The following is a 57,671-nucleotide window of genomic DNA, read 5'->3' on the forward strand; positions in this document are numbered from 1 at the left end:
ATCCGTAAGTATGGCGATATGATTAACCATCGCCTGCTGAAAGCGATGATCAAAGGCGAAGCGGCCACGCGTCCGCAGGACGAGATTACCGTGAAGATGAGCGAGCGTCGCCGTCTGAACCGTATGGCAGAGCGTGACGTGGGCGACTGGCTCTACTCCCGTTTTCTGGAGAAAGCGGCCGGCACCGACCAGCGTTTTGCGGCAGAAGTCATTGACGTCTCTCGCGGCGGTATGCGTGTTCGCCTGACCGATAACGGCGCCGTCGCCTTTATCCCTGCGCCATTCATTCATGCGGTGCGTGATGAGCTGGTGTGTAGTCAGGAAAACGGCACCGTGCAGATCAAAGGTGAAGTGGTGTACCGCGTCACCGACCAGATCGAAGTCACTATTGCGGAAGTTCGTATGGAAACCCGCAGCATCGTGGCGCGTCCGGTAGCCTGATAGCTTAAACAGGCGGGAGCCCTTTCCCGCCTGTCCTCTTCCCTCGTCACGTTCTTAATCCCCCTTCGCTTTCCCCTTTTACCTTCGTCCCGACAGTAAATTGTCACCAGGGCGCACGCTCGCCGTCAAAATAAAACCCGGCAGTGCCCGCAGCATGTTCAGGCTCCAGCAGCCAGACGATACCCGCCGCGGCCTGGGCAACGGTTCTGTAGCCTGTGTGCCCGTTAAAATCGGTTGCGGTATAGCCGGGATCGACAGCGTTAACGCTGATGCCAAACGGTGCCAGCTCTTTAGCAAAGGCGACGGTAACCGCGTTCAGGGCCGTTTTCGAACTGGTGTAGCCCATTGCCTCAACTTTGGCATAAGGATGCGTCAGATCGGTAACCCAGCTTAGCGAACCTAAGCCGCTGCTGACCATGACGACATGGGCATCGCCAGCCGCTTTAAGCAGCGGCAGAAAGGTTTGGGTCATGCGTATTGCGCCGAAGACGTTCGTTTCGTAAACGCTTTGAATATCCGCAATGCTTTGCCTGCTGGGCAATACGGGCTGTGCGCCCGAAATACCGGCGTTGTTAATCAAAACGTCCAGCCGGCCATCTTCGTTCAGGATACGCTCAGCCGCTGCCCTCACGCTGTTATCCTGCGTAACATCCACCACCACCAGCCGGGCATCGATGTTTTCCGCCGTCAGGCTGGCTACCGCAGCGCGGCCACGGCCTTCATCGCGGCTTCCCAGCCAGATACGGTAGCCCAGCTGCCCCAGCTGCCGGGCCGTTTCAAAGCCGATGCTTTTGTTTGCGCCGGTGATGACAACATTTTTTTTGCTCATTTCAGTCTCCACGATGATGTTATGAGGCGGTTTGCACCCTCTGTTCGCTGTGCTGTTCCCTGGTCTTAACGTTATAGCCTGCGCGGCACTGTTTGATAACGGGGGCAAAAGCGAATAGCCTGATCGCTGTGGCGAACAATAAGGATTGAGCTGGCATGCAGGATTTGACGGTATTTCTCGCGGTTTTCGAACAGAAGAGTTTTCGGGCGGCGGCCAGACAGCTGAACCTTTCTCCGTCGACCGTTAGCGAAAGGATTACCGCACTGGAAAAGAGTCTTGGCGTGCCGTTGCTGATCCGTACTACCCGTAGCGTAATGCCAACGGACGCAGGACGTGCGCTGGCAGATCGCGTTTCTCCCCTGCTGTCCGAAATGCGCGTGGCGCTACAGGATGTAGCCAGTTCACAGCAGAGCGTGCGTGGCGTGCTGAAGCTAAACGTGACGGGCGCGGTGATGGTTGACATTCTGCCACCGCTGCTGGAACGCTTTCTTGCACGCCATCCGCAGCTACAGGTAGAAATTATGGTCGATGACCGGCTGGTTGACGTGACTTCCGCAGGCTGTGACGCGGGCATTCGCTATGGCGAACATCTGGCGAAGGATACTATCGCCGTTCCCGTCGGCCCCAGAACGCAGCGCCTGGCGCTGGCCGCTTCCCCCGCTTATCTGACCGTACGCGGCTTGCCTTTGCATCCTACGGATCTGCTTGAGCACGACTGTATACGCCTGAGGTTTTCCAGCGGCGCGCTGGTCGCCTGGGATTTTAAGCGAAACGGTGAAACGGTCAGCATCAATCCTTCCGCCCGCTTAACGATTGGGGTCAACGGGGCCGCTGCCGCTATTGACCTGGCGCGCAGCGGCAATGGCGTAATCGCCACCTTTGAAAACTGGTTGCAGCCGCACTTGCAAAGCGGCGATCTGATAGCGGTGCTGCCCGAATGGTGGACCGAATTTGAAGGCCCGTGGCTCTATTTTTCCAGTCGCTTTATGTCTGCACCGCTGCGCGCTTTCGTGGATTTTCTTGCTGAAACACGTCGATGATTTTTCGGCACAACCTCTCTGGCTGAGGCCGCGCAACCGCGAAAAAAGCGTCTGCCTCACACTTCTCTCTCGCCCCGCTTTCACTAACAAACTATCAACATTACTTTCTACGTTACCTCTCTGGGAGATAACAAGGAATTTTGTCATGAGCAAAGTTAAATCGGCCATCGTCTGGACCGGCGTGGTCATTATCGGCGCGGGGGCATTTGCCATGCTGGCGCTGAGCCGCGGCGAACACGTTAACGCGCTATGGCTGGTGGTGGCAGCCGTTGCCTGCTACAGCATCGCCTGGCGCTTCTACAGCCGTTTTATTGCCGATAAGGTGTTTGAGCTGGATGACCGTCGCCTGACGCCTGCCGAGCGGTTAAACGACGGTCTGGATTACGTGCCTACCAATAAATGGGTGCTGTTCGGCCATCATTTTGCCGCCATTGCCGGGGCGGGGCCGCTGGTCGGGCCAATTCTGGCCGCGCAGATGGGGTTTCTGCCCGGAACCTTGTGGATCCTGATCGGCGTCATGCTGGCAGGCGCGGTGCAGGATTTCCTGATTTTGTTTATTTCTACCCGGCGCGACGGACGTTCGCTGGGCGAGATGGCAAAACAGGAGCTGGGCGCTTTTGCGGGCGTTGTCACCATGCTCGGCGCGCTGGGCGTGATGATTATTATTCTCTCCGCGCTGGCGTTAGTGGTCGTTAAGGCCCTGGCCAACAGTCCATGGGGATTATTTACTATTGCCGCGACTATTCCCATTGCGCTGTTTATGGGCGTCTATATGCGCTTTTTACGGCCCGGAAAAATCGCTGAGGTTTCGCTGATTGGCTTTGTGTTGATGATGGCCGCTATTCTGTACGGCGGCAATATCGCGCTGCATCCGTTCTGGGGGCCTTTTTTTACGCTGAAAGGTACCACGCTAACGTGGGTGCTGGTGGTTTATGGCTTCGTCGCTTCCGTTCTGCCGGTCTGGCTGCTGCTGGCACCGCGCGACTATTTGTCTACCTTTCTGAAAATTGGCGTTATCGTCGGGCTGGCAATAGGCATCCTGTTTGCCATGCCTGAAATGAAAATGCCCGCCGTCACGCGTTTTATCGACGGTAGCGGCCCGGTCTTTTCCGGCAGCCTGTTCCCTTTTCTGTTTATTACTATCGCCTGCGGCGCTATCTCCGGCTTTCATGCGCTGGTGTCCAGCGGTACCACGCCTAAACTGATTGAACGAGAAAGCCATATTCGCATGATTGGCTACGGCGCGATGCTGATGGAGTCCTTTGTCGCCATTATGGCGCTGATCTGCGCCTCGGTGATTGAGCCCGGCGTCTATTTTGCCATGAACTCGCCTGCGGCGCTGATTGGCTCGACCGTTGAATCCGCGTCGCAGGCCATCAACGGCTGGGGCTTTGTGGTTACGCCAGAGATGCTGAGCGGCATTGCCAGAGACGTGGGCGAAGCGACTATTCTTTCTCGTGCTGGCGGCGCGCCAACCTTCGCCGTGGGTATGGCGCATATCATTACCGATGTGTTTAACAGCCGCGCAATGATGGCGTTCTGGTATCACTTTGCCATTCTCTTTGAAGCGCTGTTTATTTTGACCGCCGTCGATGCCGGAACGCGCGCCTGCCGTTTTATGGTGCAGGATCTGGCAGGCACCGTCGTGCCATCGCTGGCGAATAATCGTTCCTGGCTCGGCAATCTGGCGGGCACTGCCGTCGCCGTCGCCGGCTGGGGGTTTTTTGTTTATCAGGGCGTGGTCGATCCGCTTGGCGGAATCAATACGCTGTGGCCGCTGTTTGGCATTGGTAACCAGATGCTGGCTTCAATGGCGCTGATCCTCGGCACCGTGGTGCTGTTTAAGATGAAAAAGCAGCGCTACGCGTGGGTAACGATTCTGCCTACGGCCTGGCTCTTTATTACTTCAATGTATGCGGGCTGGCAGAAAATTTTTCATGAAAAACCCGCCATCGGTTTTCTGGCTCAGGCGCGGAAATTTTCCCTGGGCATTGAAAATGGGCAGGTTATCGCGCCAGCTAAATCCATTGCGGATATGCAGACCATTGTGCTCAGCAATCAAATTAACGCCGCGCTTTGCGCCTTTTTTATGCTGGTTGCGGTAACCATGCTCGTCGCGGCTTTCTTTGTGATTCGGCGCGCGCTGAAAAATCCTTTGCCTGGCGTGCATGAAGCGAAAATCTCTTTGAGAAATGAGGTGCATCGTGTCTGAATACGTTTTTGCCTGTCGAATAAAACGTCCGCTGCGTATCCAGCGCTGTCGTCCTCTGTCAGCGGCTGTAACAAAAGAAACATTAACATTACGTTTGCTGTTAACACGCGTGGCGCAATGTTTTCGTCTGATGGTTGGCGTTCAGGACTATCAAAATTATTTACGCCATATGCAGCAGCGCCAGAGCCATCTTAAGCCTATGACGGAGAAAGAGTTTCACCGTTACTGCCTGGAGGCGCGCTTTCCTTGCAAAGCAGGAAAGTTAGGCAAATGTCCCTGTTAACTATTGCCCCCAATGCCGCTATCGGGGGCGTTTTTGTCCCGGTTAATTCACGGCATAAAAAATATCTTCAACATTGCGCTTGAGATTCTGCTGTTTGCCGAATACTGTTGCTAAAATAAGAAGATACAGCCTGTATTGCATTCTCCAGGGAGAAATCTGATGACCGATGAGCAAGGGCAATCATTACTTTATACCTGGTTTGGTACTAACAGCCCTCATTGGCGTTTAAAGTCCGACAGTGACGCTCTTTTATTTGCTGAGGATGAATCGGCTGACACACACGTAGTTATCCCCTTAACGTCGTCACAGGCTAATCAGCTGCGTGCGATGACGGTTATTACCTCCAGCGTGAATCTTACGGTTTACCTGTATGGTGAGCCTCAGTCCATGCATCTGGTCGGGCGACGCGTCAACCAGACGGAATGGGCCGGTAGCGCTTCTGCCTGGGGCGATACCGAGAGCGTGGCGCGCGATCTGGCGCTGGGCCTCTCTTTTGCTGAACAGGTAGTATCAGAAGCCAATTCGGTGATTGTGATCCTCGATCAGCGCGGCAATATCCAGCGCTTTAACCGTAAGAGTGAAGAGTATACCGGCCTGAAAGAGCAGGAAGTAATTGGTCGTAACGTGTTTCAGCTGTTTATGACTCGTCAGGAAGCGGCGTCGTCGCGCCGCAACATCAGTGGTTTTTACCGCGACGGCAACTCCTATGAGGTCGAACGCTGGGTAAAAACTCGTCAGGGTCAGCGTTTATTTTTGTTCAGAAACAAGTTTGTGCACAGCGGCAGCGGCAAAAATGAAATTTATCTCATCTGCTCCGGCACGGATATTACGGAAGAGCGCCGCGCGCAGGAGCGTTTGCGCGTGCTGGCGAACACCGACAGCATTACCGGCCTGCCTAACCGTAACGCCATCAATAACGCCATCGCCGAGGCGCTGGAGAAGGAAACGCCGCAGCAGATCGGCATTGTTTATCTCGACCTGGATAATTTTAAAAAGGTCAACGACGCCTACGGCCACATGTTCGGCGACCAGCTGCTTAAAGCCGTTTCGCTGGCTATCCTCAGCTGTCTTGGCGAAGACCAAACGCTGGCGCGGCTGGGCGGCGATGAGTTTCTGGTGCTGGCTATTGGCACCACGCAGGCCGAGCTGGAGGCGATGTCTACCCGCATCCTGGACCGGCTGAAGCAGCCTTTCCGCATCGGTTTGATTGAGGTCTATTCCGGCTGTTCAATCGGTATCGCGCTGAGCCCGCAGCATGGCGAAGATCGCGAAAGCCTGATCCGCAACGCGGATACCGCCATGTATACCGCGAAGGAGAGCGGCCGCGGCAAGTTCTGTATTTTTGCGGCGGAAATGAATAAGCGCGTGTTCGAGTATCTGTGGCTGGATACCAATTTACGTAAGGCGCTGGAGCAGGATCAGCTGATTATCCATTATCAGCCCAAGCTGAATAAGGCGGGTGAAGTGCACAGCGTCGAGGCGCTGGTTCGCTGGATTTCGCCGGAACGGGGTCTGGTCTCGCCAGCCGACTTTATCTCGTACGCCGAAGAGTCCGGCCTGATTGTGCCGCTTGGTCGCTGGGTAATGCTGACGGCGCTGGCGCAGATTCTGGCGTGGCGCACAAAAGGCATCAATCTGCGCGTGGCCGTTAACGTCTCGCCGCGTCAGCTTATCGATGAATCTATTTATACCGATCTGCAACAGGCGCTCAATAAAGCCAGACTGACAGACTGCCCTGTCGATATTGAGCTAACCGAAAGCTGTCTGATTGAAAACGAAAAGCAGGCGCTGACGTTAATGAAGCAGTTTCAACAGCTGGGCGCGCAGGTTCACCTTGATGATTTTGGCACAGGCTATTCGTCACTTTCCCAGCTGGCGCGCGTGCCGATTAACGCCATTAAGCTCGATCAAAGCTTTATTCGCGATGTGAATGAGCAACCCGTTTCCCAGTCGCTGGTGCGGGCTATCGTGGCGGTGGCCAAGGCGCTGAATTTAGAGGTTATTGCTGAAGGAATTGAAACGCCGGAGGAAGAAGCCTTTATCCTGGCGAGCGGTGTTGATGCTCGCCAGGGGTTTTTATACGCCAGGCCTATGCCCGCAGCCGAGCTGGAGCAGTGGCTGGCAAAACGTGACGGTTAGCCTGCTTTACGCATGACCTGCGCGCTGTGGCGATCCTGCAGCTGAACCAGCCGCTCCATATAGGCGATATCCTTGGGTTCGATAGAAAAGGCAAAATCTACCCAGTCTTCTGTAATATCCATCAGTTCCGCCCGCGTCAGCTGAAGTACGCGCTGACGCGCTTTTAACATCGCCCTGACGCCGTTGAGTTTAGGCTTCATGGTATCGATAAAAGTACGGGTGGTTTGATAGCCCTCGCCCGGCTGGAACAGCCGATCGACCAGACCGCGCGTTTCAAACCATTCCGCCGAATGCGACTCGCCTTCACAAATCAGCTCTTCCGCCAGCTTCATACCCGCACGACGGGCGACCAGTGAATAGCCGCCCATGCCCGGAAACAGGTTAAAGGCGATTTCAGGAAAGCCCATCCGCGCCGTGTCCTGTGCCAGAATGAAATGGTGCGCCAGGGCAGCCTCAAAACCGCCGCCAAGCGCGCTACCTTCAATCATAGCGATGGTCACGGCCCCGGTATCAAAACCTTTAGCCGCTGCGTGTATGCAGTCAACGCACGCGCGTGCGTAGGCACGCAGCGCTTCACGCCGTCCATTTTTAATCGATTCCACGAAGAAACGCAGATCGCCGCCCGCGTTAAACATGGTCGGCACCAGCGAGCCGGTTACCCAAAAGTCTATCGGTAAACCGGAACGCTGGGCCGCATAGCTCAGATTCATGATCTCTTCGATTAGCTCGTGATTGAAGCTGGGCCGCGGCTGTGCGCGCAGCATCATCCATAATGTGCGTCTTCCTTCCTCGTAGTAGGCTGAAAGTTGAGTTGTTTGTCCAGCTTCGCTAAACAGCCTGCAGGTAGTTTGATTAATTACGGTCATATTCTCATCCTCTGTTTATGGGTGCGCTTAAGCGCGCCACAAGCGTAATGCAGAGTCTGAGAAGGCTAAACTTTCTATTGATTTTTAAGGTTAATTATTTCCCTTACCGGCGGTACAACGGCTAATTCGCCAGGAAAATTAAGAATATCGCCACCGTTAAACCCGGATAAAGATTATATTATTTTTCTTCATTTATTTACTTTGCCTGACCATACCATGCCTGACTGCCGTGCTTGCGCAAATAGTGACAGTCCAGCAGCGGCTGCTGGATGGCGGGTAGCGCAGGCGTTAAGAGCTGGCTATAAATCCCCATATAGGCAACTTCTTCCAGTACCACGGCGGAGTGCACAGCCTGCTCCGGCGTTTTTCCCCAGCAGAATGGCCCGTGAGAGTTGACCAGCACGGCGGGAATTGCCAGCGGATCCAGCTCTTTCTGCCGAAAAGTTTCGATAATTACCTGGCCAGTTTCCCATTCATATTTCCCGCCAATTTCTGCGGGCGTCATCTGGCGTGTACAGGGAACCGCGCCATAAAAGTCATCGGCATGCGTGGTGCCCCATGCAGGGATCTCTTTGCCTGCCTGTGCCCAGATAGTGGCGTGGCGCGAATGCGTATGGACGATGCTGCCTACTTCAGGCCAGGCGAGATAGAGTGCGCGGTGCGTAGCGGTATCGGAAGAAGGACGCAGCTGCCCTTCTTTGACCTCGCCGCTTTCCAGGTCAACGACCACCATATCTTCAGCTTTCATTGCCTCGTAGCTGACGCCGGAAGGTTTGATCACCATCAGGCCGCTTTCGCGATCGATAGCGCTGACGTTGCCCCACGTAAAGACCACCAGCCCATGGCGAGGCAGCGCCAGGTTGGCTTCCAGCACCTGTTTTTTCAGATCTTCCAGCATATTGTTTCCTCCACTTTTTTCACCATTGTCCCCGCAGGCGCTTATTCGCGGTATGGAGGCGATCGCTGGATGTGTGGCAGAAACTGGCTGGGTACTTTATTTACCGCTGGAAATTAAGATTTTTTACCTGTGAAGACAATCGGCTATGCTTAGAATACGTGCCAGCAATATCTTTACAGAAATAAGTCTTAAACTTAACAAATGTGACGGTATTGCCGTACGTATAAGATGAAAAGCGGCGCTCCCTGCCCGCGATATTTTACGGCGTTGTTACGTTTTCGTGAGATAAAGCACTAATGATACGTCCGTTCGCGGGTCGAAAGAGCGGGTTCGCCACTATACTTATAATGCTATTCCTGCAGCAGCAATGAATGGAGAAGTGACTATGACAGTAACAATGAAACGTATTACCGCTGGCCTGTTGGCCGCCACGCTGGCGCTTTCTTTGAGCGGATGTTCGCACTGGTCAAAGCGCGATCGCAACACGGCTATCGGCGCAGGCGCCGGTGCAATTGGCGGTTCAATTCTGTCTAACGGCAGCGGACTGGGCACGGTTGGTGGCGCGGCGGTAGGTGGGATTATCGGCCATCAGATCAGCCGCTAACGCGTAGAGTGGGCCGCAGTACTTCACTGCGGCCCTGTAAGCTAGCCCCCGGCCAGTTTTACCTTCATGCCTTTTGCTTCCAGCAGCGTCTTTAACAAATCTCGTTTGTCGCCCTGAATTTCAATGACGCCTTCTTTCACTGCCCCACCGCAGCCGCATTTTTTCTTCAGCTCCGCCGCCAGTTTTTCCAGCTCTGCATCTGCTAAATCCAGTCCGGTAACCAGGCAGACACCTTTGCCTTTACGTCCGCTGGTCTGGCGCTGAATACGCACGATACCGTCACCTTTCGGGCGCGGTGCGGCTTCTTTTGGTTCATCTATACGTCCGGTTTCGGTGGAATAAACCAGACGGCTATTGTTATCGGCCATTATGCCTCCTGAAGTGATGCCAGAATGGCATTCAGCGCGGCGGCAGGGTTGGCAGCCTGGGTCACCGGACGACCAATCACCATATAATCCACGCCAGCCTGCAGAGCCTGCTGCGGCGTCATAATGCGCCGCTGATCGCCCGCTTCGCTGCCGGCCGGACGAATTCCGGGCGTAATCAGCCTGAAATCACTGCCCAGCGCCTGCTTAAAGCGAGCGGCTTCCTGCGCTGAACAGACTACGCCATCCAGGCCGCATTGTTGGGTCAGACGCGCCAGACGTTCTGCATGATCGGCTGGCGAAAGTTCGATACCAATGCCGCGTAAATCCTCTGCTTCCATACTGGTCAGTACGGTGACGGCAATCAGCAAGGGGGCATCTTTGCCAAACGGCAGCAGCGCCTCACGCGCGGCCGTCATCATACGCGCGCCGCCGCTGGCGTGTACGTTAACCATCCACACGCCAAGATCGGCTGCGGCCGCCACGGCATGCGCGGTGGTATTGGGAATATCATGGAATTTCAGATCGAGAAACACCTCAAAGCCGCGCTGCTGGAGATCCCGTACCAGCTGCGGACCAAACAGCGTAAACATCTCTTTGCCTACCTTCAGGCGACAGCTGCCTGGGTCGATGCGGTCAACAAATGCCATGGCGCTGGCGTGATTAGCATAGTCCAGTGCCACCAAGATCCGGGAGCCGTGAGGTGATTGCATAGTAAAACCCTCTGAAATAGAGCACCGCCAGGTGCGAAAGACAAACGGCAAGCATTCTACCTGCGGCGTCATTAAATTCACAGTTTAGCCCGCGTTTTTTCCTTGCTGACCCTAACTGGCTTTAGACGACACAGATGTGTCAGGCGAAGAGATTGTGGCAAAGATTAGTTAGTATGTTGTAACTATTTGGCGGCGATTAAAAAGACCAGCGCTGGCGCTGGCCTTAGGTTACTACTGGCCGTCAAGCCCGCGGATAGGCTTGACCGATGACCATGCGCGACAGGATGGACAGTGCCAGTAAAGCGCATGGGCCGTAAAACCGCACTTATGGCAGCGGTAGCGCGGCTTGGTGCGGATCTGTTCGCCAACCATGTCGCGCAGCACCATCAGGCTCTCTTTTGCCCTGCCGTCTTCCGCTTCGTGAAGGTGATAATCCATCAGGCGGTGGAACACGCGCATGGTCGGATGACGCTGTAGCTGGCGGTTAATATAAAGCTGGGCGACTTCTCCACCCTCGTCGTGTTCGATAATATCGGAGAGGTAAAGCTCAGCTACGGCACCGGTGTTTTCTTCCACGCAGCGCTGCAGGTATTCCGCCCACGCCTGCGGCTGTTGCAGCTGCTGATAGCAGGTTTCCAGCATCTCCAGCGTTTCGCTGACCAGCTCTTTATCCTGCTCAATCACGCGCTGCAAGAATTCCACGGCTTTGGCATACTCGCCCTTCGCCATATGGATGCGCCCCATCATAATGGAGACGCGCGCGCTCTGCCTGTCGGCAGCCTCCCCTTTTTTCAGCAGCCCCATCGCCCGATCGAGATCGTCGCTGCCCATGGCCTGTAGCGCCAGCTCGCAATAAAAGTGGGCAATCTCCATTCGCTGCTTCTCTTTGCCCAGCTTCACCAGCCTTTCAGCGACTTCAATTGCCTTTGGCCAGTCGCTGGTCGCCTGGTGGATCAGCAGCAGCTGTTGCAACGCGCTAATGCGGAAGTCCGTTTCGTCAGTAAGCTGACTAAACATCTCTTCAGCACGATCGTAGAAGCCGGCAGCCATGTAATCGCGCCCCAGCTGTTGAATAGCGAGCAGGCGCTGGTCATAGGTCAGCGAGGCACTTTCCATTAACGCCTGATGAATACGGATGGCGCGGTCAACTTCCCCGCGCGAGCGAAACAGGTTGCCCAGCGTCAGATGCGCCTCAACCGTGCCGCTGTCTTCTTTCAGCATATCCAGGAAGAGATCGACCGCTTTATCCTGCTGATTGGAGAGCAGAAAGTTGACCCCGGCCACGTAATCGCGTGACAGACGGCTCGCCTCCTGCTGTTTCTCCTGCTGTGCGCTTCTGCGTCCCATATACCAACCATAGGCTGCGGCAACGGGCAGTAACAGAAACAGCAGTTCCAACATAGGGTGTTATTCCTTAACGGCAGGCACGGAAGGCGGCGTCGCCGACTCTTCTGCCTGACCCAGCTTTTGCTGAAGACGTTTCAGTTTACGTTGCGAATTGGCCAGCGCGACGCGAAGCCGCAGCCAGAACAGACCGCAAATTGCCCAGCCGATCAGGAAACCCGCAGCAAACAGCGTTGCCAGAAGCGTCGACACCCGATATTGCCCCTGCGCCAGCAGATAGTTGAAGGTGACAACCTGATCGTTATGCGCTCCCAGCGTGATGGAGATAATAAAGATCACTAAAACCAGTAAAAAAATCAGCAAGTATTTCACAGTCCGTCCCATAGTCTGGTGATAACCAGATGAATTATGCCAAAAAATTAGCCCTGTTGCTTGCCTGTTACGTCAGGGGCGCATGAAATAACCGCGCAGGCTAAGGTTATGGGGGCAAATGTTCGCAACACAATCATGCTTCGTCGCGTTCGCTTATTTCCTGCTCTTCCTGCGGCGGCACGGTCAGAGGCCCGCAATAGCGCTGCACCAGCCATGTTGCCAGCGTGACCAGAACCCAGCTAATTAAGGTTGAGGTGATAAGATCGCGTGGCCAGTGCATTCCCAGCGCCAGCCGGCTCCCCATGACGCCAATGGCCCAGGCCACCAGCACAAACATGGTTACGATACGGCGGCGTGGCCAGAGCAATCCGACGGCCAGCAGCGCCCAGCTGGCGGCAAACATGGTATGCCCGGAAGGAAAAGCGTAGCCGGTCTCAAATTCCCAGTGTTTTTTAAGCCAGTCAGGAAGACGAGCATCGCTGGCAATAGCTTCACGCACCTCCACGCTACGCTGCCGACGGTTTTTCTCATAAAAAGCCTGTTCATTCAGCCCGTGATGTTGCTCAAGCCACAGCACGTAGGGGCGTGGTTCCCGCACCTGGTCTTTGATAAAGGTTTTGGTGTACTGCCCGGCCAGAATGGCCGCCACCATAATCAGCAGCAGCACAATGGCAGGCTTAAGCCGATAGCGAAGGCACCATAAAAACCAGGCGCAAAGCACGGCGCTGGTTAGCGCTCCCCAGGGACTGGTTACCGTTTCGGTCAGCCAGAACAGCATCTTGTGGCCAAAGCCGATTTCACCTGGTTGCCACTTCCAGCCTGAGAGCAGAATGCCTACGGGCATGATCAGCAGCAGCAAGGCCGCCAGCGTAGTACGTTTAGCGATGTCGAACATAGCGCTCCCTGAGTTTTTACGATGAAATGCCTTTCATACGACATTATGATAAAAAATAATAACATACTGACTGGAATGCGGTTAATCGCACGCGATGAAAACAATCGCTCGAAGAGATTACCTGTCCCGGTGCCGATTATGGCAATATAACTATTATGAATGATGTCAGCTTATTGACGGCGCAAAATTAGCGCAAACCCTGATGTTTCTGGAGAGTCACATGCAGCTTAAAAGGGTAGCAGAAGCCAAACTGCCCACGCCGTGGGGAGATTTCCTTATGGTTGGTTTTGAAGAACTGGCGACGGGTCACGATCACGTAGCGCTGGTTTATGGCGATATTACGGACAGCGAAGCGGTTTTATCCCGCGTGCATTCAGAATGCCTGACGGGCGATGCGCTGTTCAGCCTGCGCTGCGACTGCGGCTTTCAGCTGGAAGCGGCGCTGAATCATATTGCGGAAGAAGGCCGCGGCGTGCTGCTCTATCACCGCCAGGAAGGACGCAATATCGGCTTGCTGAATAAGATCCGCGCCTATGCATTGCAGGACAAAGGCTTTGATACGGTAGAAGCTAATCACCAGCTCGGCTTTGCTGCCGACGAGCGCGACTTTACCCTGTGCGCGGATATGTTCAAACTGCTCGGCGTAAATGAAGTGCGTTTGCTGACCAATAATCCGCGTAAGGTCGAAATCCTTAGCGAAGCGGGCATCAATATCGTGGAGCGCGTGCCGCTGATTGTCGGGCGTAATCCTGAAAACGCGCACTATCTGGATACCAAGGCCGCTAAAATGGGCCACCTGCTGTCAAAAGAGTAAATCTCCCTTTTTGCCGGGTGCTACCGGAGCCAAAGCGCGTCTGAAAGTGATGCGCTTTGGCTCCGGCTGCACCCGTCAGCCGCAATTTTCCTACATTAATACAATGCCAAAACGGCGCAGCACCCCTGCCCACAGTAAAAAGATAACCACGGTTAGCGCGCAGCTGGCGGCAAGCGTTGGCCAGAATCCCCAGCGCTGATAAAGAAAGGGAAACAGCACAAACATTGGCAGTGTGGGCACCACATACCAGAAGGTATACCAGGCATGGCTGGCGATTTTTGCCTGGCTCTGCCCTTCCAGCTTCATCCAGATAAGCACCAGTACCGTGACCAGCGGCAGCGCCGCGACCAGCCCGCCGAGCCTGTCGCTGCGTTTTGCCACTTCGGATATCAGCACTACCATACCGGCCGTAATAGCATATTTAATAATTACCCAGTACATCACACCCTCAGGTCGGTTATTGGAAGCATTATTTTTATCGCCAGCACAGCAAAGCGCCCCTTTTCAGGGGCGCTGTTTATCTGCCAGTTTGAGTGATTAACCCAACATATTGCGGATTACGTAGTGCAGGATACCATCGTTGCGGTAGTAGGTCAGTTCGTTACCGGTATCGATACGGCAACGGGTTTGTAACTCTTCCTGACTGCCGTCCGCGCGCGTCAGGACAACCTTAACCGTGCCGCCGGGCTTCAGCCGGGTTAAATCGGCTACATCAATCTGCTCATCGCCCGTTAAGCCCAGCGTTTTACGCGTCACGCCTTGCGGGAACTCCAGCGGCAGAATGCCCATTCCGATCAGGTTAGAACGGTGAATACGCTCGAACGATTCGGCAATCACCACGCGAATGCCCAATAAGCGTGGGCCTTTTGCCGCCCAGTCGCGGCTGGAACCGGAGCCATACTCTTTTCCGGCAATGACCGCCAGCGGCGTTCCCTGCTGCTGATATTTCATGGCGGCGTCGTAGATAGCCAGCTGCTCGTCGCCTGGCACAAAGCGAGTTACGCCTCCCTCCACGCCGGGCACCATCTCATTGCGGATACGGATATTGGCGAAGGTACCGCGCATCATAACTTCATGATTACCACGACGAGAACCGTAGGAGTTAAAGTCGCCCCGCTCTACCCCGTTGGCCAGCAAGTAGCGCCCGGCCGGACTTTCCGCCTTAATGCTGCCCGCTGGAGAAATGTGGTCGGTGGTCACCGAGTCGCCAAGGATAGCGAGAATACGGGCGCCCTTGATATCCTCAACCGGTTTCGGCTCTTTTTCCATATCGTCGAAGAACGGCGAAAGCCGAATATAGGTAGAACCTTCATCCCAGTCATAGGTGGCGGCTTCGCTAACCTTGATCTCCTGCCATTCGGGCGTACCTTCAAATACTTCGGCATATTCTTTATGGAACATGTCGGTAGAAACCAGCTGCACAGCTTCAGCAATGGCTTCTGGCGATGGCCAGATATCTTTCAAATAAACGGGTTTACCCGTTTTGTCGGTTCCCAGCGGCTCCGTTTGCAAATTGATATTCATGTTACCGGCCAGCGCATAGGCGACCACCAGCGGCGGCGAGGCCAGCCAGTTAGTTTTTACATATGGATGAATACGGCCCTCAAAGTTACGGTTTCCGGAAAGCACCGCGCCCACCGTTAAATCGCCTTCTTTAATTGCGCTTTCAATTTCATCGGGCAGTGGCCCGGAGTTACCGATACAGGTTGTACAACCATAGCCAACAAGGTTGAATCCCAGCTTATCCAGATAAGGCGTCAATTTTGCCGCTGCCAGGTAATCGGAAACGACTTTCGATCCCGGTGCCAGAGAAGCTTTAACCCAGGGCTTACGGTCAAGTCCAAGCGTCACCGCGTTTTTAGCCAGCAGGCCCGCAGCCATAAGAACGCTTGGATTTGATGTATTGGTACAGGAAGTGATAGCCGAGATAACGACGGCGCCATCTTCCAGCTGATATTCCTGACCTTTTTTGCTGTCGCGATAGCCGATCGGCTTATGCTGTTTTTGCGCGTGATTCACTTCCAGCTCGTTACTGGCCTGAAAAGCCTGCGGCACCTCGCCTAACAATACGCGATCCTGCGGTCTTTTCGGCCCGGCAACGCTTGCCTCAACGGTAGCCATATCCAGCGCCAGCGAGCTGGTAAATACCGGCTCATCGCCCGTATTACGCCACAGTCCCTGCGCTTTCGCATAGGCTTCAACCAGCGCGACCTGTTCACTGCTGCGTCCCGTCAGCGCCATATAGCCAAGCGTTACGTCGTCCAGCGGGAAGAAGCCGCACGTCGCACCATATTCCGGTGCCATATTGGCGATGGTGGCGCGATCGGCCAGCGGCAAGTCATCAAGACCGTCGCCATAAAATTCAACAAACTTCCCTACCACGCCATGCTTACGCAGCATCTGCGTAACGGTCAGTACCAGGTCAGTAGCGGTAATGCCCGGCTTGAGTTTGCCGGTAAGCTTAAAGCCGACCACGTCCGGGATCAGCATGGAAACAGGCTGGCCCAGCATGGCCGCTTCCGCCTCAATACCGCCGACGCCCCACCCCAGCACGCCCAGCGCGTTAATCATGGTGGTATGGGAATCCGTACCGACCAGCGTATCCGGATAGGCAACTTCTTCGCCTGCCAGCGTTTCATGCCAGATAGCTTTACCTAAATATTCCAGATTCACCTGATGGCAGATGCCGGTGCCCGGCGGCACTACACTAAATTTGTTAAAGGCTTTTTGTCCCCAGCGCAGGAAAACGTAGCGTTCGTGGTTGCGCTCCATTTCCAGCCGAACGTTTTCTTCGAAGGCATCGTCGTCGCCAAACTCGTCTACCGTTACCGAGTGGTCAATAACCAAATCGACAGGAGAAAGCGGATTTACTTTTGCCACGTCGCCGCCCAGCCTTTTTACGGCCTCGCGCATGGCGGCAAGATCGACCACGGCAGGCACGCCGGTAAAGTCCTGCATCAGTACGCGTGCAGGACGGTAAGCGATTTCACGATCGGCATGCGCTTGCTTAAGCCAGCCTGCCAGCGCCTGAATATCCTCGGCGGTAACGGAATCCTCATCCTGCCAGCGCAGTAAATTTTCTAACAGAACTTTCAGGGATTTAGGCAGACGAGACAGATCGCCAAGATGCTCGGCGGCTTTGGCCAGGCTGTAAAAATGATAGTGTTGACCTTTTACATCCAGCGCGTCTTTCGTTAATTCACGTAGGGTAGACGACATTACTCCTCCTTATTTGTCTGGTCATAACCTGAGTAATTGCAGGGTCTGATTTAAAGATAGTACAAACTGGGCGTAACGTTTTGATAACATAACCAGAAGCGCGCCAGACCTGAGGCAAAAAAAAAACGCCCCGCTGATTGCTCAGCGAGGCGCTATTAATCTTTGTTTATGCATGCATTATTAACGCATGACCATGCTTAACCAGAGGAGACTGGACCAGAATAAGCCTGAAAACATCCAGATACTAAACCAGGTCGTTTGAGTTAAATTCATTTATAACCTCTCTCAGGTCTTGGCGACCAAACAGTATTACTTCAAAACCCGTCGCGCTTGCGAAAAGTTTTACCGTTTTATCAATACTTTCCCGTTGGTGAGCAACAGTGTGCCCTGACCAGAAATAGCTGGCCTGTTAAAATCTATTTACTTATATATTTGTAGTAATCAATTAATGTTGCAGATATAACTTTAATACTTAAGATTTGTTACTTTTGTCCGTCATGAAATCGATAAAGTTGCGCTGTACTTCGCTCAGTCCCCAGCTTTCCGGGATAACTACTTCTGGCTTTTGACTTTTGCAACTCACTTTCTTGATTTTGCTTACTTGCTGTGTCTTTTGATTCAAATACTGCAGGTACATCGTTACCCCCATATATGCCAAATCAGTGATGCAGCCGCTCCCCAAAACAGTACTGATACCGCGAATACCGCTAACCAGGCCTTGCGTCTCAGATTGCTGTTCCGCCGAACCTTCAGAGCTTTGTGACCGAAGTCAGTTTCTACCGTTATTCTGCTAGCCATAGTTTTTGATAATCACTCTCATTGAAACGATTGTTTTGAGCAATCAGAAATTAGGAGGAATCCTAAACATTTTATGGCGCGAAATCCAGACATTTTTATTACGCAGAACGATTAATAGTATTCATTAAAGTTTAAGAAACCAGGTAATCGGCCTTAACTAAAATCTGGATGACGAATGATTACTTAAGCCAAACTGGCCGTTAATAACACCTTTTCCGCACCATTGATAAATCAGCATTTATTGGATTCCTCCCGTTAAACCGCGCCGTATCGCGCTTTGTTAAATCAGAGTATGGGAATCTTCTTAGGCGCGTGCAAAGTTGCCCGCTAAAAAATGTGTACTGTTTCGCATTTAATGAATAACAATGGAAAAACATGTGATGAATGCTTCATTTACGAAAAAGAATAAAAAGATTTTATCAATCGCAACAACAGGCAGGACCAATCTTTTTAGCAGGGCCGGCTTGCAGCCCTGAACTGACGATGGTAAGGCGGGGAATTATTTGGCTGGTAACTTAATATCTTTAAACATTGCTTCTATATCTTCGTTCGAGCGCAGGCCTACTGCCGTATCAACCACATCGCGAGTAAGGTGCGGCGCAAAACGTTGGATAAAGTCATACATATAGCTGCGCAAAAAGGTGCTGCGGCGAAAGCCGATTTTAGTGGTGCTGTAGGTAAAGACGTCAGTAGCTTCGATTCTGACCAGATCAGGGTCGGAAACCGGGTCGACCGCCATGCTGGCAATCACGCCTACACCCAGCCCTAAGCGAACGTAGGTTTTAATGACGTCAGCGTCAGTAGCCGTAAAGACAATGCGCGGTGAAAGGCCTGCGCGATTAAAAGCGGTATCCAGTTCTGAACGCCCGGTAAAGCCAAAGGTGTAGGTAACCAGAGGATACTCTGCCAGCTCTTCAATAGAGACTTTCTCTTTGCCCGCCAGCGGATGGTCTGGCGTCACGACGATAGCGCGGTTCCAGTGGTAACAAGGCAGCATAATCAGATCATCGTAAAGGTGCAGCGCCTCAGTTGCGATGGCAAAATCGGCGTTCCCTTTAGACACCGCTTCTGCAATTTGCGTAGGCGATCCCTGGTGCATGTGCAGCGAGACGCGCGGATAGCGCTCGATAAAGCCTTTGATCACGTTTGGCAAAGCATAGCGGGCCTGGGTGTGGGTAGTGGCGACATAAAGCGAGCCTTTATCCGGCCAGGTATGCTCGCCAGCCACCGATTTAATCGCTTCAACTTTTGACAGGACTTCACGGGCAATGCGAATGATTTCCTGGCCCGCTGGCGTAACCTGCGTAAGATGCTTGCCGCTGCGTGCGAAAATCTGGATGCCCAGCTCATCCTCCAGCATGCGAACCTGTTTACTGATGCCGGGCTGGGAAGTGTAAAGCCCCTCCGCCGTGGATGAAACGTTCAGATTGTGGTTCACCACTTCAACGATATAACGCAGCTGCTGCAATTTCATTTTTGTTCCGTCCGTTTGGCGCCACGCGCCGACGATCTGCGCGCGCAAAAACGCAGCACCCCGGCCTAATGCGATTTTATAATAAGAAAAGGTATATCTATAACAATCATACCAAAGCTGGGCGGAATGTATATGCGGAAGGAAAAAAATGGGCCAGCAGAACGCTGGCCCGGGAGCTTATTTTTTCGCGGCTTTAGCAGCGGCTTTTTCGGTAACTTCCCATTTGCCGTCAACATAAAACGCCGACCAGCCCGTGGCTTTACCTTCTTTTTCTGTACTGACGTACTGCTGCTTTGTTTTACGGCTAAAGCGGACGACCGACTTATTGCCTTCCTCATCCGCAACAGGCGCATCGGCCAGATAACGCAGTTTCTCTGGCAGACGATCGCGGAAACGCTGTAGCTCTTCTACCAGCGGCGCACGCGTTTCCCTTGATTTCGGGAAGGTGTTGGCCGCCAGAAAAACGCCAGCCGCGCCGTCGCGCAGAACAAAGTAAGCGTCTGATTTTTCGCAAGTCAGCTCGGGTAACGGCACCGGATCTTCTTTCGGCGGCGCGACGTCGCCGTTGCGCAAGATCTTACGGGTGTTTTTACACTCGTCGTTGGTACAGGCCATATATTTGCCGAAACGCCCCATCTTCAGGTGCATTTCAGAACCACACTTTTCGCACTCCACAATCGGGCCATCATAGCCTTTGATGCGGAATTCGCCCTGCTCGATTTCATAACCGTCGCAGCCTGGATTATTGCCGCAGACGTGCAGCTTGCGCTGGTTATCGATCAGATAGCTATCCATTGCCGTACCGCATTTGGCACAGCGGCGGCGCGCGCGCAGCGCGTTGGTTTCTGCATCTTCACCCTCAAGAATGTTTAAAACTTCATTCTCAGGGATCAGGTTGATGGTCTGCTTGCAGCGCTCTTTTGGCGGTAGTGCATAGCCGGAACAGCCCAGGAAAACGCCGGTGCTGGCCGTGCGGATCCCCATTTTTCGACCGCAGGTTGGACAGTCGATTGAGGTCAGCACCATCTGGTTTGGCAGCATGCCGCCCTCTTCCGGATCCTTATCCGCTTTCTCCAGCTGCTGGCTGAAGTCGGCAAAGAATTTATCCAGCACGCCTTTCCACTGCGCTTCGTTGTTAGCGACCTGATCGAGGCTGTTTTCCATGTGCGCCGTGAAGTCATAGTTCATCAGCTCACGGAAGTTTTCTTCCAGCCTGTCGGTAACGATCTCACCCATTTTTTCCGCGTAGAAACGGCGGCTTTCGACACGCACGTAGCCACGATCCTGAATGGTGGAGATAATCGAAGCATAGGTAGAAGGACGCCCGATACCGCGTTTTTCCAGCTCGCGAACCAGCGAAGCTTCACTGAAGCGCGCAGGTGGCTTGGTAAAGTGCTGGCTTGGTTTCAGCTGTTGCAGCGCCAGGTCTTTACCTACTTCTACCGGCGGCAGCGTGCGGTCTTCATCACCTTTACGCAGCGCAGGCATCACGCGAGTCCAGCCGTCAAAGCGCAGCGTACGGCCTTTCGCTTTAAGTTTAAACTCACCGGCGGTCACGGTCAGCGTAGTGGAGTCGTACTGCGCCGGTACCATCTGACAGGCCACAAACTGACGCCAGATCAGCTGATAAAGTTTTTGCGCGTCGGCTTCCATATCCTTCAGCTGTTCCGCCTGTACGGCAACGTCAGAAGGACGGATTGCCTCGTGCGCTTCCTGCGAATTATCTTTGCTGGCGTAGGTATTGGCCGCTTTTGGCAGATACTTTTCGCCGAACTCATTTTCAATAAAGCCGCGCACCATGCTGACCGCGTCCTGACTCAGGTTAGTGGAGTCGGTACGCATATAGGTAATGTGGCCGGCTTCGTACAGGCGCTGCGCCATCATCATGGTTTTTTTCACGCCGTAGCCCAGACGGGTACTGGCCGCCTGCTGCAGCGTGGAGGTGATAAAAGGTGCGCCAGGCTTGCTGCTGGTTGGCTTGTCTTCGCGATCGGTAACCTGATAGCGCGCCTTTTCCAGCAGGCTTACAGCAGCCTGAGTTTGCTCGCCGTTAACGGGGCGGAAAGGCTTATCGTGCTGATGGGTAACTTCCATCGGCAGCAGCGTTCCTTCCGGCGTGTTCAGATCGGCATGCAGCTCCCAGTACTCTTCCGGAACGAAAGCCTTGATCTCGCGCTCGCGCTCAACGACAAGGCGCACGGCGACCGACTGAACGCGCCCGGCGGATAAGCCGCGCGCAATTTTCTTCCACAGCAGCGGCGAAACCATATAGCCCACTACGCGGTCCATAAACCGGCGGGCCTGCTGGGCGTTTACCCTGTCGATATTCAGTTCGCCCGGCTTGTCAAAAGCCTGACGAATCGCATTTTTGGTGATTTCGTTAAACACCACGCGGCTGAAGCGCGAATCATCACCGCCGATCACTTCCCGCAGGTGCCAGGCAATGGCTTCCCCTTCGCGGTCAAGGTCGGTTGCGAGATAGATATGGTCGGCGTTCTGCGCCAGCGCTTTTAGCTCGGAAACCACTTTCTCTTTGCCAGGAAGGATCTGATAGTTCGCTTCCCAACCGTGAAAAGGATCGACGCCCATACGGCTAACCAACGCCGCCTTTTCGTCCTTTTTCACTTTTTTAGCTTTACTGGTTGTAGAGTCAGCGCTCTTTTTAACCGTTGATCCACTGGTCGGCAAATCCCGAATATGACCGACGCTGGACTTCACCACGTAGTCATTTCCAAGATATTTATTGATTGTTTTGGCTTTTGCCGGGGACTCAACTATTACGAGAGCTTTACCCATATTTACCTTTACCTGATTGAAACATCCGAGAGTAAATTGTGCCGAAAGCCTGTGGGCCATCCAGCGCGTTAAAACGATTACGGCCGACGGCAGCACCCCGGCACTTTCCCTGTTAACGCGTCCTTACCAGGGCATCAACCCACTGATTAAAGACACCTTTTACAACCTGTTAAGCGAATCTCTAACAGAGCGTAAAGTCTGTTTTACGCCCGGAACCCGAAACGCCCACACTCTACCTGATAAAATCTGATACGCAACTTAATTAGCACCCGCAACCGTTTTACGCCAGCCGGACGTTAAAAAGAGCTGGTGAAGGTAGCTGCCCGGAGCATTGAGATTTTGTTACGACGCAGCGTAATATACTGCCCGGTAATCGCATCTATAAAGGAGAGAATTCTGTGAAATCTACTCAGGCTATTGATAAAACCAGTCTGTTACAGAAAGCGAACGAGATGATCGGCAGTCACGAGGATTTTTTCCCGGGACTTGTCGCCACCGATGTTGAGCAAAAAGGCGACGTGCTGGTGTTTCGCGGCGACTATTTTCTTGATGATCAGGGATTACCGGGCAAAAAAAGCACGGTGGTGTTTAACGTTTTTAAATTTTTGGCCACCGAGCTGTCGCCGCTTTACCATCTGGAATAACGCCCGCCAGGCGGGCGTGCTCAACCTTACAGCAGCGGTTTTTCGCCGCGCTGCCAGAGACGCAGCAGCAGGCGTTCGACGCTGGTGCTGGCGCTCTGCGTAAAGCGATCCATCATTTTTTTGCGCTTCACGTAGTGAACGGCAACAACCTCACGCTGGTTCATCTGGTCGATGATTAAATCGTCGCTGGTGCCGATAGCATCCACCAGCCCTTTTTCCAGGGCCTGAGTGCCGAACCAGTGCTCGCCTGTCGCCACGCTGTCGATATCCAGGGTCGGACGCATCTGGTGCACGAACTCTTTAAACAGCTGATGCGTTTCGTTAAGATCTTCACGAAACTTTTCACGTCCCTGCTCCGTATTTTCACCAAACAGCGTCAGCGTGCGCTTATATTCCCCGGCCGTATGCAGCTCAACGTCAATTTCGTTGCGCTTTAGCAGGCGGTTGAAGTTAGGGATCTGCGCGACAACGCCGATGGATCCAATAATAGAAAACGGCGCGGCTACAATATGGTCCGCCACGCAGGCCATCATATAGCCACCGCTGGCCGCTACTTTATCAACGGCCACGGTCAGGCGAATGTTTTTATCGCGCAGGCGCTGCAGCTGTGATGAAGCCAGGCCGTAGCCGTGCACCACGCCGCCGGGGCTTTCCAGACGCAGCAGCACTTCATCCTGAGGTTTTGCTACCGCCATAACCGCAGACACTTCTTCACGCAGTGAGGAGACTTCGTGTGCGTCCATGCTGCCTTTGAAGTCCAGCACGTAGAGCACGGGCTTGCCTTCGGCCGGTTTAATCCCCTGTTTGGCCTGGCTTTTTGCCGTTTTTGCCTCCAGTTTTTCTTTCTTCTTCTGCTCTTTATGCCAGCGTTTCTGCTCCTGCGGAGGCATACTGGCCAGCCGCATTTCATCCTTTATATGCTGATACTCTTTATCCAGGCGGGTCAGCTTGAGCTGCCCGCTTTGGGTGCGTTTGCGCATGGTCAGGTGGGTTATCAGAATCGCAATGGCCGCGATAGCGATAACTACCGTGACTGTTTTAGCCAGAAAAAGCCCGTAGTAAGAGAGTAGTTCCACTCATTCCACCTTATTTAACATCCAATTAGGAAAGCTGCTAGTGTAGCCGAGTCATCAGGTTGCGTCCTCAGATTCCCGCCGCCTCAGGTGGATTTTGCGTAACATTACGCATAACCGTTCAGAGAAAGGCCGTTATCTGTTGCGGTCGGCGGATGAGCAGCGTTACCCTGTCGCCCTTGTCGTTACCTCTCTTTTCAAAGGCGCAATTATGGATTATCAACCTGACAACAATCTGCTGACCGACCATATTATTCTTATTACCGGTGCCAGCGACGGTATTGGCCGCGAAGCCGCGTTGACCTATGCCCGTTTTGGCGCGCAGGTTATCCTGTTGGGGCGCAACCAGCAGAAAATCAGCGCCGTTGCCGACGAGATTGCTGCAACGGGTAAACCTGCTCCTCTCTCATTTTTGCTGGATTTAGACAGCGCAACGCCGCAGGAGTGCCAGCAGCTGGCGCAAGAGATTGCCCGTCATGTTCCCCGGCTGGACGGCGTGTTACATAACGCAGGCCTGTTAGGTGATGTAGTACCAATGACGCAGCAGGATCCTGTGGTCTGGCAGCAGGTCATGCGCGTAAACGTCGACGCCACCTTTTTCCTGACCCAGGCTCTGCTGCCGCTGCTGCTGAAGTCTGCTCATGGCGCACTGGTCTTTACCTCTTCCAGCGTGGGCCGCCAGGGGCGCGCAGGCTGGGGTGCCTATTCCGTCTCTAAATTTGCTACCGAAGGTATGATGCAGGTGCTGGCCGAAGAGTATCGCGGTCAGTTACGCGTTAACTGTATCAATCCTGGCGGCACTCGCACGAAAATGCGCGCCAGCGCTTTTCCAGAGGAAAACGCCGACAAGCTGAAAACGCCAGCGGATATTATGCCAACCTATCTTTATGTGATGGGCGAAGATTGCCAGCAGTCAGGGCAAAGCTTTGACGCGCAGCCGGGGCGTAAACCGGGAGCGGCAGAGTAATGGATGACCGCCACCAGCAGCGCCAGCAAAAGCTGAAAGAAAAAGTTGATGCGCGTATTGCGGCGGCTACCGAAACGCGCGGCATCCTGATGGTTTTTACCGGCAACGGTAAAGGAAAAACCACCGCTGCCTTCGGTACCGCTGCACGCGCGGTCGGTCACCAGAAACGCGCAGGCGTTATCCAGTTTATTAAAGGCGACTGGCCTAACGGCGAGCGCAATTTACTGGAGCCGCACGGCGTGGAATTTCAGGTGATGGCGACAGGGTTTACCTGGGACACGCAAAACAGGGAAACGGATACGGCAGCCTGCCTGGCGGTCTGGGAGCATGCTAAGCGGATGTTGCAGGATGCTTCGCTGGATCTCGTGGTGCTGGACGAGCTGACCTATATGGTGAGTTTTGATTATCTGCCGCTGGAAGAAGCGATCGCAGCGCTACGTAATCGCCCGGCGCAGCAAAGCGTCATTATTACCGGGCGCGGCTGTCACCGCGATCTGCTGGCGCTGGCGGATACCGTGACTGAAATGCGGCCGGTAAAGCATGCGTTTGATGCAGGTATACAGGCGCAACAGGGAATTGACTGGTAACAAGAGATAAAAAAAGGCGAATCACTTCGCCTTCAGATGGTTGCCAGACCTACAGCCCGTGCGTTCCGGCATTTTATACAGCACCACCCTGGCCTGCTGGCAGCGGAGGCCAACCGGATAAGTGGGCCGTTTTGGCACCCGATTGCGTCGGTTAACGCTTGCTGGCCGGGCGGCGATTACCGCTGACCTGCGTATGGCGTTTAACCGCGCGGCGGATCTGGTTAGCCTTGGTACGACGACGATCTTTTTCTACCGCAACTTTACTGGTGGTTTCTGGCGGCAGGCCGACCAGCTCACGTAAATAGTTGGTTGGCGGCAGCTCCAGTTCAGTCCAGCCCCCGCGCGGTAAACCTTTTGGTAAGGTAATGTCGCCGTAACGTGTACGGATCAGACGGCTGACCTGCACGCCTACGGATTCCCACAGACGACGGACTTCACGATTGCGCCCTTCGGTCAGCGTTACGCTGTACCACTGGTTAATGCCTTCACCGCCGGTAAACTTCAGCGTTTTAAACGATGCAGGGCCATCTTCCAGCTGTACGCCTCGGCTTAGCTGTTTAAGCTTGTCATCATCCACCTGACCGAAGACGCGAACGGCATATTCCCTTTCTACTTCACGGCTTGGGTGCATCAGACGGTTAGCCAGCTCGCCATCGGTAGTAAACAGCAGCAGGCCACAGGTATTCACGTCCAGACGGCCTACGGCAATCCAGCGCGCGCCGCGCAGCTTTGGCAAACGGTCAAATACGGTAGGACGGCCTTCCGGATCGTTACGGGTGCACAGCTCGCCTTCCGGCTTGTAATAAGCCAGTACGCGACAGATTTCACTGGTGGATTCTGCGACGGAGACCAGATGGCCGTCGATACGGATTTTTAGTGCTTTACTCGGCTCTACGCGGTCGCCCAGCGTGGCTATTTTGCCGTCCACGCTGACGCGTCCGGCAGAAATCATGGTTTCAATCTCGCGGCGGGAACCGTGCCCGGCGCGCGCTAAGACTTTCTGTAATTTTTCGCTCATGGCGCTGCCTCTGTGTCGCCTTCCCAGGCGTCATTAAGTGAATTGGCCCGTGACTTGAGAGGCGAATGCGCGGTGGCTTGCTCGCCCCTGTTTCAGGGGAAGCGCATTCTACACTAAGTTATCTGCTATTGATAACGCTACCGGGTCGTTTGCATGGGAAAAGCGTCACGCGCTGTCCGCGACACAGGTTAGCGGCCAACCCGACAGATAATCTTATCGTTTACTCATTCCTTATTCTTAACAAATCGCCTGCCCTAAGCCAATTTAACGACGTCCGCAACCGCGCAACAAAAGCTCATTGTTATTTAATTGTTAATCATTATCGCGCTAATATTTTATAAATTAAAGTTAGCCTTTTAATTGCCGATACTGCGCCATTACTGGTTTTAGCTGAAAACAAACGCAAATTAATACAAAAACAGAGGCTGAATCAGTTAAGCAAAATGTTTTATAGATGTTAAAACCAGCTTTTTCCTGCAAGGCAGTCAATCAGGCTGACTTAATGCAAATTAATAAAAGCGTCAGTACATCACTCCCAAAATAAGCAGGCGATATATATTGCAGATTGAGTTAATTCCTGACTATTCGGGTTATTATTATTTTCGCTGCTTAATTTGTTTGCTCGGCTAATAAGTTTGTGTAGAATTCACTCAGGCCATAAAGAGCCACATTAATGAACTGGTTACCAGTCATAATAAATTTTAGTTAAGTCACAAATAAATTTTAAATAGAAATTGGTTTTAAAAAACGGGGGGCGCAGCTCCCTTTATACCGCTGATTTCGGTCAGCATCGGCCTTACACGTCATTAATCTTCACCAGGGATTTTCCGACGTGTCCGACAAAGTGTAACGATGATGAAAAAAATAATTCCCTTAGCGGCGTTGGCATTGCTGACGCTCACCGGCTGCTCTGTCGGTAAATATGAGTACAGCAAAGAAGCGCTGAAGCGTGTGGACATGAATTTTACCGGCATTCCTACCATTCTGGGTGTAGGTTCGCTCGGCACCAGCATTCCGATTACGCCTGAGTACAGCCTGACCGCTGCCCACGTGGCGAAGCTCTCCGTCCAGCGCGTTAAGGCCTATCATCCTTACTGCGATCTGGCGATCATTTACCACAAAAACGACATGAAGACCCTGCCGAAATTCCGCGAGGGCGATATTGGCGAGTCGGTAAAAATGTATGGCTATAGCTTTATTACCGCAATGCCGGTGGAATCTTCCGGTGTCAATCTGGCCCTGACCGGCATTCGTAACGAGTGGAATAAACGTCCCTGCGTGGCAATGGCTTCCAATGCGGGCGTAGTAAAAGGTATGTCGGGCGGCGCGGTTTATAACAGCGACGACACTATCGGTGGCGTTATTGTCGGCTTCACTAATGAAATTAAGCGTCATAAAGCCAGCAACGTGCCTTTAAAAGACGTTTCGCTTTATATTCCTTACGAAGATTTTAAGGACTGGCTACAAAAAACCACTTCTTAAAGCAAATTTTTCTGCTAGTGAACTTTTGAAAGTAAATAAAGACAGCATCAGGGGTATTACCTTAAGGTAAACTTAATATTGTCTTAGTTTTAAATCAGGGAAGGAGAAAAGGAATGCCTGGTTTGGGAAAGGCTCGCCTGTCACCACGGCGAGCCACCAGCCTGTTAAAGGAAAGGTTTAATATCGCCTACGCCTTCGCGTACCACTTCCGGAGTATTTTCGGTAAGATCAATAACCGTTGTCGGCTGCTGCCCCAGATAGCCACCATGAATAATTAAATCCACCTGTTTGCCAATTTCATCCTGAATCGCTTCCGGATCGGATTCGGTGAAATCGTTGCCCGGCAGCATCAGCGACGTCGACATTAAAGGCTCGTTTAACGCCTCCAGCAGCGCCAGCGCGACAGGATTAGACGGCACGCGCAGCCCGATAGTTTTACGCTTGTCGTTCATCAGACGACGCGGCACTTCTTTGGTCGCCTTCAGAATAAACGTGTAGTTGCCCGGCGTATTATTTTTCATCAGCCGAAAAGCCGTATTATCGACGTGAGCGTAAGTGGAAAGCTCAGACAGATCGCGGCAAACCAGCGTGAAATTGTGATTACCGTCCAGCTGGCGAATGCGACAGATACGCTCCATCGCGCTTTTATCTTCCAGCTTACAGCCCAGCGCATAGCCGGAATCGGTAGGATAAACGATCACCGCGCCTTTATTTAAAAGCTCAACGGCCTGCTTGATCAGGCGCGGCTGCGGATTTTCCGGGTGTATATAAAAAAACTGACTCATTGTTAACCTCATCTCCGTCGCGCAACGGGCGAACGGATTTAAATTTCAGGGAAGCGTAGCCAGACTGCTTCTACGCCAGCCGGAAGCCACAATTTTTTTCCCAGCTCGATCCACGGACAAGGTTGATGAAAATCCGATCCTTGCGACGCGGCCAGCTGGTAATCCTGCGCATAACGCGCCAGCTGCGTACGCTCATTGGGCGGCTGCTGGCACTGCGCCACTTCCATCGCATCACCGCCCTCTTCTTTAAAATGAGCGATAAGGCGCTTTAGCCACTTGGCGGAAAGCCCGTAGCGGCCCGGATGGGCCAGTACGGCACGTCCACCAGAATGATGAATAGCATCAATGGCTTGTTTGATTGTACACCACTGTGGCGGCGCGTAGCCGGTTTTACCGCGCGCCAGGTAATTTTTAAACACCTGCGCCATATTATCGGCTTTTCCCTGCGCTATCAGATAGCGAGCGAAATGGCCACGGGTGATTGCGCCACCGTCCGCTAACGCCAGTGCGCCTTCCAGCGCGCCGGGAATGTGCGCTTTTTCCAGACGTTCCGCTATCAGTTGCGCACGCGCCAGCCGGCGATCGCTCTGCCCCTGAAGAAACTGCGTCAAAACAGGATGCTGGCAGTCGACGCCAAGCCCGACAATATGAATTTCATGGTTTTCCCACAGGGAAGAAACCTCCACGCCAGCGATAAGCCGTAAAGGTAGCTGATGCCTGACAATGGCGTCACGCGCGGGCTGAACGCCGTCGACCGAATCGTGATCGGTAATAGCCAGCACGCCAACGCGCTGCTCGACCGCACGTAACACCAGCTCTTCAGGTGTGAGCAGGCCATCAGAGGCACGCGTATGGCTGTGTAAATCGTAGATGGGCCAGGGATTAAGCGGGGTTAAGGACAAAACGACTCCGTAAAGCGCGGAAAATTTTCTGCAATGATACCCGTAATCCCGACGGAGAGAAAAAGAGTATTGACTTTTTCCTGCTGAACCAGTTAACTAGTACGCAAGTTCACAGGCAAAGGTAGCGACATAATGAAAATGACAAAAGCAACGAACGGCTGGTGGCATACTTCTCCCTGATCGGGCGAAGGAGTCGTGCACGTCGTTGTACAGCTACCCAGGCCCGCCGCAAGCGGGCCTTTTTTTTAGCCAATTTCAGAGATTAACCTTATGCATCATGCCAATTCTACAGTGAAGTTAATTACCGGTAGCGCGCCCTACCGTGAAGATCCGGCCGCGGTTTTTCATCAGCTTTGCGGCGCGCGTCCCGCTACGCTGCTGCTTGAATCTGCCGATATCGACAGCAAGCGCAATCTAAAAAGCCTGCTGATTATTGACAGCGCGCTGCGGATTACCGCACTCGGCGATACCGTCACCTTACAGGCGCTGTCGGAAAACGGTCGTGCGCTGCTGCCATTACTTGATGCCGCTCTGCCTCCTTCGGTCATTAATACGGTTCGCCCCGACGGCCGCGAGCTGCGCTTCATCTCAAACAGCGAGGTTCAGGATGAGGATTCTCGCCTGAAATCGCTGTCGGTTTTTGACGCGCTGCGCCTGATCCCGCACCTGTTAAAAAGCCCGGCAGAAGAGCGCGAAGCTATGCTGCTTGGCGGCTTATTCGCCTATGACCTGGTGGCAGGCTTTGAAGATTTGCCGCAGCTGGATAACGAACAGCGCTGTCCCGACTACTGCTTCTACCTGGCAGAAACGCTGCTGGTTATCGATCATCAGAGCCAGAGCGCGCGTCTTCAGGCCAGCCTGTTTACCTCCGCGCCCGGCGAGTTTTTGCGCCTGCAGCGTCGGATAGAACAACTACACGCGCAGATGCTGCAACCTGCCCCTGCACTGCCGGTGCAGGCGGTAGAAAAGATGGCCCTGAATGTCAGCCAGAGCGATGAAGAATATTGCGCGGTCGTGCGTAAAATGCAGGAGGCGATCCGCATTGGCGAAATTTTCCAGGTAGTGCCTTCACGCCGTTTTTCACTGCCGTGTCCGTCGCCGCTGGCCGCTTATGAGACGCTGAAAAACAGCAACCCAAGCCCTTATATGTTCTTTATGCAGGATCAAGATTTCAGCCTGTTCGGCGCTTCACCGGAAAGCTCGCTGAAATACTCTGCCCTTGACCGCCAGATTGAAATTTATCCGATTGCCGGAACTCGCCCGCGCGGTCGTCACGCCGATGGCTCGCTGGATCGCGACCTCGACAGCCGCATTGAGCTGGAGATGCGTACCGATCACAAAGAGCTGGCCGAGCATCTGATGCTGGTCGACCTTGCGCGCAACGATCTGGCGCGCATCTGCGAGCCGGGTAGCCGCTATGTTGCCGATTTAACCAAAGTTGACCGTTACTCTTTTGTGATGCATCTGGTTTCCCGCGTGGTGGGCAAGCTGCGGGCGGATCTTGATGTGCTGCACGCCTATCGCGCCTGCATGAATATGGGCACGTTGAGCGGCGCGCCGAAGGTTCGCGCTATGCGCCTGATTGCTGAAGCCGAAGGCACGCGGCGCGGCAGCTACGGCGGCGCGGTAGGCTACTTTACCGCCAGCGGCGATCTGGATACCTGCATCGTGATTCGTTCAGCCTATGTTGAAGACGGCGTCGCTACCGTTCAGGCTGGCGCAGGCGTGGTGCTGGACTCAAATCCGCAGGCGGAAGCCGATGAAAGCCGTAACAAAGCCCGCGCGGTTCTGCGCGCCATTGCCACCGCGCACCACTGCAAGGAGATTTTCTGATGGCTGACATTCTGCTGCTCGACAATATTGATTCCTTTACCTATAACCTCGTCGACCAGCTGCGCGCTTTCGGCCATAACGTGGTTATTTATCGTAATAACGTGCCCGCCGATACGCTGATTGCGCGTCTGCAACAGATGGAAAATCCGGTTTTGCTGCTGTCTCCCGGCCCTGGCGCACCGGCTGACGCAGGCTGCATGCCTGAACTGTTAGCACGCCTGCGCGGTGAGCTGCCCATTGTTGGCATTTGCCTGGGTCATCAGGCGATTGTGGAAGCCTACGGGGGTCATGTCGGTCAGGCTGGCGAAATCCTGCACGGTAAGGCTTCTGCCGTTACCCATGATGACCAGGGGATGTTTGCCGGACTGAGCAATCCGCTGCCGGTCGCGCGCTATCACTCTCTGGTTGGCAGTAACGTGCCGGACGGGCTGACGGTTAACGCTACTTTTAACGGCATGGTGATGGCCGTTCGCCACGACGCCGACCGCGTCTGCGGCTTCCAGTTTCACCCGGAATCGATTCTGACTACTCAGGGCGCACGTCTGCTGGAACAGACGCTTGCCTGGGCGCTGGCAAAATAAGGAGAAAAAGATGAACGCTATTCTGGAAAAACTGTACCAGGCGCAAATCCTGACCCGTGCGGAAAGCCACCAGCTCTTTTCCGCTATCGTCACCGGCAAGCTTGAGCCGACCCAGCTCGCGGCCGCGCTGATTGCGATGAAGATCCGTGGTGAACATCCGGAAGAGATTGCCGGAGCCGCTACGGCGCTGCTGGAAGACGCCAAACCTTTTCCGCGTCCGGACTACGCCTTTGCCGATATCGTCGGCACCGGCGGGGACGGCAGCAACAGCATTAATATTTCTACCGCCAGCGCCTTTGTTGCGGCCGCCTGCGGGTTGAAAGTAGCCAAACACGGTAACCGCAGCGTCTCCAGCAAGTCCGGCTCTTCCGATCTGCTGGCGGCTTTTGGTATTAATCTGGATATGCCTGCACAGCAGGCGCGCCAGGCGCTGGACGAGCTGAACGTCTGTTTCCTGTTTGCGCCACAGTATCACACCGGTTTTCGCCATGCGATGCCGGTACGCCAGCAGCTTAAAACCCGTACCCTGTTTAACGTGCTTGGCCCGCTGATTAACCCTGCACGTCCGCCGCTGGCAGTGATTGGCGTTTACAGCCCGGAGCTGGTGCTGCCCATTGCCCACACGCTGAAGGTGCTGGGCTATCAGCGCGCGGCTGTTGTGCACGGTGGCGGTATGGATGAGGTAGCGTTACACAGCGCTACGCACGTGGCGGAACTGCGTGACGGCGAAATTACCAGCTATCAGCTGACGCCGGAAGATTTTGGCCTGAGCTTTCATCCGCAGGAAGCGCTGGCAGGCGGTACGCCGGAAGAAAACCGTGACATTCTGACGCGATTGCTCCAGGGTAAAGGCGAGCAGGCGCATGAAGAGGCCGTGGCCGTTAACGTCGCGCTGCTGTTGAAAATATTCGGCCAGGAAGATTTACGGGAAAACGCGCAACAGGCGCTGCGCGCCATCCGCAGTGGCCAGGCTTTTGAGCGCGTCGTCGCGCTGGCAGCAAGAGGATAATATGGAAACCGTACTGAGCAAAATCGTGCAGGATAAAGCGGTATGGCTGGCGCAGCGCCAGCAACAGCAGCCGCTGGCTTCTTTTCAAAACGAGATTGAGCCTTCCACGCGCAGTTTTTACCACGCGCTGGCCGGCGCCAGAACCGTGTTTATTCTGGAGTGTAAAAAAGCGTCCCCCTCAAAAGGCTTAATCCGCGAGGATTTCGATCCGGCCACTATCGCTGGCATCTATAAGCATCATGCTTCGGCCGTTTCGGTGCTGACTGACGAGAAATATTTTCAGGGCAGCTTCGACTTTCTGCCCATCGTCAGCGCCGCTATTACCCAGCCGGTACTGTGCAAAGATTTTATTATCGATCCTTACCAGATCTATCTGGCGCGCCATTATCAGGCCGACGCTATTCTGCTGATGCTTTCCGTGCTGGATGATGAACAGTACCGCCAGCTCGCTGCGGTAGCGCACAGTTTAAATATGGGTGTGCTGACGGAAGTGATCAGTGACGAGGAGCTGGAGCGTGCTACCGCACTGGGCGCGAAGGTGGTAGGCATTAATAATCGTGATTTACGCGACCTCTCTATCGATCTGGATCGCACCCGCCGCCTGGCCCCAAAAGTTGCCCATGGCGTGACGGTCATCAGCGAATCCGGCATTAACAGCTATGCGCAGGTGCGCGAGCTGAGCCATTTTGCCAACGGTTTTTTAATCGGCTCGGCATTGATGTCGGAAGATGACCTTTCCTCAGCCGTACGCCGGGTAGTGATTGGTGAAAACAAAGTGTGTGGCCTGACGCGTGCAGAAGATGCGCATGCCGCGCTGGAAGCAGGTGCCGTTTACGGCGGCCTGATTTTTGCCGAAGGTTCACCGCGTAACATTGACGTTGAACAGGCGAAAACGGTGATGGCTGGCGCGGCGCTTAACTACGTCGGCGTTTTCCGCAATAACGCTATAGGTGACGTTGTCACTACCAGCCGCGCGTTAAAGCTGGCTGCGGTGCAGCTTCACGGTGATGAAGATCGCGATTACGTAGCTGAATTACGTAGCCAACTGCCTGCAGCGGTAAAAATCTGGAAAGCATTCAGTATTAAAGAGGCGCTGCCCGCTCGCGACTGGCCGCATATCGATCGCTACGTGTTTGATAGCGGCAACGGCGGCAGCGGCACGCGGTTCGACTGGACGCTGCTGACCGGGCAAAAACTGGATAACGTGCTGCTGGCCGGCGGACTGGGCGCGGACAACTGCGTGGCTGCCGCGCAGCTAGGCTGTGCGGGTCTGGACTTTAACTCTGGCGTTGAAAGCGCACCCGGCCTGAAAGACGCGTCAAAAATTGCCTCGGTGTTTCGTACGCTGAGAGCCTACTGATCGGGCGACGCTCACGCGGCGCCTTTGCGAGAAGAGAAGCGATATGACTTTATTAAATCCCTATTTTGGCGAGTTTGGCGGTATGTACGTGCCGCAAATCCTGATGCCTGCTTTAGAGCAGCTGGAAGAGGCTTTTGTCAGCGCCCAGCGCGATCCTGAATTCCAGGCAGAATTTATTGGCCTGCTGAAAAACTACGCCGGTCGCCCTACAGCCCTGACGCTGTGTCGAAATCTGACCAAAGGCACCAAAACTCGTCTGTATTTGAAGCGCGAAGATCTGCTGCACGGCGGCGCGCACAAGACCAACCAGGTTCTCGGTCAGGCGCTACTGGCAAAGCGCATGGGCAAGACAGAGATTATTGCCGAAACCGGCGCGGGCCAGCACGGCGTTGCTTCGGCCCTTGCCAGCGCGCTGCTTGGCTTGAAATGCCGCATCTATATGGGTGCAAAAGATATCGAGCGCCAGTCACCGAACGTTTTTCGCATGAAGCTGATGGGTGCGGAAGTGATCCCGGTACACAGCGGCTCGGCCACGCTGAAAGATGCCTGTAATGAAGCGCTGCGCGACTGGTCCGGCAGCTATGAAAACGCCCACTATATGCTCGGCACGGCGGCTGGCCCGCATCCTTTCCCGACTATCGTGCGTGAATTCCAGCGGATGATTGGTGAAGAGACCAAAGTTCAGCTACAGGAACAGGAAGGTCGTTTGCCGGATGCGGTCATCGCCTGCGTGGGCGGCGGCTCTAACGCTATCGGCATGTTTGCGGACTTTATTGATGACGCTTCCGTAGGGTTGATTGGTGTTGAACCCGCCGGCCACGGTATCGAAACCGGCGAGCACGGCGCGCCGTTAAAGCACGGCCGCGTGGGGATCTACTTCGGTATGAAAGCGCCGATGATGCAGACGGAAGATGGCCAGATTGAAGAGTCTTACTCTATTTCCGCCGGTCTCGATTTCCCTTCCGTTGGCCCACAGCATGCCCACCTGAACAGCATTGGCCGGGCGGAATACGTCTCCATCACCGATGACGAAGCGATGGATGCCTTTAAAATGCTCTGCCGCAGCGAAGGTATTATTCCTGCCCTTGAGTCCTCCCACGCGTTAGCTCATGCGCTGAAGATGATGCGTGAAGCGCCGGAAAAAGAGCAGCTGCTGGTCGTTAATCTTTCCGGCCGCGGCGACAAAGACATCTTTACCGTTCACGATATTCTGACTGCTAAGGGAGAGATCTGATGGAACGCTATGAACAGCTTTTTCAGCGTTTGCAGGCACGCAAAGAAGGCGCTTTTGTTCCTTTTGTGACGCTGGGCGACCCCACACCCGAGCACTCTCTACAGGTTATCGATGCGCTGATTGCTGGCGGTGCCGATGCGCTGGAGCTGGGGATCCCCTTCTCCGATCCGCTGGCGGACGGCCCGGTTATTCAGAACGCGACGCTGCGCGCCTTTGCGGCTGGCGTAACGCCTGCGCAGTGCTTTGAGCTGCTGGCAGCCGTTCGCCAGAAGTATCCTGAAATACCGATTGGCCTGCTGATGTACGCTAACCTGGTCTTCTCAAACGGTATCGACAATTTTTACGCACGCTGTCAGGAAGTAGGTGTGGATTCGGTGCTGGTGGCAGACGTGCCGGTCGAAGAGTCTGCACCGTTCCGCCAGTCGGCGATGCGCCATAACGTTGCGCCAATTTTTATCTGTCCGCCAAACGCCAGCGACGATCTGCTGCGTGAAATTGCCTCGCACGGTCGTGGTTATACCTACCTGCTTTCACGTGCGGGCGTGACGGGAACAGAGAGCCGCGGAGTCAGCCAGTCTTTGCAGCATCTGGTTAACAAGCTGACCGAATATCACGCCGCGCCGCCGTTACAGGGCTTTGGCATTTCTGAACCTTCCCAGGTTAAAGAGGCCCTGGCTGCGGGCGCGGCGGGCGCGATTTCCGGTTCGGCAATCGTAAAAATTATTGAGCGCCATCACAATGAACCGGCGAAGATGCTGGCTGAACTGCAGAATTTTGTCGCCACGCTGAAAGCCGCAACACGTTAACCGCTTTATGGATGCCTTATCCCCCCGGTAAGGCATCCCGACTTCATGCTCAGTTGCTCTGGACATTCGTTTTCACTGTATGCCAAAGGTAGTAATGGTTAGCTGAATTTCATGACGCTTTCCCGACCGTTTTTTCCTACGCCAGTTTTTTTGCTGCGCTGCCTTCATTCTGTTCTGATAAGACGCTATTTTTTCGCCCTTTTTGCTGTCCGAGCATGGAAAAATCGCCGGCCAGGTCTACGCTTCTTTTACAGAGCGAATCTGTAATAACGGCCAAGGCCATTCGTAAATAACAGGGAGATTTACCATGAAGCTGTTCAAAATGTTGACGGGTATGGTTATCGCAGCCGTTGTGGCTGTTTCAGTCAGCGCCTGCGCGCCAACGGCAAAGCAGGAAGGCACCGGTGGTTATCTTGATGACACGGTCATTACGACCAAAGTTAAAACGGAACTGCTGAATGACGAAGCGCTGAAGTCGCGTGAAATCAACGTAGAAACCTTTAAAGGACGCGTGCAGCTGAGCGGTTTCGTTAGCTCAGCACAGATGGCCAGCCGCGCCGTGCAGGTCACCCGCAGTGTGAAAGGTGTGAAGTCGGTAGTAAATAATATGCAGATTAAGTAAGCTGGCCTTACGGTCAGAACTTTATCAGCAGTCTGAGGGCGGTATTTATTCCGCCCTTTTACTTTCAGCGCCAGTTGGCAGCCAGTACAGGTTGCAGCCGCTGAAGCTCTGCATCGGCAAACATAGCGGTTGCAGACGCTGGCGGTGCAAAGGCAGCCATCGCCTGGACAAGGTTTTCAACATTTTTGTAAAACAGTCTGGACCCGTTACCCGCCGTAATATTCCAGGGCTGTTCGGCAATGTTGGCATACCAGTTATGCAGGGTGACCAGCTGATTACTGCCTGTCACTGAAATTTGCAGATCCTGCTCTTTATGCTGGAACCATAAGAAGTCTGGACTGATGTCACTGCCAAATACCAGCCTCCCCATTGAGCCGCTAAATTCCAGCTCGTTAACGCCGTGTCCCACTTTTACGGTCGACATGATACCGCTGACCACCACATGATTATTACCCTCACCCAGTTTCACCGTTGAGATATTTCCCTCAATAGTGTTCTCGCCATCTCCAACTGTCAGATGATCAATCTCACCAACGATGACATTATTACCATTGCCTGCCGTAATATTGGCTTTTTTCCCCGTCACATTAAATCTGTTGTCACCGTTCCCAGCCACCACCGTGTTAAAAACACCTGCCACATTGATGGTTCTGCTTTCGTCATCCAGTGTGACTTTAGCGAAAGTTTTATCGATCGTTATGGTGTTGAGGTCAGGAATACCTGGCTTAGCCTCCTCAGATGCAGAAGGTAATGAGGGCGGCACTGGTGGAATTGATATATCCGGAACAATTACTGCAGGTTGTTCATGCGATGGTGGCATTCCGATATCGACCGCAGGAACCAGATCCGGCGAGTACTCCGCAAAAATGAAATCGCTCGCACTAACCTGAGAGGTTTCCAGTGTGTCCAGATAGAGCAGATTGACGTTGGTACCCTCAGCACCCTTGTAGATAACGTTAACGCCATGAATTTGAGATAATCCATTGATGGTGCCGCGATTGCTCTGGGTAATGCAAAGCTGGCTGAAATCAGTAATGCCGGTTTGTCGCAAATCAATTTTATCCGTGCCGTGACGGAAGCCACGTAACGCATTTTGGTAGTTCGTCACTCCGGATTGGGCGGCCACCACAAATGTGTCTGACGAGGCGCTATCATGACTGTAGACAGTCCCATTGAGCGTGAAAGTGAAATTGCCCTGAATATCACTACTCATGATAACGCCTCTGCCACCGCCGTTAAGGATCACGGTTCCGAGGCCTTGCTGTGGCTGATGTGTAGAGATGTCGCTACTGGTGTAGCTCTGAGGCGCGATAAACGTATCCTGGAAAAGGAAGTTCCCCGCACCCATCCCGGCGAGTTGCTGATTCTTCAGAACGATGCTCTGGCCCTTACCCAGCTCAACCCGGACATCCGCCGCTTGCTGTGTCAGCTTCAGATCGGAAAATGTTTTTCCGGAGAACCCTACCAAATCGATAGTTTCGCCTCGTGCAGCCTCAAAGTTATTGATAACATCGTTGCCCGCATCACGGCGATGGACGACATAGAAATCTTTACCCGCACCGCCGGTCAGCGTGTTGTTCCCGCGTCCGCCATCCAGTAATGCATCAGCCTTCCCTGCAACCAGCGTATCGTTTCCATCGCCTGTGACAATATTCTGAATAGCAGACGGATTTTTAATCGTCAGTGCAGCACCGCCAATACTGGCAACGCCGCTCAGCAGGTTAACCGTAGTGTTGCGCGAAACGGCCGCTGCGTTGAGTGTATTACGCCCTCCGGCAACGCCATTGACCGAGTCATCCAACACCGCTCGGGTGGTTTGACGGACTACGGCGTCGATATATTCATCGGTATAAAAATAAGTATCGTCTGGACTACTTTTGCTGCCATAAAGTCGTAAGGACCAGGTATTTAATGTGACTGGCAAACCTGAGTTCGCATCGCTGACCTGCAAAGTCCAGTTACCTGCCGAACATTCACCAAAATCGTGGGTGGTCATGAAAGTATATTTAAATGAGCCTGACCGGCTGCTACCCTGGTCAGCCTCACTCGCACCCGGCATACCTTCCGGGATCTTGCCCTGACGGTTAAGCAGTATGCTTTGCGTGCCATCAGGGGAGATCAACCTGAGCGTCAAATCACCCAGACGCCCCACGTCTGCATCAAAGTCAATTTCAACATGCTCAACATTCAGACCAGCCTTCATTGCAATGGACGACGTCAGCGTTGCTCCTGCCACCACATTTTGACCAAGTGGGCCACTGGACGCGCTGTAGACATACTCATTGGCAGCCGTATATTGAGTCATCCAGGCTTCGGATAGTCGAACAGCGGCCCGTGCATCAACTTCACCAAACCCGTAATCATTGCTGGTATGCATCCCGCCACCGTTCCAGCTGCGGCTGCTATTGTCACTCCAGTCGGTGGAAGGATCGTTAATCTTGTGGGCAGAGAGCGCAAGGATCTGTTGGACATCGCGATAGCCAAGATTCGGATTGGCTTCAAGCATTAACGCAACAATACCGGAGACGATTGGCGTGGCAAAGCTGGTTCCCTGCATGCTGCTGTAGTCATTGCCAAAGGTCGAGCCACGATCCGTTTCCAGCATATGGCCGGTTGAGACAATATTGCTGCCCGGCGCTGAAACCAGCAGGCTGGCACCCGGGCTTGAGAACGGTGAAGAACCAATCTGCAGCGTCGATAAGTCACCCTGAGCATTGATTGCCCCCACTTCAACCGAGAAGCGATTATTACTGGTCAGCGACCCCTGCGCATTACCGCCAGCCGCCCGGTCATTGCCGCCAGCCGTAACGATAACCGTCCCTAGTCCACCTCGGCCATTAGCCGCTGCATACTGCGTATTCATACTCAAAGAGCTGGCAGTGTTAACAGTACCTTCCTGCAAATTACTGAGTGCAAAGTCATGGGTGAAGCCCCAGCTATTATTGGCAATGTCAAAACTGACCATGTGTCCAAGCCCGGCGAGGTCGGCACCGTCATTAGCCAGGCTATAGCCGCCTAACGTAGCGTCATAGGCTACACCAACACCACCTTTGTCATTGCGGGCTGCGACCATCACTCCTGCCACCATTGTGGCATGGTTAGAAACCAAACCAGGCAAGGCACCACTGGCCCGTTGAGATTCCAGCCAGGCCCGATCGACATTTACTGCAAGGTCAGGATGATCGATATCAAAGATTTCAGGCGCGGTAGCAAACTGGCCGCCCGGCTCAAACTGTCCAATACGAACGCCTTTCCCGGTATAGTCCTGCCAGACCTGCAGAATATTAGTCTCGCTCAGATACCATTGCTGCGCGGCTAAAGGATCGAGCGGCATATCCGGCGTTAACAGGGTGACGGCAGCCCGCATCGGCGCTGTCTGTCCGCTATTGAGATCCACTACCGAAGCGGAAAGATTACCGGCTGCATCAATCACGCCGTACTTAAAGCTGAGCATGCCTGTATAACTGGTATCCGGCGTGAACAGAACGTCGCCCTGAGCGGTGAGGCTCACCGTACCGCCGGTCGCATCCCCTACATTCGCAATACGTAGTGCTCCCTGGCTGTTAAGGCGCCAATCGTTGGCCAACAGACTATCGGCAGAAATAAGGTGAGCCTGAATATGATCGAAGGCTTTTCCCTCTTTATCACGCGTAAGAACATCTTCAACCGGCATGGCGTTCGGCAGCTGTAAATCAACCGCCGAAATATCCGCAAAATTCAGTTTCTGGATATTTTTTAGTGTTAACATGCCGTCACGCCCGACGACCTTATCGGCAACGCTATAACCGCTGTCGGTACGGGTGATGTTATAGTCGCCGTGATTACCGTGCAGCGTGACCAAATTGATGCCGCCGTCTCCGTCAATCGTGGCATTGCCGTGACCGGCCTCAATCACGTCATCACTGGCGCCGCCGAAAATTTTATCATCGCCGCCGCCAGCATAAATGATGCTGCCCCCGCCGGAAGCATAAATCGTATCGCCCTGAGTACCAGCATAAATAACTGCCTTGCCGCTGCCGCCAATGATGACGTTGTGGCCGCTACCTCCAACCAGCACGTCGTCTCCCATTCCTCCGACCAGCGTTGAATCACCAGAGCCGCCCTTAATAAAGACGCCATTGGCCCCGCCGCTCCTGATGATGTCATTGCCGTCTCCGCCTTCAGCCAGGGTTAAACCTGCCTGCGCCATGTTCAGCTCCACACCTTTACTGCCTACAACGATCGCCGTATCGCGGCCTCCATTGCCGTGAATGTTTTTAGCATCATCAGAGGCGCTGATAACAAAAACGTCATCGCCTGCGCCGCCAACATAAGTGTTGCTCCCCGCGCCGCCAACCAGCCAGCTGCCGGTTTTTGCGGCAATCAACGTATCGTTACCGCTTCCGCCGTACACATTGCTTACGCCCAGCTTTTCCGCATCCAGGGTTTCGTTATGTTGACTCTGGCTGGCCCAGGCCGTGGTGGTTATTCCGTTAGCAGTAGAAGTGACTCGTGTCCCGCTTTCCTGAGCGCTGAGGGTATTGCTGACGGGATCGCCAAGAAAATCGACGGCCAGTACCTCCTGAATTTTGCCGTTGATGGTGAAAGATCCGCTGGCAACCACTCTGTTACCATCACGAACCTCTTCTTTGTTCGTCGCGCGGACATTAATCTGGGTAATGCCCAGCTCGTCCAGCGTCTTCAGTTCACCAGCATTTACCTGTGCATCATGTGAGCCATCGACCCAAACCCGCAGCATGCTCCAGATGGCATCGCGCCGATCGATTACCCCATCCTTATTGCTATCTTCACTGGCAAGAGCGGAAAAACCATCGCTGAATTTTGTTTCGCCCGCGTCCCCGTCAGTACCTGCTTTGCCACCGTAATATTCGGAGAACATCTGGCTGACATCTTTTATCTGACCGCTACCATCGTCTATGACCAGCATCCCAGTAGTACGATCTGCCCAACCACTGCGTTTCAGCGTGCCACTGTTGTCCATATCGAAAAGTACGCCATCACGGATGTCGGTCATATGCACCCCGTCGCCGCTTAAATCCAGCAACAGCGGATCGACATAGGTATTGAAGGTGGTCATTGCCGACAATCCGTTAAGCGTTGCGGCGTTAAGCAGGTTGAAGTAAGAGTCAGTCCCTTCTGGGGTTTTGTAAAACTCCGACAGCCAGCTGTTAGGACGGGCATTAGGATCGAGCTGCAGTTCGCCGGGACGAATACCACCAGAGGCCAGACTGGCCATCTGAGAGGAGGTAAAATCGGTTTTATTCAGCAAATCGTCGAAGGTGTAAATTTTATGCGTAGCGGCATTGACGATATAGCCATTGGCGGCATCCTGCTGCGCCTGACTTTCTCCCTGAATGGATGTTTGAGGTACAGGCGAGGAGTTGATATTGATGTTAATCAGGCTGGTTCCATCCTGACTGGAAACCCTTTCTTCCGGGGAAAGCCATTTACAAACGCCCGTATTTTTATCAAGATAGCAATCATCATTACGCATAAGATTATCGCGAATGATTTGAGCGCCTTCGTTATACAACATGTTTTTCAAAGCAAAAATATTGTTTGTCGGGATTAGGTTACCCTGGAAATCTTTATCATTATATCCAATAACATTCAGTGATTTATAAACAAAATCCACGCAGCTATTAGTGAGAACATTATATTTATCTTCATTAAAACCATATTTTTGAGAATTTTTAGAAAAATCCAACAATTGATCATACTGATTTTTAGTCAATGATACAGTAATTTCAGTAGAGGTTCGCTGATAGGCCAAGTTATCAGAGTTAACCACGCGTCCTTGATCAAAGGGTTTGTAGTTTTCTGACGCAAAACCATAACTAAATTCTTTCCCGCTACCATCACTTAAAGAATACCACATATGACCACTACTGGATTTACCAATCTCTTCATCAGTTAGCCTATTACCCTTATCGTCATAAGGGATATAACCTGACCCTATTGTGGCGACTTTATATGTTACCGTGTATTTTCCTTCCATTTTTAAATTTCCTTATCAGAAAATGAACTTATCATGAGACATATAGTAAGAAACTCCGGCAAAACCAGAAATTCCGTTTAAAGCGGGGTTATCTGTCAATATAGTGAAGGTGGCAGAGTAATAACCAGATTGTAATTCAAGTATTTTTACAAGTCGCTCAGCAACATATACAGTTTTTTCCCTTTCTTCATCACGGATGTTTTTACTGCTAAAATATCCATTAGTCTCTAAGGTGTTTTCATAATAAACCTTTCCGTCTTTAATCAGGCTCAGTGAAATGGGAACAGTAACGCCCCCCTTATATACATCTCCAAATAATGCTGTCCTTTTGTGTATTTCCTCAGAAGTACCTCCTTGATCAAACAGTAAAGTAAATTTATAGTATTCATCCTTTTTGATCTCAAAATCAATAGTTACGGACTGGCCAGCATGCGTGACATCTAATAATTTATACCGATGGAGAGGATCATCACAAAATTTCACACACCAGAGACTTTTGACCAGAAACCGGGTAAATAACCAGCCATTGTACCAATAAGAATTCATTTTTCGGTCCATCTCCCGGCTCTCATTTTCAACACGGGCTAAGTTTTCTGGCGTAAAATAGATGGCGTGGGCATAAATCGGGATTCTATCAAAATCAGCCATATCCTTAAGGAGGGTAATCTTTAAAGAATAACGCCCTGGGGGTAAGTAGGCGATCTTAATATTTCGCACCATTGCACGTATATTTGACTCATTGCGATAAAAGGAATGCTCCCGAACGGTCCCCACCGTTTCTATTTTTTCATCGAAAACCATTTTGCCGTCTTTGATCAGACGCAGTGAGACAGGTATCATCTTACCTGCACTATTGATACTGCCAAATAGTGTCAGTTTCTTTCTTAATTCAACTTCATCCTTACTGTTATAGCCTTTGGAAAACAAAAGAGAAAATTGATAAGGTCCGGATTTATTGATTTCAAAATCTAACTGTGCCGAACACCCAGCCCGTGCCTGTATTATAGGCTCAATAATATTCACTGGCCTGGCGCGAAATACAGACCATAAAAAAGTAATAAAAACAAAAAATATCAAAACCTTGTATAGCCTGTCTATACCTTTTGTTTTTTCCATCTTTTATCTCCATTATTTAATCTGATCTTTAACGCTCTCTCATGCTTTCATCAATATGCTGTTGCAATGGACTCAGGACGTAATCAATCACCCTACGCCTGTCGGTTTTTATCTCTGCGGTAACTGACATTCCAGGCGATAGCGCAACCTGGCGGCCATTGATTTTTATTTGATCTGATTTAAGCCGAATTCTGCTGCTATAGATGAGCCCACGCTTTTCATCCTCAATGGCATCTTCAGACACGTTAAGCACTTCGCCGGCCAGGGTACCATAACGGGTGAAGGTGAAAGTCTCGACTTTGACCGTGACCGCTTGTCCGACATGAACGAAGCCCACGTCCTTATTTTCCAGCATGGCTTCCACTTCTACAGGTTGATTTGCAGGAACGATAACCATCAGCGCTTGTGCAGGTGTGACCACGCCACCCACGGTATGGACCGCCAGTTGCTGCACCGTGCCGGCAACCGGAGCCGTGAGGCTGGCCAGGTTTTCCTGATAACGGGCCTTAGCCAACTCTTGTACCTGGACAGCCACCTTTTGCCTGGCTTCCTGTAACAGGTCAAGCATCGCTCGTCTGTTTTGTGCAATAACGTTCTCGCGACGGCGTCGGGCTTCTTCCAAAGCTGCGGTATGCTGCAAAACACTGGCCTGCTGTATGCTCAACTGCCGTTCAAGATCCAGCCGGGATTGTTCTTTCTCCAGATACTCATGTTGCGAGACATAATTTTTCTTAACTAATCTTTGGTAATCTGCGGTCAGTCGCTTAGCAATCGGTACCGCTTGTTGCAGGCTGACCACCTGGGCCTGAGCTGACTGGATTTCGGCACTGCGCTGGTGGATTTCGGCATCGACCAGCGCCAGGCTGCTCTGGTACTCCTGATATTGTCCCTGAAGCCAGCGCCTGGCGCTTATAATCTGTTCAGGGCTGGCATGAGTCATCGTCCTTTCCACCAGCTGCGGCGGCCGCTGTTGGTTAATCGCATCCAGCATCGCTGCTCCCCGCGCGCTGTCAATACGGGCAGCCAGTAACTCACTCTCGATCCGGCTGACATCGGCGTTTGCCGCCGTCGGGTCAAGCTCAACCAGCAGTTCACCAACCTTTACCCTCTGACCATCGCTGACGTGAATGGCTTTGACCACCGCTGTTTCACTGGATTGAATCAGTTTGGTTTTCCCACTGGGAACAATTTTCCCTGGCGCAACCGCCACCACCTCGATTTTGCCAGTGCAGGCCCAGATCAATGCCAGCGTAGCGAAACCTATAATGGCCCAGCAGAAAATTCTGGGTGACGGATGCACCGGTGTTTCCTGTAATTCCAGTGCCGAAGGTAAAAATTGCAGTTCATGGGCAAGCCGCGCCGGGACGTCCATGTTTTTGCGTTGACGCCAGGACTGACTCCAGACGTTCCGATAGCGCTGCAATAAAGAAAGCATGTCGCTCATAAGTGATTCTCATCCTTGAATCAGGGTCAATTTTTCCTGCCAGGTCAGCCAGCACTCAGCCTCTAATATCTGAAGAAAGACCGCCTCTCAGCCCTGCTGCATACGATACAGTCGTGAATAGTGGCCATTCTGTTTTGCCAGTAGCTCTGCATGAGCACCTTGTTCAACTATTTCGCCTCGATCCATAACCAGAATACGATGAGCGTCGCGCACCGCTGACAATCGATGGGCGATGATAATGACCGTGCGGCCCTGACAAATGCTTTTCATGTTTTGCTGTACCACACGTTCAGATTCATAATCCAGCGCACTGGTTGCCTCGTCAAAAATCAAAATGCGGGGATTGCCGATCAAAGCACGCGCAATAGCTACCCGTTGCCGCTGCCCACCGGAAAGTGATGTGCCATGTTCTCCAACCACTGTGTCGTAACCCTCTGGCAATTCCAGGATAAATTCATGAGCACCGGCCATGCTGGCAGCATGCATCACCACCTCAAGCGGTGCACCCGGATCGATTAAGGCGATATTTTCGCGAATGCTACGGTTGAACAGCATATTTTCCTGCAGTACCACGCCAATTTGCCGACGAAGCGAAGAAACATCAGTCAGCGCCAGATCCATGCCATCAACCATTACCCGTCCACGTTCAGGCACATAGAGTCGTTGCAGCAAACGAGTCAGCGTGCTTTTTCCCGAACCTGAGCGGCCCACCACACCGATGATCTCACCGGCACCAATGACGAGATTGACGCTGCGCAGCACCTCACTGCCATCAGGCCGGTAGCGAAAATACACTTGTTCGAACGTTATTTGCCCTTTCAGGGATGGCATCGTGCTGCGTGTGGCCTGCGCCAGTTCAGTATGAGAATTAAGAATGTCACCCAGACGCTGTACCGAAACACCGGTTTGCTGAAAGCTGGTCCACAGTTGCGCCAGCCGCATGATTGGGCCGCTGACACGGCCAGCCAGCATATTAAATGCAATTAATTCCCCGACCGACAGCTCCCCCTCGATCACCAGACGGGCGCCAATCCACAAAGTAGCGACCGTCACCAGTTTGCCAATCAAAGAGACGCTTTCATTGGCAACAGTGGACAAGGTCTGGGTTTTAAATCCTGCGGCAACATAAGCCGCCATTTGATTATCCCACTGGCGAACAACCTGCGGTTCCACAGCCATTGATTTCAGGGTGTCGATACCATTGATCGTTTCGACAAGAAATGCCTGATTCTCGGCACCACGTGTAAAACTTTCCTGTAATCGCCTGCGCAACAGAGGCGTGATCAGCACTGAGATCAATACATAGAGCGGCAATGACACCAACACAACTAAAGTCAGCCAGCCACTGTAACAGAGCATCACAAGGATAAAGACCAGCGAAAAAAGCACATCAAGCAGTAAGGTGATGGCGTTACCAGTAAGGAAACTGCGGATATTTTCCAGCTCGCGTACGCGGGCAACAGAATCACCAACTCGCCTTACCTGAAAATAAGCCAGCGGCAGATTGATCAGATGCCGGAACAGGCCAGAGCCCAACTCCACATCAATTCGGCTGGTCGTATGGATAAATACATAGCTGCGTAAGCCGCTCAGGAGGGATTCAAACAGCATGATGCCCAGCAGTCCGGCGGCGATAACATCCAGCGTGGTGAGACCGTGGTGTACCAGGACTTTGTCCATAACCACCTGAAAGAACAAGGGTGTGACCAGGGCAAACAGCTGCAGGACAAAAGATCCCAGTAAAACCTCCCCTAACAGCTTGCGGTATTTGACGATCGCCGGGACAAACCAGGTGAAGTCAAAACGTGAGGACTCACCGGAAATTGCGTTACTGGAACGCACAAGAACCAGTTGTCCGGCCCAGCGTCGCTCAAGTTCATCAAATCCGATAACTTCGGGACGCGCTGAACGAGGATCCTGGATCAGGGCCCGCTCCTTATCCACCCTGGCGAGGATGAAAAACGTTCCATCACGATCAATAGCAATGGCAGGCAATGGCGAGTGCTGAAGCCTGGCAATGCTGGTATGAACTGCCCGGGCCTTCAGCCCCGATTTACGGGCAGCCAGCAGCAGCTCTTGCAGGGTGACACCTTGCTCTGCGGCAGAGAACTCATGCGCGAGCTGTTCGACTGACAGGGCTATATTGTGAAATCTGGCGATCATTGCCAGGCAAAGCAAACCCGTATCCGGTTGCTGAGTGGAGGAAGGGGAACGAGTGCAGTTTTGATCTTTTAGCATCTGGCGTCCTTGCCTGTTTTAAACAGATGGCAGCGGGAAATGAAAAGCGCGGTTTACCATTAATACAACTGAGCCTCCCAGGCTCAGTAAACTCAAACCCTGTTAAAGGCGCCATCTCACTGAATTAATAGTTCAAATAATGTAAAGACTGTGTAAGTTTTGCGTATTATCCGCTCAGGTGAACAAAAAGAAAACAATTTTTATTAATTTTTGAAATGAGTTGACCTCATGGGGCATGAGCTGAGGATGCGCTGAAATAGATTAAAACTGCGTGAGTTATTACTGAAAAACGGGAAAATGCGGGTGGAGAAACTTCTCCCGTTTTTTAAAGTCCAGCTGCTGGCTTCAGTTGCCAGCTGGTCGGCATTTCAGAGATCGCGACTTTACCGTTGTCAGGGCGCGGATGCGCCTTTTTGCTGTGTATTACAGATCAGAAGCGGTAACCAGCCCCGAAGAAGAAGACAAAGGGATTAATGTGGGTATCGATACTCTGTCGTCCCGCGCCTGCGGCATCAAAGCGGACTTTGGTGTCAATATCCATGTACCACAGGGAGGCGTTCAGCATCCACTGTGGCGACAGCTGATAGTCCAGCCCCACCTGACCCGCCACGCCCCAGCTGTTTTTTACGCTGAGATTGCTCAGACCCGCATCACGCCCGGTCTGGTTGAAATCCGTGTCGTAAAACATCGTGTAGTTGACGCCGATGCCTGCATAAGGCTGGAGCTTGCTGTTATTTCCCATAAAGTACCATTGTGCCATCAGCGTTGGCGGTAGCTGATGAACGGTCGCCAGCGTCCCGGTAGAAGCTAACCCGACCTTATGGCGAAACGGCGTTGCGCCCAGCAGCTCGACGCCGACGTTATCGGTCAGCATATAGGTAAAAGTCAGTCCCAGCTGGGTATTGTTATCGATATCAAACTCGCCTAACCCCAGTACGTTATCGGAACCGCCGGTAGGACGCACCGTTGCAGAACCGGCACGCATAAAGAAATCGCCGGCCTGATGTGCAGATGCCACTACCGGCGCACAGGCCGCCACCAATAACGCTAATACTGAAATTTTCATAACCACTCCTTTGTCAGGTGAAAGATGCGCAATGTTGTCTTCTTTTTTTTAACGCGAAGATTTTAGCTTTATTTTCATAAAGATCACCCTAATAAAAGCGAAAGCGGCAGTAAATTCAGCAAAAATTGATCTGGATCAAAATATGTTAATTACATTAACAAAAGTGATGTAATTTAAAGCGGGTACTGTCTGGCAGGCCGCGGTCAACGCGAGAGCGGCCCAACAAAAGCATGATGGGTTACCTGCACTAAGCTAGCGGTACAAAGAAGGAAGACGGCGATGACCAGCGATAACGGATTGCATCTTAGCCAAACGGAAAGTTGTGTAAGTCGGGGTGCCAGGTTGGCTTAAGACCATGTACAATCGCCGGATCGCTAAATTCGGCTCTCAAGGAGTGTACATGTCATTCACGGCGGCTTCGTTATACCGTGACACGGGAAATTTTTTTCGCCATCAGCTGATTACTATTGTGCTGATCGCTTTGCTGACCTCATTTATTACTGTTTTAATCGGCCATGCTTTAACACCCGATATGGCCACGCTCGCGGGTAAAGACGACGCCTCGATGAGCCTGCTGGAATGGGTGCGAACGCTAACGCCGGAACAGCAGCGTGTTCTGCTACACGCTTCTGCCGCTGGCACCTTTGCCTCGCTGGTAGGCAATACGCTACTGGCAGGTGCGATGCTTAGCCTGATCCCGATGGTTTCCGCTGGCGAACGCGTTAGCGCGCTACGCGCTATCGGCGTTGCTGCACCCTCTCTGCCCCGTCTGCTGATACTGGTATTTTTTATGACGCTGATTGTGCAGCTGGGCTTTATGGCGCTGGTCGCTCCGGGCTTTATTCTCGCCACCGTGCTGGCAATGTCGCCAATTATTCAGGCGAAAGAAAACGTGGGCGCTTTTGCCGCCATGCGCGCCAGTACGCGCCTGGTCTGGAGTCAGGTTAAGGTCGTGGCCCCGGCTATTGCCGTGTGGCTGCTGGCAAAAATGGCGGTGCTGCTGCTGGCTTCGTCGCTGACCGTGCTGCCCGCTAACGTCGCCTCCGTGCTGATGAACGCCCTGAGCAACCTGTTTTCGGCGATACTGATTATCTATCTCTATCGCCTTTATATGCTGTTACGTTAATCAGTCGCTGCACGCCTGCTGGCGTGCAGCCCCTACTGGCCTGATAACCGGAAACCTCTATGAAGCAGTTACTTGATTTTCTTCCCCTCGTGGTCTTTTTTGTCTTTTATAAGCTTTACGATATTTATGTCGCTTCGGGCGCGCTGATCGCGGCTACTGCGCTGGCGCTGGTGGCCAGCTGGTTCCTGTATCGCAAGCTGGAAAAAATGACCATTGTGACCTTTGTACTGGTCGCCGTTTTCGGCACGCTGACGCTGGTTTTCCATAACGACGAATTTATTAAGTGGAAGGTCACGGTAATCTATACGCTGTTTGCTGGCGCGCTGCTGTTCAGCCAGTTCTGGATGAAGCAGACGCTGATTCAAAGCATGCTGGGTAAAGAGCTGACGCTGCCGGATGCCGCCTGGCGCCGTCTGAACGTCGCCTGGGCACTGTTCTTCTTTGCCTGCGGCCTCGCCAATATTTACGTGGCTTTTTGGCTGCCTCAGGAAGTCTGGGTTAACTTTAAGGTATTTGGCTTAACCGTCCTGACGCTGCTCTTTACCTTGCTTAGCGGCGTATATATCTATCGCCTGATGCCGCAGGACGAAAAGTAATCACGGCAGCAGGTTAAATCGGAAAAGCGCTTTTATCATGCAAAACACACTTTTATAGGCTCTTTAATAAAGGTGTGTTTTCGCTAAAACTGATTCAATACACCTCGTCATTCCGCTATACGCAGCTCGCCCAGCACTTAGTCAGTGGTACAGCTTTAATATCAAATAATTATGCATGCCATAACGGACCACGGCACAGTGTAGATTAGCCCCTATCTCCCTCATAACCCTCAAGAAAGATCACAGCAAACAGAGCTATCCCTCATACCTGCTTCGTAAAGCGCGGAAAGCGGCTCAGGTTTTCGCCAAATAAACCTGTACAGGTTTCGATTTTTTGTATAACTTAGCAAACAAATCATCGCTCACCTGACAATAACGGAGTCTTCGAATGCAACAGACGGCACAAAAGGCTGGTATCAACAGCACAATCTCTGCATATTTTGCTCGCGCAGCTCTGCCTTCGCAACAGGAAACGCTGGGCTCGGTGGTCGTAGAAGTCCTGCGTTCAGGGCGCACTCTGAACCGTAAAGCTATCTGTATGCGCCTGTTAACACGTATCGATAAAGCATCTTCGCCTGAAGAAGAACAGCATCTCCAGGAATTGATTAAGCTTCTTTTTTGCGAGTAACGCTCTGTTTCTGAGCAGATTTTGTAGCCGGATACAGACAAGACTGCCGGCCTGAAAATCTTATTCAGAGAAAAACATGAAAGAGAATTATGAAAGATTGCGGGACATCCTTATCGGTAAAACAGTCCTCGGTCTCCTGAGTGAAAAATTGCCCGTCTCGTGGCATGCCGTGCTTGAAAAACTTGAAGCCACGCTAAATTCCGGGCTGGACAGTGAAAAAACGCACGCGGCCATGCTGGCTATAAAAGAAGTTAAAGAAGAGATGCGCCGCCGCGAGCCCGGTCATGCCGGACATTTGGTCAATATCCCTGCGGCAAATGATAGCGACGACACGACCCAACATTAACTACGATTGCCGAAAGCGACAGCCTGAGTGGGTACAGCAGCTGGCATAAACAACACTATCAGACAGGTAATGCAATGATGCAGCAAAACAGTGTAGAAGCGATCCCGGTCCTGGCCCACCAGCTGCAAAATATCGATGAAAGATATGAGGATGAAAAGTTAGCCTTCAGTGAAGCCACAAGGGCTATACTGGCCGCGTCAGGCAACGTGTCTCGCAAATCGATTCTTTTCTATTTTGTTAGCGAATTAGAGAACACGACTGATGTTGTAAGAATAGACGTTCTGCGTAACTGTCTGGAGTTGCTTTTAGGCCTGAGTAAAACTGTCGAGTGACAACTCTGTTGCAGGTGTCCTCTGCACCACGCCCTGTCCTTTCAGTGCATTTTCCGCATAAGCATTTTGATAACTTCCTGACAGCTACCGCGGGTTTCAGGATTATCTGTCTCCTCACTGAGGTGATAAAGAGCTTCAGCAAGCTCGTGCGGTTGCAAAATTTTATCAGGCGTCAGCAGCTGTTTTACAGCCTTACCGACGAAATTAAATATCTCTTCTGAAGTACCGGATTCATGTTTTTTCAATACGCCCCCTTTTAGTGGATATATACACAGTACAGCATCTCCTTCCCGCTGTCTGCAAATGCGGCCAGTCACGCTTCAATCCGCATTTATAATCAAAAACCTTTAACCGTTGTTTCTTGCGCATAGCGACCTCCTGCTGACCAGAATGTAGCCAATAATCATCTGTTTCTAATGTTTCAGAGGATTATCCGGGCATTTTCCCTCTGAGCGACTACAGTCAGGGGTGAGGTTTTCATCAATCGTTCAAATGGAGGAATTACCGTGTTTTTTCAAGACGACGAGAAAGGCCACGTCATTATTGGCGAAGCGGCACTGCACCTGGCGCTGGCTCAAAAAGAGATTACCGTTATGTCTCTTATCGCCGAGCTTGGACGCATGGCTGTAGATCACAGCGGTGACGCGCGTTTGCTTGAGCTTTCTGAAGCCCGGAACTGGCTAAGAACGTTCATCACGCCGGGTATCACCAGGCAGCCTGTGCCGTACCTGCAGAATTTTGTAAGCCTGAACGAAGACAAGAACTAACGCCAGTGGACGTAGTCCGGCTCTGGCCGGAAAACGATAGCGAAAGATGACCTCACAGGTCGCGCGAAAGCGTGTACCGGCCGGAGATATTGTCAGGGAGGACACCATCCCGGTACTCAGTTTCATACGGATATATCCTCAGTACTCTCTCACCAGAACCCTGAAGATACGCTTTTATTGTTATACAGAAGCGTGCCTCCTGCTATCCCTGCTTCGTGCCCGGCCTTTTGATGGGCTCGTTTGCGCGCCTGTTAATGTATAAAAAGTGTGTACAGAAGCCTTTCGGGTTAAAATAAGATGCGGCACAACAATGCGCTAACCGCATATAATCAGTTAACAGCACAACAAAAACCCGGCACTTTTTAGCTAACGGCCAGGCAGTTTTTCAGAAAAACAATTCAGTACCCGTGGTAAATCGGGCCTTTAATTTTATCGGAAGCAAATAATGAGCGAAGAACAACGACTCCCGCAGGGCGAAATGGTGCTGCGAACGCTGGCGATGCCTGCGGATACCAACGCCAACGGCGATATCTTTGGCGGCTGGCTAATGTCGCAAATGGATATGGGCGGCGCGATTCTGGCGAAAGAGATTGCCAATGGCCGCGTGGTGACCGTCAGAGTGGACGGCATGACCTTTTTGAAACCGGTGGCGGTTGGCGACGTGGTGAGCTGTCATGCCCGCTGTATCCGAACCGGCAGCAGCTCTATTACCATTAATGTTGAAGTATGGATTAAGAAAGTCTCTTCCGAGCCGATTGGTCAGCGCTACTGTACGACCGAAGCGGTCTTTATCTATGTGGCCGTGGACGGCGAAGGTAAAGCCCGCCCGCTTCCGGCTGATAAAAGCCATTTTAGCGAAGCGTAACCTTCACCGGCGCGCTGAAAGATCGGTCTTCAGCGCGCTGGCGTGAGCTTTACTCAATGCTTGAACCACCATTAATTTTAAAAACGATGTTCATGGTTTGGTCTTTGCCAGGTTTGCCTGGCTCATATCGCCATTTCCGCACAGCTTCTTTTATTGTACGTTCAAACATATTGCGCGGCTGAGCTTCGATAATACGCAGATTATCAATCTGACCGGAAGCATCGACATCAAACTTGATACGCACATGGCCCTCAATCCGTAAAGCAGAAGCTCGCGGTGGGTAGATCGGCTTATCTACTCTTAACGCTTTTGGCCCGCTTGCAACGGCAGTAGAAGCAGAAGGCGCATTAGAGGTCTTTGGCGCGGTAGAGGGTTTGGTTGCCGTTGCCGTTTTGTCGTTATTCAACGGCGCGGCCTGGCGCGGCTCTTCACGCGGTTTCACCTCTTTTTTATGCTTCACCACCTCTTTCTTTGGCTTTGGCCTGGGCTTGGGCTTGGGAACAGGTTTGGGGATCGGCACCGGCTCCGCTTTTGGCGGCTCTGGCTCTGGCACAGGTTCCGGTTCCGGCTCGGGTTCCGCTACCGGCTGGGGAGTAGGCTGAGGCGCTGGCTGGGGTTCAGGCTGCACTTCAGGCGCGACCAGAGAGACGCTGATGGGCTGAGACGCTTTCGGTACGGGCACCACCTGATGAAATGAAGCATAGAGTATCCCGCCTATCACCACGGCGTGCAGCCCCAGGGAAAAAAGCGTCGGCAGTGAAATACGGCGTGGAAAAGAAGTTTCGGTCAGCGTCGTCATAATCTTTCTGCGATAAAAGTTGAAGCGTAAGTGTAAATGCAAATAGCAATCAGTTTCAACAACTCGCCTCATTTCCGGCGCGATTTTGTCAGAAAAGGTGTTGGCTGCCGTCGCCTGGTTCGCTTCGTCATCTTTCGTTTGCAGAATAGCGAACGATGACTTAACGTGAAGTCCACTTTTACCGACACCGACAGGAGTTAACGTGCTCTACGTAATTTATGCGGAAGATAATGCAGATTCACTGGAAAAGCGTCAAGCCGTACGCCCTGCTCACCTGGCGCGCCTGCAGCTGCTGCAGGATGAAGGACGCCTGATTATTGCCGGGCCGATGCCGGCCGTTGACAGCAATGAACCTGGCGCGGCGGGTTTTTCCGGATCGACCATTATTGCTGAGTTTACCTCCCTGGAAGAGGCGCAGTCTTGGGCGCAGGACGATCCCTACGTTGCCGCAGGCGTTTACAAGCAGGTTGCCGTTAAGCCTTTCAAGAAAACGTTTTAACCCTTACTACCAGATGACTAAATGAAAATTGGCTATCTTTTTCCCGCTGCGGTCGGGATAGCTGGCGCGGTGCTGCTGGTCTGGTTTATCGCCAGCGGCGCATGGATGCCGGGCGCATAAATACCGGCAACGGGCCAGAAATGGAAAACCCGCCGACCGGCGGGTTCAGGCTGCTGCCTCCCTGAAGCGACGGGAGCCTGCACGTTGTTAACAACAAAAACCCGCTAACCGGCGGGTTTGTTGTTTCAGACCAGCTGGGTGATAAACAGAATAGAACGCCGCTGCTGCTGGCTCAGCTGATGGCGAATAGCATGCATGCGGCCATAGCGTCTGGACTGGCCTTCCAGCCAGCGTGCCCGGCGGCGCTGAATCTGGCGCGACATCCGCCAGCGTGCGACTTCATTTCTACTCCGTCTCATTTCACCCTCTGTGCTAACAAAAACTCGCGCCGCATTATAAAGATTTTTGCCGTCAGGCCAAGTCCGATCGCTTAAGGAAAAGGTTTCGTCCGCCGCCATCTGCACGTAAACTCCTGTAATCAGAGGTGAACGGGACTTCCACTTTTATGACGACTTTTTATACTTTTGTCAGCTGGCTGCTGGTTTTTGGTTACTGGCTGCTGATTGCCGGCGTGACGCTACGCGTTCTGATGAAGCGGCGGACGGTGCCTTCTGCGATGGCCTGGCTGCTGGTCATCTATATTCTGCCGCTGGTGGGCATTGTGGCCTATCTCTCTTTCGGCGAGCTGCATCTGGGAAAGCGACGTGCCGAGCGCGCACGTACCATGTGGCCTTCTACCGCCAAATGGCTTAACGATTTGAAGTCGTGCCACTCTATTTTTGCCCGGGACAACAGCGACGTGGCCCGCTCTCTGTTTCAACTTTGTGAAAACCGTCAGGGCATCGCGGGCGTTAAGGGCAATCAGCTACAGCTGCTGACCTCGACGGACGATACCATGCAGGCGCTGATCCGCGATATCCAGCTCGCCCGCCACAATATTGAGATGGTTTTTTATATCTGGCAGCCCGGTGGCATGGCGGATGAAGTGGCGGAAACGCTGATGGCGGCGGCGCGGCGCGGCGTTCACTGTCGCCTGATGCTCGATTCTGCGGGCAGCGTGCAGTTCTTCCGTAGTCCCTGGCCCGCGATGATGCGCAATGCCGGTATCGACGTGGTTGAATCGCTGAAGGTTAGCCTGCTGCGCGTTTTTCTGCGCCGCATGGATTTGCGTCAGCATCGTAAAGTGGTACTGATTGATAACTATATTGCCTATACCGGCAGCATGAATCTGGTCGATCCGCGCTACTTTAAGCAGGATGCGGGCGTGGGCCAGTGGATCGATCTGATGGCGCGTATGGAAGGCCCGGTCGCCACCACGATGGGCATTATTTACTCCTGCGACTGGGAAATTGAGACCGGGAAACGCATTTTACCGCCGCCGCCCGACGGTACGATTATGCCTTTTGAACAAGAAAGCGGCCATACGATTCAGGTCATTGCTTCCGGGCCCGGCTTCCCGGAGGATTTGATCCACCAGGCGTTGCTGACGGCGGTCTATTCAGCCCGCGAACAGCTGATTATGACCACGCCCTACTTTGTACCGAGCGACGATCTGCTGCACGCTATCTGCACCGCCGCCCAGCGTGGCGTTGAGGTCAGTATTATCGTGCCCAAACATAACGATTCGCTGCTGGTGGACTGGGCGAGCCGCTCCTTTTTCGCTGAGTTACTGGAGGCAGGCGTCAGAATTTATCAGTTTGAAGATGGTTTGCTGCATACTAAAAGCGTGCTGGTCGACGGGCAGCTTAGCCTGGTCGGCACGGTCAACCTGGATATGCGCAGCCTGTGGCTAAATTTTGAGATTACCCTGGTGATTGATGACGATGGTTTCGGTAGCGATCTGGCCAGGGTCCAGGACGACTATATCGCCCGTTCGCAGCTGCTTGACGCCAAACGCTGGCTGCAGCGCGCTTACTGGCAGCGAATTGTTGAACGACTGTTTTACTTCTTTAGTCCGTTGTTGTAAAACGGGCGGAATTGCACAGCGCCCTGAGGGCATTATGGGAAACTTTATGGATTTGAATAACCGCCTTACCGAAGATGAAACGCTGGAACAGGCTTATGATATTTTCCTTGAGCTGGCGGGCGATAACCTCGATCCGGCCGATATCATCCTGTTCAATCTTCAGTTTGAAGAGCGTGGCGGCGCAGAGCTACACGACCCGGCTGAAGACTGGGCCGAGCACGTGGATTTCGATCTCAACCCGGACTTTTTTGCCGAAGTGGTTATTGGCCTGGGCGAGAGCGAAGAAGATCCGGTCACCGACATTTTTGCTCGCGTGCTGCTGTGCCGCGAAAAAGACCACAAGCTTTGCCATATCCTGTGGCGTGAGTAACCGTAAACCGCAGCCAGACGCTGCGGTTTAACCCTCTTATAACGGATCTACCTTCAGACAAGAAACCGCATGACGGAAACTGCCTTCCAGCAGCGGCCTTGTCACGGCACACTCCGGCCCCGCTATCGGACAGCGCGTGCGGAAAACGCAGCCTGACGGCGGATTGATTGGCGACGGTAGCTCTCCTTCCAGCAGCTGAATGACCTTGTTTTTTTCCAGATCGGGATCGGGGATCGGCACGGCGGACATCAGCGCGCGCGTGTAGGGATGCTGTGGATTCTGATACACCTCGTCATAGGTGCCCAGCTCCACCGCATGGCCCAGATACATCACCAGAACGCGATCCGAAATATGCTTAACTACCGCCAGGTCGTGCGCGATAAAAATAAGGGAAAGCCCCATTTCCCGCTGTAGCTGCTGCAAAAGGTTGACGACCTGCGCCTGAATGGA

The 57,671-nt window shown here is 52.9% G+C and carries 53 protein-coding genes and 1 pseudogene (2 of these 54 cut by a window edge); 28 read left to right on the forward strand and 26 right to left on the reverse strand.

Translation table 11 applies throughout. The features are described from left to right. A protein-coding gene (locus KUE00_RS09860; protein ID WP_246759655.1) for an exoribonuclease II crosses the window boundary here: on the forward strand, window positions 1–441 show its final stretch. The gene continues 1,494 nt to the left of window position 1, outside the view; 441 of the gene's 1,935 nt are visible here — the last part of the coding sequence; its start codon lies off the left edge, out of view; its stop codon occupies window positions 439–441. A gap of 103 nt (window positions 442–544) precedes the next feature. Here KUE00_RS09860 and KUE00_RS09865 read toward each other — a convergent pair whose 3' ends face one another. Beyond that, the gene (locus KUE00_RS09865) at window positions 545–1,270 is read right to left on the reverse strand and encodes an SDR family oxidoreductase (protein ID WP_246759656.1); all 726 of its coding nucleotides are present in this window, start codon (window positions 1,268–1,270) and stop codon (window positions 545–547) included. Window positions 1,271–1,425: 155 nt separating this feature from the next. Here KUE00_RS09865 and KUE00_RS09870 point away from each other — a divergent pair, with 155 nt between their 5' ends. From KUE00_RS09870 to pdeR, 4 genes are all read left to right on the forward strand, one after another. Next, complete coding sequence (locus tag KUE00_RS09870; protein WP_246759657.1) at window positions 1,426–2,310, forward strand: LysR family transcriptional regulator; 885 nt, start codon at window positions 1,426–1,428, stop codon at window positions 2,308–2,310. A 145-nt stretch (window positions 2,311–2,455) separates the two neighbouring features. Further along, window positions 2,456–4,522, forward strand: coding sequence for a carbon starvation CstA family protein (locus tag KUE00_RS09875; RefSeq protein WP_246759658.1), 2,067 nt, complete (start codon window positions 2,456–2,458; stop codon window positions 4,520–4,522). Next, the gene (locus KUE00_RS09880; protein ID WP_246759659.1) at window positions 4,503–4,805 is read left to right on the forward strand and encodes a CstA-like transporter-associated (seleno)protein; all 303 of its coding nucleotides are present in this window, start codon (window positions 4,503–4,505) and stop codon (window positions 4,803–4,805) included. The genes KUE00_RS09875 and KUE00_RS09880 overlap by 20 nt, the downstream gene beginning before the upstream one ends. A 159-nt stretch (window positions 4,806–4,964) precedes the next feature. Beyond that, a complete protein-coding gene (gene pdeR, locus KUE00_RS09885; RefSeq protein ID WP_246759660.1) occupies window positions 4,965–6,944 on the forward strand; it encodes a cyclic di-GMP phosphodiesterase in 1,980 nt (659 codons plus the stop codon). On the opposite strand, the gene KUE00_RS09890 is transcribed toward pdeR, so the two are convergent. Beyond that, window positions 6,941–7,810, reverse strand: coding sequence for a crotonase/enoyl-CoA hydratase family protein (locus KUE00_RS09890; RefSeq protein ID WP_246759661.1), 870 nt, complete (start codon window positions 7,808–7,810; stop codon window positions 6,941–6,943). The two genes, pdeR and KUE00_RS09890, sit on opposite strands and share 4 nt — an antisense overlap. Window positions 7,811–8,006: 196 nt before the next feature. Then, window positions 8,007–8,708 (reverse strand): L-ribulose-5-phosphate 4-epimerase, encoded by a 702-nt coding sequence (locus KUE00_RS09895; protein WP_246759663.1) that lies wholly within the window; start codon window positions 8,706–8,708, stop codon window positions 8,007–8,009. A gap of 385 nt (window positions 8,709–9,093) precedes the next feature. On the opposite strand from KUE00_RS09895, the gene osmB reads away from it, so the two are divergent. Next, the gene (osmB, locus tag KUE00_RS09900; RefSeq protein WP_246759664.1) at window positions 9,094–9,312 is read left to right on the forward strand and encodes an osmotically-inducible lipoprotein OsmB; all 219 of its coding nucleotides are present in this window, start codon (window positions 9,094–9,096) and stop codon (window positions 9,310–9,312) included. A gap of 41 nt (window positions 9,313–9,353) precedes the next feature. Here the strand turns inward: osmB and yciH are convergent, their stop codons facing one another. The 5 genes from yciH to pgpB all read right to left on the reverse strand — a co-directional run bounded on the left by yciH (window position 9,354) and on the right by pgpB (window position 13,001). Continuing rightward, window positions 9,354–9,680, reverse strand: a complete 327-nt coding sequence (yciH, locus tag KUE00_RS09905) for a stress response translation initiation inhibitor YciH (RefSeq protein ID WP_246759665.1) — start codon at window positions 9,678–9,680, stop codon at window positions 9,354–9,356. Continuing rightward, window positions 9,680–10,441 carry an orotidine-5'-phosphate decarboxylase gene (pyrF, locus tag KUE00_RS09910; protein ID WP_425523575.1) on the reverse strand — a complete coding sequence of 254 codons (762 nt, stop codon included), beginning with the start codon at window positions 10,439–10,441 and terminating at the stop codon, window positions 9,680–9,682. The genes yciH and pyrF overlap by 1 nt, the downstream gene beginning before the upstream one ends. Before the next feature lie 180 nt (window positions 10,442–10,621). Next, window positions 10,622–11,791, reverse strand: coding sequence for a lipopolysaccharide assembly protein LapB (gene lapB, locus KUE00_RS09915; protein WP_246759667.1), 1,170 nt, complete (start codon window positions 11,789–11,791; stop codon window positions 10,622–10,624). Window positions 11,792–11,797: 6 nt separating this feature from the next. Further along, window positions 11,798–12,106 (reverse strand): LapA family protein, encoded by a 309-nt coding sequence (locus KUE00_RS09920; RefSeq protein WP_246759668.1) that lies wholly within the window; start codon window positions 12,104–12,106, stop codon window positions 11,798–11,800. A 133-nt stretch (window positions 12,107–12,239) separates the two neighbouring features. Next, entirely contained in the window at window positions 12,240–13,001 is a 762-nt protein-coding gene (pgpB, locus tag KUE00_RS09925) for a phosphatidylglycerophosphatase B (RefSeq protein ID WP_246759669.1), read from the reverse strand. Between the two features lie 220 nt (window positions 13,002–13,221). On the opposite strand from pgpB, the gene ribA reads away from it, so the two are divergent. Beyond that, on the forward strand, window positions 13,222–13,815 hold the full coding sequence (gene ribA, locus KUE00_RS09930) for a GTP cyclohydrolase II (protein ID WP_246759671.1): 594 nt from the start codon (window positions 13,222–13,224) through the stop codon (window positions 13,813–13,815). 90 nt (window positions 13,816–13,905) lie between these two features. Here the strand turns inward: ribA and KUE00_RS09935 are convergent, their stop codons facing one another. From KUE00_RS09935 to topA, 5 genes are all read right to left on the reverse strand, one after another. Then, entirely contained in the window at window positions 13,906–14,256 is a 351-nt protein-coding gene (locus tag KUE00_RS09935) for a DUF3147 family protein (RefSeq protein WP_246759673.1), read from the reverse strand. 96 nt (window positions 14,257–14,352) lie between these two features. Next, window positions 14,353–17,034, reverse strand: coding sequence for an aconitate hydratase AcnA (gene acnA, locus KUE00_RS09940; RefSeq protein ID WP_246759675.1), 2,682 nt, complete (start codon window positions 17,032–17,034; stop codon window positions 14,353–14,355). Between the two features lie 639 nt (window positions 17,035–17,673). Further along, window positions 17,674–17,832 carry a YmiA family putative membrane protein gene (locus tag KUE00_RS09945; protein WP_246759676.1) on the reverse strand — a complete coding sequence of 53 codons (159 nt, stop codon included), beginning with the start codon at window positions 17,830–17,832 and terminating at the stop codon, window positions 17,674–17,676. A gap of 499 nt (window positions 17,833–18,331) precedes the next feature. Next, window positions 18,332–19,306, reverse strand: a complete 975-nt coding sequence (gene cysB / locus KUE00_RS09950; RefSeq protein WP_246759678.1) for an HTH-type transcriptional regulator CysB — start codon at window positions 19,304–19,306, stop codon at window positions 18,332–18,334. A gap of 177 nt (window positions 19,307–19,483) precedes the next feature. After that, window positions 19,484–22,102, reverse strand: a complete 2,619-nt coding sequence (gene topA / locus KUE00_RS09955) for a type I DNA topoisomerase (RefSeq protein WP_246759680.1) — start codon at window positions 22,100–22,102, stop codon at window positions 19,484–19,486. A 398-nt stretch (window positions 22,103–22,500) separates the two neighbouring features. On the opposite strand from topA, the gene KUE00_RS09960 reads away from it, so the two are divergent. Beyond that, window positions 22,501–22,746: a DUF2498 family protein gene (locus KUE00_RS09960; RefSeq protein WP_343215883.1), complete on the forward strand. Its 246-nt coding sequence runs from the start codon at window positions 22,501–22,503 to the stop codon at window positions 22,744–22,746. Window positions 22,747–22,772: 26 nt separating this feature from the next. Here the strand turns inward: KUE00_RS09960 and sohB are convergent, their stop codons facing one another. Further along, complete coding sequence (gene sohB / locus KUE00_RS09965) at window positions 22,773–23,822, reverse strand: protease SohB (protein WP_246759681.1); 1,050 nt, start codon at window positions 23,820–23,822, stop codon at window positions 22,773–22,775. Window positions 23,823–24,030: 208 nt separating this feature from the next. Here sohB and KUE00_RS09970 point away from each other — a divergent pair, with 208 nt between their 5' ends. Then, window positions 24,031–24,786 carry a YciK family oxidoreductase gene (locus KUE00_RS09970; RefSeq protein WP_246759757.1) on the forward strand — a complete coding sequence of 252 codons (756 nt, stop codon included), beginning with the start codon at window positions 24,031–24,033 and terminating at the stop codon, window positions 24,784–24,786. Continuing rightward, a complete protein-coding gene (cobO, locus tag KUE00_RS09975; protein ID WP_246759682.1) occupies window positions 24,786–25,373 on the forward strand; it encodes a cob(I)yrinic acid a,c-diamide adenosyltransferase in 588 nt (195 codons plus the stop codon). Before KUE00_RS09970 ends, cobO begins: the two co-directional genes overlap by 1 nt. A gap of 151 nt (window positions 25,374–25,524) precedes the next feature. Here cobO and rluB read toward each other — a convergent pair whose 3' ends face one another. After that, a complete protein-coding gene (gene rluB, locus KUE00_RS09980) occupies window positions 25,525–26,391 on the reverse strand; it encodes a 23S rRNA pseudouridine(2605) synthase RluB (RefSeq protein WP_246759683.1) in 867 nt (288 codons plus the stop codon). A gap of 855 nt (window positions 26,392–27,246) precedes the next feature. On the opposite strand from rluB, the gene KUE00_RS09985 reads away from it, so the two are divergent. Further along, window positions 27,247–27,873, forward strand: coding sequence for a serine protease (locus KUE00_RS09985; RefSeq protein WP_246759758.1), 627 nt, complete (start codon window positions 27,247–27,249; stop codon window positions 27,871–27,873). A gap of 164 nt (window positions 27,874–28,037) precedes the next feature. Here the strand turns inward: KUE00_RS09985 and KUE00_RS09990 are convergent, their stop codons facing one another. Continuing rightward, complete coding sequence (locus tag KUE00_RS09990) at window positions 28,038–28,658, reverse strand: L-threonylcarbamoyladenylate synthase (RefSeq protein ID WP_246759684.1); 621 nt, start codon at window positions 28,656–28,658, stop codon at window positions 28,038–28,040. 38 nt (window positions 28,659–28,696) lie between these two features. Next, complete coding sequence (rnm, locus tag KUE00_RS09995) at window positions 28,697–29,560, reverse strand: RNase RNM (protein WP_246759685.1); 864 nt, start codon at window positions 29,558–29,560, stop codon at window positions 28,697–28,699. 270 nt (window positions 29,561–29,830) lie between these two features. Here rnm and KUE00_RS10000 point away from each other — a divergent pair, with 270 nt between their 5' ends. The 6 genes and pseudogenes from KUE00_RS10000 to KUE00_RS10025 all read left to right on the forward strand — a co-directional run bounded on the left by KUE00_RS10000 (window position 29,831) and on the right by KUE00_RS10025 (window position 37,005). Continuing rightward, window positions 29,831–31,393 (forward strand): anthranilate synthase component 1, encoded by a 1,563-nt coding sequence (locus tag KUE00_RS10000; RefSeq protein ID WP_246759686.1) that lies wholly within the window; start codon window positions 29,831–29,833, stop codon window positions 31,391–31,393. Next, window positions 31,393–32,983 (forward strand): annotated as a pseudogene (gene trpD, locus KUE00_RS10005) (bifunctional anthranilate synthase glutamate amidotransferase component TrpG/anthranilate phosphoribosyltransferase TrpD). Before KUE00_RS10000 ends, trpD begins: the two are co-directional and overlap by 1 nt. 1 nt (window position 32,984) lies before the next feature. Beyond that, the gene (trpCF, locus tag KUE00_RS10010) at window positions 32,985–34,343 is read left to right on the forward strand and encodes a bifunctional indole-3-glycerol-phosphate synthase TrpC/phosphoribosylanthranilate isomerase TrpF (protein WP_246759688.1); all 1,359 of its coding nucleotides are present in this window, start codon (window positions 32,985–32,987) and stop codon (window positions 34,341–34,343) included. A gap of 43 nt (window positions 34,344–34,386) precedes the next feature. Further along, a complete protein-coding gene (gene trpB, locus KUE00_RS10015) occupies window positions 34,387–35,577 on the forward strand; it encodes a tryptophan synthase subunit beta (RefSeq protein WP_246759689.1) in 1,191 nt (396 codons plus the stop codon). Then, a complete protein-coding gene (trpA, locus tag KUE00_RS10020; protein ID WP_246759690.1) occupies window positions 35,577–36,383 on the forward strand; it encodes a tryptophan synthase subunit alpha in 807 nt (268 codons plus the stop codon). The genes trpB and trpA overlap by 1 nt, the downstream gene beginning before the upstream one ends. A 307-nt stretch (window positions 36,384–36,690) precedes the next feature. Beyond that, the gene (locus KUE00_RS10025; protein WP_246759691.1) at window positions 36,691–37,005 is read left to right on the forward strand and encodes a BON domain-containing protein; all 315 of its coding nucleotides are present in this window, start codon (window positions 36,691–36,693) and stop codon (window positions 37,003–37,005) included. 64 nt (window positions 37,006–37,069) lie between these two features. Here KUE00_RS10025 and KUE00_RS10030 read toward each other — a convergent pair whose 3' ends face one another. The 5 genes from KUE00_RS10030 to ompW form a co-directional block, all read right to left on the reverse strand. After that, on the reverse strand, window positions 37,070–43,003 hold the full coding sequence (locus tag KUE00_RS10030) for a S8 family serine peptidase (RefSeq protein WP_246759692.1): 5,934 nt from the start codon (window positions 43,001–43,003) through the stop codon (window positions 37,070–37,072). A gap of 15 nt (window positions 43,004–43,018) precedes the next feature. Further along, the gene (locus KUE00_RS10035) at window positions 43,019–44,119 is read right to left on the reverse strand and encodes a DUF5625 family protein (protein ID WP_246759694.1); all 1,101 of its coding nucleotides are present in this window, start codon (window positions 44,117–44,119) and stop codon (window positions 43,019–43,021) included. 28 nt (window positions 44,120–44,147) lie between these two features. Beyond that, window positions 44,148–45,563, reverse strand: a complete 1,416-nt coding sequence (locus KUE00_RS10040; RefSeq protein ID WP_246759695.1) for an HlyD family type I secretion periplasmic adaptor subunit — start codon at window positions 45,561–45,563, stop codon at window positions 44,148–44,150. 87 nt (window positions 45,564–45,650) lie between these two features. Further along, window positions 45,651–47,801: a type I secretion system permease/ATPase gene (locus KUE00_RS10045; RefSeq protein ID WP_281434554.1), complete on the reverse strand. Its 2,151-nt coding sequence runs from the start codon at window positions 47,799–47,801 to the stop codon at window positions 45,651–45,653. A 430-nt stretch (window positions 47,802–48,231) separates the two neighbouring features. Continuing rightward, window positions 48,232–48,867, reverse strand: a complete 636-nt coding sequence (gene ompW, locus KUE00_RS10050; RefSeq protein WP_246759696.1) for an outer membrane protein OmpW — start codon at window positions 48,865–48,867, stop codon at window positions 48,232–48,234. A 400-nt stretch (window positions 48,868–49,267) separates the two neighbouring features. On the opposite strand from ompW, the gene KUE00_RS10055 reads away from it, so the two are divergent. From KUE00_RS10055 to KUE00_RS10075, 5 genes are all read left to right on the forward strand, one after another. Then, window positions 49,268–49,993: a YciC family protein gene (locus tag KUE00_RS10055; protein WP_246759697.1), complete on the forward strand. Its 726-nt coding sequence runs from the start codon at window positions 49,268–49,270 to the stop codon at window positions 49,991–49,993. 59 nt (window positions 49,994–50,052) lie between these two features. After that, complete coding sequence (locus KUE00_RS10060; RefSeq protein WP_246759698.1) at window positions 50,053–50,589, forward strand: septation protein A; 537 nt, start codon at window positions 50,053–50,055, stop codon at window positions 50,587–50,589. Window positions 50,590–50,977: 388 nt separating this feature from the next. Further along, window positions 50,978–51,217 carry a regulatory protein YcgZ gene (gene ycgZ, locus KUE00_RS10065; protein WP_246759699.1) on the forward strand — a complete coding sequence of 80 codons (240 nt, stop codon included), beginning with the start codon at window positions 50,978–50,980 and terminating at the stop codon, window positions 51,215–51,217. 76 nt (window positions 51,218–51,293) lie between these two features. After that, on the forward strand, window positions 51,294–51,563 hold the full coding sequence (locus KUE00_RS10070) for a hypothetical protein (protein ID WP_246759700.1): 270 nt from the start codon (window positions 51,294–51,296) through the stop codon (window positions 51,561–51,563). A gap of 74 nt (window positions 51,564–51,637) precedes the next feature. Then, entirely contained in the window at window positions 51,638–51,895 is a 258-nt protein-coding gene (locus tag KUE00_RS10075) for a biofilm development regulator YmgB/AriR family protein (protein ID WP_246759702.1), read from the forward strand. Window positions 51,896–51,936: 41 nt separating this feature from the next. Here the strand turns inward: KUE00_RS10075 and KUE00_RS10080 are convergent, their stop codons facing one another. Further along, window positions 51,937–52,140, reverse strand: a complete 204-nt coding sequence (locus KUE00_RS10080; protein ID WP_246759703.1) for a hypothetical protein — start codon at window positions 52,138–52,140, stop codon at window positions 51,937–51,939. 261 nt (window positions 52,141–52,401) lie between these two features. Here KUE00_RS10080 and KUE00_RS10085 point away from each other — a divergent pair, with 261 nt between their 5' ends. Continuing rightward, window positions 52,402–52,662 carry a hypothetical protein gene (locus KUE00_RS10085; protein WP_246759704.1) on the forward strand — a complete coding sequence of 87 codons (261 nt, stop codon included), beginning with the start codon at window positions 52,402–52,404 and terminating at the stop codon, window positions 52,660–52,662. Window positions 52,663–53,107: 445 nt separating this feature from the next. Next, window positions 53,108–53,527: an acyl-CoA thioester hydrolase YciA gene (gene yciA, locus KUE00_RS10090; RefSeq protein WP_246759705.1), complete on the forward strand. Its 420-nt coding sequence runs from the start codon at window positions 53,108–53,110 to the stop codon at window positions 53,525–53,527. A gap of 49 nt (window positions 53,528–53,576) precedes the next feature. Here yciA and tonB read toward each other — a convergent pair whose 3' ends face one another. Continuing rightward, complete coding sequence (gene tonB, locus KUE00_RS10095) at window positions 53,577–54,326, reverse strand: TonB system transport protein TonB (RefSeq protein ID WP_246759706.1); 750 nt, start codon at window positions 54,324–54,326, stop codon at window positions 53,577–53,579. A gap of 202 nt (window positions 54,327–54,528) precedes the next feature. On the opposite strand from tonB, the gene KUE00_RS10100 reads away from it, so the two are divergent. Together KUE00_RS10100 and KUE00_RS10105 are read left to right on the forward strand one after the other, a co-directional pair. Continuing rightward, the gene (locus KUE00_RS10100) at window positions 54,529–54,825 is read left to right on the forward strand and encodes a YciI family protein (protein WP_246759708.1); all 297 of its coding nucleotides are present in this window, start codon (window positions 54,529–54,531) and stop codon (window positions 54,823–54,825) included. 21 nt (window positions 54,826–54,846) lie between these two features. Then, window positions 54,847–54,945 carry a YoaK family small membrane protein gene (locus tag KUE00_RS10105; protein ID WP_246759709.1) on the forward strand — a complete coding sequence of 33 codons (99 nt, stop codon included), beginning with the start codon at window positions 54,847–54,849 and terminating at the stop codon, window positions 54,943–54,945. Between the two features lie 125 nt (window positions 54,946–55,070). Here KUE00_RS10105 and KUE00_RS10110 read toward each other — a convergent pair whose 3' ends face one another. Then, the gene (locus KUE00_RS10110) at window positions 55,071–55,244 is read right to left on the reverse strand and encodes a YciY family protein (protein ID WP_125287735.1); all 174 of its coding nucleotides are present in this window, start codon (window positions 55,242–55,244) and stop codon (window positions 55,071–55,073) included. Window positions 55,245–55,390: 146 nt separating this feature from the next. Here KUE00_RS10110 and cls point away from each other — a divergent pair, with 146 nt between their 5' ends. Next, window positions 55,391–56,851 carry a cardiolipin synthase gene (cls, locus tag KUE00_RS10115; protein WP_246759710.1) on the forward strand — a complete coding sequence of 487 codons (1,461 nt, stop codon included), beginning with the start codon at window positions 55,391–55,393 and terminating at the stop codon, window positions 56,849–56,851. A 46-nt stretch (window positions 56,852–56,897) separates the two neighbouring features. Continuing rightward, the gene (locus tag KUE00_RS10120; RefSeq protein ID WP_246759711.1) at window positions 56,898–57,221 is read left to right on the forward strand and encodes an HI1450 family dsDNA-mimic protein; all 324 of its coding nucleotides are present in this window, start codon (window positions 56,898–56,900) and stop codon (window positions 57,219–57,221) included. Between the two features lie 36 nt (window positions 57,222–57,257). Here the strand turns inward: KUE00_RS10120 and oppF are convergent, their stop codons facing one another. Continuing rightward, window positions 57,258–57,671: the end of a murein tripeptide/oligopeptide ABC transporter ATP binding protein OppF gene (gene oppF, locus KUE00_RS10125; RefSeq protein WP_246759712.1), read on the reverse strand. It continues 588 nt past the right edge of the window; the window shows 414 of its 1,002 coding nt (coding positions 589–1,002); the start codon falls outside the window, past its right edge; its stop codon occupies window positions 57,258–57,260.

Source organism: Erwinia phyllosphaerae (assembly GCF_019132875.1).
Taxonomy (GTDB): domain Bacteria; phylum Pseudomonadota; class Gammaproteobacteria; order Enterobacterales; family Enterobacteriaceae; genus Erwinia; species Erwinia phyllosphaerae.

Coding starts and splice junctions, on each gene's coding strand:
- ribA (WP_246759671.1), top strand. CDS start 13,222: ATGCAGCTTAAAAGGGTAGCAGAAGCCAAACTGCCCACGCCGTGGGGA.
- KUE00_RS10070 (WP_246759700.1), top strand. CDS start 51,294: ATGAAAGAGAATTATGAAAGATTGCGGGACATCCTTATCGGTAAAACA.
- KUE00_RS10025 (WP_246759691.1), top strand. CDS start 36,691: ATGAAGCTGTTCAAAATGTTGACGGGTATGGTTATCGCAGCCGTTGTG.
- KUE00_RS09985 (WP_246759758.1), top strand. CDS start 27,247: ATGAAAAAAATAATTCCCTTAGCGGCGTTGGCATTGCTGACGCTCACC.
- KUE00_RS09895 (WP_246759663.1), bottom strand. CDS start 8,708: ATGCTGGAAGATCTGAAAAAACAGGTGCTGGAAGCCAACCTGGCGCTG.
- KUE00_RS09945 (WP_246759676.1), bottom strand. CDS start 17,832: ATGGCTAGCAGAATAACGGTAGAAACTGACTTCGGTCACAAAGCTCTG.
- trpB (WP_246759689.1), top strand. CDS start 34,387: ATGACTTTATTAAATCCCTATTTTGGCGAGTTTGGCGGTATGTACGTG.
- ycgZ (WP_246759699.1), top strand. CDS start 50,978: ATGCAACAGACGGCACAAAAGGCTGGTATCAACAGCACAATCTCTGCA.
- acnA (WP_246759675.1), bottom strand. CDS start 17,034: ATGTCGTCTACCCTACGTGAATTAACGAAAGACGCGCTGGATGTAAAA.
- yciA (WP_246759705.1), top strand. CDS start 53,108: ATGAGCGAAGAACAACGACTCCCGCAGGGCGAAATGGTGCTGCGAACG.
- KUE00_RS09870 (WP_246759657.1), top strand. CDS start 1,426: ATGCAGGATTTGACGGTATTTCTCGCGGTTTTCGAACAGAAGAGTTTT.
- yciH (WP_246759665.1), bottom strand. CDS start 9,680: ATGGCCGATAACAATAGCCGTCTGGTTTATTCCACCGAAACCGGACGT.
- trpCF (WP_246759688.1), top strand. CDS start 32,985: ATGGAAACCGTACTGAGCAAAATCGTGCAGGATAAAGCGGTATGGCTG.
- lapB (WP_246759667.1), bottom strand. CDS start 11,791: ATGTTGGAACTGCTGTTTCTGTTACTGCCCGTTGCCGCAGCCTATGGT.
- tonB (WP_246759706.1), bottom strand. CDS start 54,326: ATGACGACGCTGACCGAAACTTCTTTTCCACGCCGTATTTCACTGCCG.
- KUE00_RS10060 (WP_246759698.1), top strand. CDS start 50,053: ATGAAGCAGTTACTTGATTTTCTTCCCCTCGTGGTCTTTTTTGTCTTT.
- KUE00_RS09865 (WP_246759656.1), bottom strand. CDS start 1,270: ATGAGCAAAAAAAATGTTGTCATCACCGGCGCAAACAAAAGCATCGGC.
- KUE00_RS10075 (WP_246759702.1), top strand. CDS start 51,638: ATGATGCAGCAAAACAGTGTAGAAGCGATCCCGGTCCTGGCCCACCAG.
- ompW (WP_246759696.1), bottom strand. CDS start 48,867: ATGAAAATTTCAGTATTAGCGTTATTGGTGGCGGCCTGTGCGCCGGTA.
- KUE00_RS10110 (WP_125287735.1), bottom strand. CDS start 55,244: ATGAGACGGAGTAGAAATGAAGTCGCACGCTGGCGGATGTCGCGCCAG.
- trpA (WP_246759690.1), top strand. CDS start 35,577: ATGGAACGCTATGAACAGCTTTTTCAGCGTTTGCAGGCACGCAAAGAA.
- cobO (WP_246759682.1), top strand. CDS start 24,786: ATGGATGACCGCCACCAGCAGCGCCAGCAAAAGCTGAAAGAAAAAGTT.
- osmB (WP_246759664.1), top strand. CDS start 9,094: ATGACAGTAACAATGAAACGTATTACCGCTGGCCTGTTGGCCGCCACG.
- KUE00_RS10055 (WP_246759697.1), top strand. CDS start 49,268: ATGTCATTCACGGCGGCTTCGTTATACCGTGACACGGGAAATTTTTTT.
- KUE00_RS09875 (WP_246759658.1), top strand. CDS start 2,456: ATGAGCAAAGTTAAATCGGCCATCGTCTGGACCGGCGTGGTCATTATC.
- cls (WP_246759710.1), top strand. CDS start 55,391: ATGACGACTTTTTATACTTTTGTCAGCTGGCTGCTGGTTTTTGGTTAC.
- rluB (WP_246759683.1), bottom strand. CDS start 26,391: ATGAGCGAAAAATTACAGAAAGTCTTAGCGCGCGCCGGGCACGGTTCC.
- KUE00_RS09935 (WP_246759673.1), bottom strand. CDS start 14,256: ATGTACTGGGTAATTATTAAATATGCTATTACGGCCGGTATGGTAGTG.
- KUE00_RS09890 (WP_246759661.1), bottom strand. CDS start 7,810: ATGACCGTAATTAATCAAACTACCTGCAGGCTGTTTAGCGAAGCTGGA.
- KUE00_RS10030 (WP_246759692.1), bottom strand. CDS start 43,003: ATGGAAGGAAAATACACGGTAACATATAAAGTCGCCACAATAGGGTCA.
- topA (WP_246759680.1), bottom strand. CDS start 22,102: ATGGGTAAAGCTCTCGTAATAGTTGAGTCCCCGGCAAAAGCCAAAACA.
- pdeR (WP_246759660.1), top strand. CDS start 4,965: ATGACCGATGAGCAAGGGCAATCATTACTTTATACCTGGTTTGGTACT.
- KUE00_RS10105 (WP_246759709.1), top strand. CDS start 54,847: ATGAAAATTGGCTATCTTTTTCCCGCTGCGGTCGGGATAGCTGGCGCG.
- KUE00_RS10045 (WP_281434554.1), bottom strand. CDS start 47,801: ATGCTAAAAGATCAAAACTGCACTCGTTCCCCTTCCTCCACTCAGCAA.
- KUE00_RS10035 (WP_246759694.1), bottom strand. CDS start 44,119: ATGGAAAAAACAAAAGGTATAGACAGGCTATACAAGGTTTTGATATTT.
- KUE00_RS09990 (WP_246759684.1), bottom strand. CDS start 28,658: ATGAGTCAGTTTTTTTATATACACCCGGAAAATCCGCAGCCGCGCCTG.
- cysB (WP_246759678.1), bottom strand. CDS start 19,306: ATGAAATTGCAGCAGCTGCGTTATATCGTTGAAGTGGTGAACCACAAT.
- KUE00_RS10120 (WP_246759711.1), top strand. CDS start 56,898: ATGGATTTGAATAACCGCCTTACCGAAGATGAAACGCTGGAACAGGCT.
- KUE00_RS09970 (WP_246759757.1), top strand. CDS start 24,031: ATGGATTATCAACCTGACAACAATCTGCTGACCGACCATATTATTCTT.
- KUE00_RS10000 (WP_246759686.1), top strand. CDS start 29,831: ATGCATCATGCCAATTCTACAGTGAAGTTAATTACCGGTAGCGCGCCC.
- pgpB (WP_246759669.1), bottom strand. CDS start 13,001: ATGTTCGACATCGCTAAACGTACTACGCTGGCGGCCTTGCTGCTGCTG.
- KUE00_RS09880 (WP_246759659.1), top strand. CDS start 4,503: ATGAGGTGCATCGTGTCTGAATACGTTTTTGCCTGTCGAATAAAACGT.
- KUE00_RS10040 (WP_246759695.1), bottom strand. CDS start 45,563: ATGAGCGACATGCTTTCTTTATTGCAGCGCTATCGGAACGTCTGGAGT.